This window comes from Pseudomonas antarctica, from assembly GCF_900624995.1.
GTDB lineage: Bacteria > Pseudomonadota > Gammaproteobacteria > Pseudomonadales > Pseudomonadaceae > Aquipseudomonas > Aquipseudomonas antarctica.
Window position 1 is genome coordinate 1 of sequence record NZ_UYXQ01000022.1, and the last position, 57671, is coordinate 57671.

The 57671-nt window shown below is 59.8% G+C and carries 47 protein-coding genes, 1 pseudogene and 1 riboswitch; of the genes and pseudogenes, 32 read left to right on the top strand and 16 right to left on the bottom strand.

The features are described from left to right. Nucleotides 1–446: 446 nt before the first annotated feature. From E0F99_RS14365 to E0F99_RS14375, 3 genes are all read left to right on the top strand, one after another. The gene (locus E0F99_RS14365; RefSeq protein WP_083357418.1) at nt 447–1283 is read left to right on the top strand and encodes a CvfB family protein; all 837 of its coding nucleotides are present in this window, start codon (nt 447–449) and stop codon (nt 1281–1283) included. A 52-nt stretch (nt 1284–1335) separates the two neighbouring features. Next, nucleotides 1336–1734, top strand: a complete 399-nt coding sequence (locus E0F99_RS14370) for a DUF2177 family protein (RefSeq protein ID WP_083357419.1) — start codon at nt 1336–1338, stop codon at nt 1732–1734. 198 nt (nt 1735–1932) lie between these two features. After that, nucleotides 1933–3375 (top strand): NCS1 family nucleobase:cation symporter-1, encoded by a 1443-nt coding sequence (locus E0F99_RS14375; protein WP_083357420.1) that lies wholly within the window; start codon nt 1933–1935, stop codon nt 3373–3375. Here E0F99_RS14375 and E0F99_RS14380 read toward each other — a convergent pair. Then, nucleotides 3287–4503, bottom strand: a pseudogene (locus E0F99_RS14380) (MFS transporter). The gene E0F99_RS14375 and the pseudogene E0F99_RS14380 sit on opposite strands and share 89 nt — an antisense overlap. 103 nt (nt 4504–4606) lie before the next feature. Between E0F99_RS14380 and ptrR the strand changes: the two are divergent. The 3 genes from ptrR (at nt 4607) to E0F99_RS14390 (ending at nt 8277) form a co-directional block, all read left to right on the top strand. Next, the gene (ptrR, locus tag E0F99_RS14385; protein WP_083357421.1) at nt 4607–5500 is read left to right on the top strand and encodes a putrescine utilization regulator PtrR; all 894 of its coding nucleotides are present in this window, start codon (nt 4607–4609) and stop codon (nt 5498–5500) included. A 142-nt stretch (nt 5501–5642) separates the two neighbouring features. Continuing rightward, nucleotides 5643–5765 (top strand): PA1414 family protein, encoded by a 123-nt coding sequence (locus E0F99_RS30870; protein ID WP_269457884.1) that lies wholly within the window; start codon nt 5643–5645, stop codon nt 5763–5765. 409 nt (nt 5766–6174) lie between these two features. Further along, nucleotides 6175–8277, top strand: coding sequence for an FAD-dependent oxidoreductase (locus tag E0F99_RS14390; RefSeq protein WP_083357422.1), 2103 nt, complete (start codon nt 6175–6177; stop codon nt 8275–8277). Between the two features lie 74 nt (nt 8278–8351). Here E0F99_RS14390 and E0F99_RS14395 read toward each other — a convergent pair whose 3' ends face one another. Genes E0F99_RS14395 through speB form a run of 4 tightly spaced genes read right to left on the bottom strand, consistent with a single transcriptional unit; the run spans nt 8352 to nt 12667 of the window. Next, nucleotides 8352–9734, bottom strand: coding sequence for a sodium:solute symporter family protein (locus E0F99_RS14395; protein WP_083357423.1), 1383 nt, complete (start codon nt 9732–9734; stop codon nt 8352–8354). A 24-nt stretch (nt 9735–9758) separates the two neighbouring features. Beyond that, a complete protein-coding gene (locus tag E0F99_RS14400) occupies nt 9759–11273 on the bottom strand; it encodes a purine-cytosine permease family protein (RefSeq protein WP_083357424.1) in 1515 nt (504 codons plus the stop codon). Between the two features lie 21 nt (nt 11274–11294). Next, nucleotides 11295–11717 carry a YybH family protein gene (locus tag E0F99_RS14405; protein WP_083357425.1) on the bottom strand — a complete coding sequence of 141 codons (423 nt, stop codon included), beginning with the start codon at nt 11715–11717 and terminating at the stop codon, nt 11295–11297. Beyond that, a complete protein-coding gene (gene speB / locus E0F99_RS14410; RefSeq protein WP_083357426.1) occupies nt 11717–12667 on the bottom strand; it encodes an agmatinase in 951 nt (316 codons plus the stop codon). The genes E0F99_RS14405 and speB overlap by 1 nt, the downstream gene beginning before the upstream one ends. Before the next feature lie 149 nt (nt 12668–12816). Between speB and E0F99_RS14415 the strand changes: the two genes are divergently transcribed. The 8 genes from E0F99_RS14415 to E0F99_RS14450 all read left to right on the top strand — a co-directional run bounded on the left by E0F99_RS14415 (nt 12817) and on the right by E0F99_RS14450 (nt 26583). Continuing rightward, complete coding sequence (locus tag E0F99_RS14415; protein ID WP_083357427.1) at nt 12817–13710, top strand: LysR family transcriptional regulator; 894 nt, start codon at nt 12817–12819, stop codon at nt 13708–13710. Nucleotides 13711–13716: 6 nt separating this feature from the next. Beyond that, on the top strand, nt 13717–14307 hold the full coding sequence (locus E0F99_RS14420; RefSeq protein WP_083357428.1) for a tRNA-uridine aminocarboxypropyltransferase: 591 nt from the start codon (nt 13717–13719) through the stop codon (nt 14305–14307). Nucleotides 14308–14378: 71 nt separating this feature from the next. Next, nucleotides 14379–20339, top strand: a complete 5961-nt coding sequence (locus E0F99_RS14425; protein ID WP_083357429.1) for a dermonecrotic toxin domain-containing protein — start codon at nt 14379–14381, stop codon at nt 20337–20339. A gap of 105 nt (nt 20340–20444) precedes the next feature. Continuing rightward, nucleotides 20445–21347 carry a cysteine synthase CysM gene (gene cysM / locus E0F99_RS14430; protein WP_083357430.1) on the top strand — a complete coding sequence of 301 codons (903 nt, stop codon included), beginning with the start codon at nt 20445–20447 and terminating at the stop codon, nt 21345–21347. Beyond that, entirely contained in the window at nt 21347–22699 is a 1353-nt protein-coding gene (gene rlmD, locus E0F99_RS14435) for a 23S rRNA (uracil(1939)-C(5))-methyltransferase RlmD (protein ID WP_083357431.1), read from the top strand. Before cysM ends, rlmD begins: the two co-directional genes overlap by 1 nt. A 151-nt stretch (nt 22700–22850) precedes the next feature. Then, nucleotides 22851–25094 carry a GTP diphosphokinase gene (relA, locus tag E0F99_RS14440; RefSeq protein ID WP_083357432.1) on the top strand — a complete coding sequence of 748 codons (2244 nt, stop codon included), beginning with the start codon at nt 22851–22853 and terminating at the stop codon, nt 25092–25094. Between the two features lie 84 nt (nt 25095–25178). After that, entirely contained in the window at nt 25179–26012 is an 834-nt protein-coding gene (gene mazG, locus E0F99_RS14445) for a nucleoside triphosphate pyrophosphohydrolase (RefSeq protein WP_083357433.1), read from the top strand. Nucleotides 26013–26037: 25 nt separating this feature from the next. Continuing rightward, a complete protein-coding gene (locus tag E0F99_RS14450; RefSeq protein WP_083357434.1) occupies nt 26038–26583 on the top strand; it encodes a DUF2058 domain-containing protein in 546 nt (181 codons plus the stop codon). Between the two features lie 101 nt (nt 26584–26684). Here E0F99_RS14450 and E0F99_RS14455 read toward each other — a convergent pair whose 3' ends face one another. The 7 genes from E0F99_RS14455 to purM form a co-directional block, all read right to left on the bottom strand. Continuing rightward, entirely contained in the window at nt 26685–28805 is a 2121-nt protein-coding gene (locus E0F99_RS14455; protein ID WP_083357435.1) for a TonB-dependent receptor, read from the bottom strand. Then, nucleotides 28802–30028 (bottom strand): MFS transporter, encoded by a 1227-nt coding sequence (locus E0F99_RS14460; protein ID WP_083357436.1) that lies wholly within the window; start codon nt 30026–30028, stop codon nt 28802–28804. The genes E0F99_RS14455 and E0F99_RS14460 overlap by 4 nt, the downstream gene beginning before the upstream one ends. Next, nucleotides 30018–31943, bottom strand: a complete 1926-nt coding sequence (locus E0F99_RS14465; RefSeq protein WP_083357437.1) for an IucA/IucC family protein — start codon at nt 31941–31943, stop codon at nt 30018–30020. The genes E0F99_RS14460 and E0F99_RS14465 overlap by 11 nt, the downstream gene beginning before the upstream one ends. 1492 nt (nt 31944–33435) lie before the next feature. After that, nucleotides 33436–33624: a hypothetical protein gene (locus tag E0F99_RS14470; RefSeq protein ID WP_078738442.1), complete on the bottom strand. Its 189-nt coding sequence runs from the start codon at nt 33622–33624 to the stop codon at nt 33436–33438. A 377-nt stretch (nt 33625–34001) separates the two neighbouring features. Further along, nucleotides 34002–34715: a DUF3108 domain-containing protein gene (locus E0F99_RS14475; protein ID WP_083357438.1), complete on the bottom strand. Its 714-nt coding sequence runs from the start codon at nt 34713–34715 to the stop codon at nt 34002–34004. Nucleotides 34716–34723: 8 nt separating this feature from the next. Continuing rightward, nucleotides 34724–35374, bottom strand: coding sequence for a phosphoribosylglycinamide formyltransferase (gene purN / locus E0F99_RS14480; protein ID WP_083357439.1), 651 nt, complete (start codon nt 35372–35374; stop codon nt 34724–34726). Continuing rightward, nucleotides 35374–36432, bottom strand: a complete 1059-nt coding sequence (gene purM, locus E0F99_RS14485; protein ID WP_083357440.1) for a phosphoribosylformylglycinamidine cyclo-ligase — start codon at nt 36430–36432, stop codon at nt 35374–35376. The genes purN and purM overlap by 1 nt, the downstream gene beginning before the upstream one ends. 354 nt (nt 36433–36786) lie before the next feature. Between purM and E0F99_RS14490 the strand changes: the two genes are divergently transcribed. The 5 genes from E0F99_RS14490 (at nt 36787) to E0F99_RS14510 (ending at nt 41380) form a co-directional block, all read left to right on the top strand. Continuing rightward, nucleotides 36787–37827, top strand: a complete 1041-nt coding sequence (locus tag E0F99_RS14490; RefSeq protein WP_083357441.1) for a DUF2066 domain-containing protein — start codon at nt 36787–36789, stop codon at nt 37825–37827. A 42-nt stretch (nt 37828–37869) separates the two neighbouring features. Beyond that, entirely contained in the window at nt 37870–38943 is a 1074-nt protein-coding gene (locus tag E0F99_RS14495) for an AI-2E family transporter (protein ID WP_083357442.1), read from the top strand. Between the two features lie 204 nt (nt 38944–39147). Then, on the top strand, nt 39148–39852 hold the full coding sequence (gene hda / locus E0F99_RS14500; RefSeq protein ID WP_017134884.1) for a DnaA regulatory inactivator Hda: 705 nt from the start codon (nt 39148–39150) through the stop codon (nt 39850–39852). Between the two features lie 213 nt (nt 39853–40065). Continuing rightward, the gene (locus E0F99_RS14505; protein ID WP_083357443.1) at nt 40066–40695 is read left to right on the top strand and encodes a C40 family peptidase; all 630 of its coding nucleotides are present in this window, start codon (nt 40066–40068) and stop codon (nt 40693–40695) included. Nucleotides 40696–40840: 145 nt separating this feature from the next. Further along, nucleotides 40841–41380 (top strand): C40 family peptidase, encoded by a 540-nt coding sequence (locus tag E0F99_RS14510; RefSeq protein WP_083357444.1) that lies wholly within the window; start codon nt 40841–40843, stop codon nt 41378–41380. A gap of 125 nt (nt 41381–41505) precedes the next feature. Here the strand turns inward: E0F99_RS14510 and E0F99_RS14515 are convergent, their stop codons facing one another. Continuing rightward, entirely contained in the window at nt 41506–42819 is a 1314-nt protein-coding gene (locus E0F99_RS14515) for a PQQ-dependent sugar dehydrogenase (protein WP_083357445.1), read from the bottom strand. A 99-nt stretch (nt 42820–42918) separates the two neighbouring features. Further along, a riboswitch (cobalamin riboswitch) is annotated at nt 42919–43167 on the top strand. Nucleotides 43168–43247: 80 nt separating this feature from the next. Here E0F99_RS14515 and cobO point away from each other — a divergent pair. The 13 genes from cobO to E0F99_RS14585 all read left to right on the top strand — a co-directional run bounded on the left by cobO (nt 43248) and on the right by E0F99_RS14585 (nt 55109). Then, nucleotides 43248–43859: a cob(I)yrinic acid a,c-diamide adenosyltransferase gene (gene cobO / locus E0F99_RS14520; RefSeq protein WP_083357446.1), complete on the top strand. Its 612-nt coding sequence runs from the start codon at nt 43248–43250 to the stop codon at nt 43857–43859. After that, a complete protein-coding gene (locus tag E0F99_RS14525) occupies nt 43856–45262 on the top strand; it encodes a cobyrinic acid a,c-diamide synthase CobB (RefSeq protein ID WP_083357447.1) in 1407 nt (468 codons plus the stop codon). Before cobO ends, E0F99_RS14525 begins: the two co-directional genes overlap by 4 nt. Further along, a complete protein-coding gene (gene bluB, locus E0F99_RS14530) occupies nt 45259–45909 on the top strand; it encodes a 5,6-dimethylbenzimidazole synthase (RefSeq protein WP_083357448.1) in 651 nt (216 codons plus the stop codon). Before E0F99_RS14525 ends, bluB begins: the two co-directional genes overlap by 4 nt. Continuing rightward, nucleotides 45906–46814: an adenosylcobinamide-phosphate synthase CbiB gene (gene cbiB, locus E0F99_RS14535; protein WP_083357449.1), complete on the top strand. Its 909-nt coding sequence runs from the start codon at nt 45906–45908 to the stop codon at nt 46812–46814. Before bluB ends, cbiB begins: the two co-directional genes overlap by 4 nt. Then, nucleotides 46807–47796, top strand: a complete 990-nt coding sequence (gene cobD / locus E0F99_RS14540) for a threonine-phosphate decarboxylase CobD (protein ID WP_083357450.1) — start codon at nt 46807–46809, stop codon at nt 47794–47796. Before cbiB ends, cobD begins: the two co-directional genes overlap by 8 nt. Continuing rightward, complete coding sequence (locus E0F99_RS14545; protein ID WP_083357451.1) at nt 47793–49244, top strand: cobyric acid synthase; 1452 nt, start codon at nt 47793–47795, stop codon at nt 49242–49244. The genes cobD and E0F99_RS14545 overlap by 4 nt, the downstream gene beginning before the upstream one ends. A 580-nt stretch (nt 49245–49824) precedes the next feature. Then, a complete protein-coding gene (gene cobU / locus E0F99_RS14555) occupies nt 49825–50346 on the top strand; it encodes a bifunctional adenosylcobinamide kinase/adenosylcobinamide-phosphate guanylyltransferase (protein ID WP_083357452.1) in 522 nt (173 codons plus the stop codon). After that, nucleotides 50343–51398: a nicotinate-nucleotide--dimethylbenzimidazole phosphoribosyltransferase gene (cobT, locus tag E0F99_RS14560; protein WP_083357453.1), complete on the top strand. Its 1056-nt coding sequence runs from the start codon at nt 50343–50345 to the stop codon at nt 51396–51398. Before cobU ends, cobT begins: the two co-directional genes overlap by 4 nt. Next, a complete protein-coding gene (gene cobC, locus E0F99_RS14565; protein WP_083357454.1) occupies nt 51395–51970 on the top strand; it encodes an alpha-ribazole phosphatase family protein in 576 nt (191 codons plus the stop codon). The genes cobT and cobC overlap by 4 nt, the downstream gene beginning before the upstream one ends. A 2-nt stretch (nt 51971–51972) precedes the next feature. Continuing rightward, on the top strand, nt 51973–52701 hold the full coding sequence (locus E0F99_RS14570; protein ID WP_083357455.1) for an adenosylcobinamide-GDP ribazoletransferase: 729 nt from the start codon (nt 51973–51975) through the stop codon (nt 52699–52701). A 42-nt stretch (nt 52702–52743) separates the two neighbouring features. Then, entirely contained in the window at nt 52744–53148 is a 405-nt protein-coding gene (locus E0F99_RS14575; protein WP_083357456.1) for a MarR family winged helix-turn-helix transcriptional regulator, read from the top strand. A 52-nt stretch (nt 53149–53200) separates the two neighbouring features. Further along, nucleotides 53201–54409, top strand: coding sequence for an MFS transporter (locus E0F99_RS14580; RefSeq protein WP_083357457.1), 1209 nt, complete (start codon nt 53201–53203; stop codon nt 54407–54409). Nucleotides 54410–54560: 151 nt separating this feature from the next. After that, nucleotides 54561–55109 carry a glutathione peroxidase gene (locus E0F99_RS14585; RefSeq protein WP_083357458.1) on the top strand — a complete coding sequence of 183 codons (549 nt, stop codon included), beginning with the start codon at nt 54561–54563 and terminating at the stop codon, nt 55107–55109. 64 nt (nt 55110–55173) lie between these two features. Here the strand turns inward: E0F99_RS14585 and E0F99_RS14590 are convergent, their stop codons facing one another. The 3 genes from E0F99_RS14590 to E0F99_RS14600 all read right to left on the bottom strand — a co-directional run bounded on the left by E0F99_RS14590 (nt 55174) and on the right by E0F99_RS14600 (nt 57611). Further along, the gene (locus E0F99_RS14590) at nt 55174–56478 is read right to left on the bottom strand and encodes an OmpP1/FadL family transporter (protein ID WP_083357459.1); all 1305 of its coding nucleotides are present in this window, start codon (nt 56476–56478) and stop codon (nt 55174–55176) included. A 146-nt stretch (nt 56479–56624) separates the two neighbouring features. Further along, on the bottom strand, nt 56625–57107 hold the full coding sequence (locus E0F99_RS14595; protein WP_083357460.1) for a hypothetical protein: 483 nt from the start codon (nt 57105–57107) through the stop codon (nt 56625–56627). 279 nt (nt 57108–57386) lie between these two features. Further along, entirely contained in the window at nt 57387–57611 is a 225-nt protein-coding gene (locus E0F99_RS14600) for a hypothetical protein (protein WP_083357461.1), read from the bottom strand. Nucleotides 57612–57671 lie beyond the last annotated feature (60 nt).

Consider the following 57671-nt stretch of genomic DNA (forward strand, 5'->3'; position numbering starts at 1 on the left):
CCTTGGTGATTTGCTGGCTTTCGCCGGCGGACTTGTGGACCGCTGTAAGCTGGCTGTTGATCGTTTGGCTGGTTTCAACGGCTGGAGCTGGCTTTGCTTTGCTGTTGGATGCTTTTACGCGCATGGCGGCCACTAACCTGTAGAAAATTAACTTGGCCAGGCATCGTACAGGAAATACTTGACAATTGCTTGGCAAATATCCTTTAGGAATAATGGGCGCTGCCAGAATTAGCCAAAGTTTGCTGTTGAAATAACCGTCTAACTTACTGTTTTACCTCGAAACCACTGGCGTAAACGGTCACAGGCCTTTGGCAAAATGGGGTGCGCTGATCAGACGAGCGGATCGGTTCTATCGCAACGCCACTCCAGCCCGCGATTTTTCAGGCGCGCGCGCGTGCTGGGCGCAACTCGGGTAGAATGCCGCCCACGTAACGAGGGTATTGGAAATGGCTTTAGTCGGGCGCTACAACAGCTTGCAAGTGGTTAAACACACTAACTTTGGTTTGTACCTGGACGGTGCGCAAGATGGCGAAATCCTCTTGCCTAATCGGTATATCCCCAAAGATATTCCCAGTGAAGATGAAGACTGGCTTAACGTTTTCATTTACCTGGACAGCGATGACAAACTTATCGCGACGACTGAAAAGCCGAAAGTTCAAGTCGGCGAATTCGCCAGTTTGAAAGTCGTCGAGGTCAACAGCATTGGCGTATTCCTCGACTGGGGTTTGCCAAAAGATCTGTTGCTGCCGTATTCGGAAGAAAAACGTCAGATGACTGCGGGTGAGTACTGTGTCGTGCACGTCTATCTGGACAAGCACACCAAGCGCATCACCGCCACCGCGCGCCTGGATCGCTACCTGGACAAGACGCCTGCCAACTACCAGGTTGGCCAGGAAGTCGACCTGCTGGTGGCCGAAGCCACGGACATGGGCTTCAAGGCGATCATCAACAACAAGCATTGGGGCCTGATCCACAAGAACGAAGTGTTCAAGTTCCTGCGCCCGGGCAAGGAAGAGAAAGGCTTTATCAAGGAGATTCGCGCCGATGGCAACATCAGCCTGAGCCTGCAGCCGGTCGGTCAGGAAGCGGCTTCCAGCCTGAACGCGAAGATCCTCGCCAAGTTGCGTGAAAACAACGGCACCCTGCCCGTCAGCGACAAAAGCGACCCGACGGTGATCAGCAACTTGTTCGGCGTGAGCAAAGGCAACTTCAAAAAGGCCATTGGCGCGCTCTACAAGCAAGGTCAGATTGTGATTCACGCGGATCGTATTGAACTAAGCTGAGTGCGGCTTGCTCTTCTGTAGGAGCAATTGGGCTCCTACAGAGGTTGCGTAAATGACCCAGAAAACACTGTTCGCTTACCTCGCCACCTTGCTTGCCTTCCTGGTGCTCGATGGCCTTTGGCTCGGCGTTCTTATGGGCCCGACCTACAAGTCACTGCTGGGCCCATTGATGCTTGACCAACCCCGCCTGTTGCCCGCCGTGTTGTTCTATCTTCTGTATGTGATCGGTTGTGTGGTGTTCGTGGTCCTGCCAAGCGCCACTTGGCAACGCGCCGCGCGCCTGGGTGCCTTGCTCGGGCTGGTGGCCTACGGCACGTATGACCTGAGCAACTGGGCCACGCTGCAAGGCTGGTCCGCTGGGTTGGCCATGATGGACATGGCGTGGGGCACCTTCCTGACAGCGGCGTGCTGCACGGTTGGCTACCTGTGTGCACATCGGGTGCGCCACTGATTGTGTACAGGATTTGTGTGCACCGTTGCTGAGCGCAGTTCCCACTTATAGGTCTTCATTAAACCCTTTGGAACGCCGTTCCAGAGGGATTGTGTTCTATTGGCACGCAATCTGCTGAAAGCCTCGTATACAAACCAGGCCGCCTCCCGTATGCATCCCGTTGCGCAAGCGCAGGCCGGTATTTCGAGGAACCAAGCGATGACCGAACAGTTGCCCAAAGGCTACAGCCCGCGCCTGTACAATCAGGACCTGGGCCCACTGCCGCAACAGTGGACCTGGTACAACATCTTCGCCTTCTGGATGAGTGACGTGCACAGCGTCGGCGGTTACGTCTTCGCCGCCAGCCTGTTCGCGCTCGGGTTGGCCAGTTGGCAGGTGTTGATCGCCTTGCTTGCGGGTATTTGCATCGTGCAATTGATCGCTAATCTGGTTGCCAAACCGAGTCAGCAAGCGGCGGCGCCTTACCCGGTAATCTGCCGGCTGGCGTTCGGCGTGTTCGGGGCGAATATTCCGGCGGTGATTCGCGGCCTGATCGCGGTTGCGTGGTACGGGATTCAGACGTACCTGGCTTCGAGTGCCTTGATCATCGTGGTGCTGCGTTTTTTCCCGCAGATGGCGGTGTATGCAGAGCCGCATTTTGCCGGCCTATCCTACTTGGGCTGGTTTGGTTTCCTCAGCTTATGGCTATTGCAGGCTGCGGTGTTCTGGGCCGGTATGGAATCCATCCGCCGCTTTATCGACTGGGCGGGGCCAGTGGTTTATGCGGTGATGTTCGCCTTGGCTGGCTGGATTGTGTGGAAGGCCGGCTGGGCGAATATCAGCTTTACCCTGGCGGAAAAATCTTTGTCGGGATGGCAGGCTTTTGGCCAGGTGATTGTGGCAACGGCGTTGGTGGTGTCGTACTTCTCCGGCCCCACGCTGAATTTTGGCGATTTCAGCCGCTATTGCCGCAGCATGCGCGACGTGCGCCGTGGCAATTTCTGGGGGTTGCCAGTGAATTTCCTGGCGTTCTCGCTGGTGACCGTCGTTATCGTCTCGGGCACCTTGCCTGTGTTTGGCGAAATGCTGCATGACCCGATCGCCACCGTTTCGCGAATCGACAACAGCATGGCGGTACTGCTTGGCGCCTTTGCGTTTGTTACAGCGACTATCGGCATCAATATCGTCGCCAACTTCGTGTCTCCTGCGTTTGACTTCGCCAACGTTGCGCCGAGCAAAATCAGCTGGCGTGCCGGTGGAATGATCGCGGCAGTCGCGTCGATCTTCATTACCCCGTGGAACCTGTTCAACAACCCGCTGATGATCCACTACACCTTGGATATCCTCGCGGCGTTTATCGGGCCGCTGTTCGGGATTCTATTGGTGGACTTCTACGTGATCAAAAAACAGCAGATCGATGTGGACGCGCTGTTCGATGACAGCCCCAGCGGGCGCTATTACTTCGACGGCGGCGTGAACTGGACGGCCGTCAAAGCCTTGGTGCCCGCGATGCTGGTGGGCGTCGCGATCACCTTCACCCCGGCTTTGCAGGGCATGGCCAACTTCGCCTGGTTTACCGGCTGCTTGCTGGGTGGGCTGTTTTTCCTGGTCCTTGCGCGGCGAGAACAGGTTCGCGTGCCGGCGCCGATGGTTGCTGGCTGACCGCCGCGACCGGGCGCAGCAATACCGCGCCAGCTAATGCCAGGCCTGCACCTGCGATCACCAATGCCGGTTGCAGGCCGCCACTCAGATGACTGCTTACCGACGCCAGCAAGGGGCCGCTCAATTGACCGATGGCAAAACTGGCCGTCAGTAGGCCGGTGCTGCGCTGATAGCCGTGGGGCGCGATTTCTCGTAAACGTTGCATCACCAGCATCATGCACGCCAGGAATGGCGTACCGCACAGCAACACCCCCAGCGCCAAGCCCAGCCACTGCCCAGCAAGCAGGCGAACACACCGGCCGCTTGCAGCCACAAGGTTGCCATCAGCCAGCGACGGGTGGTGTGCGGACTGTGGCGGCGCATGCTCACCACCACGACCCCGACGGCGGCCGTCAGACCAAAACAGGGCCAGAACAGATCGGCCTGCCACGCGCCTTTGAATTGCGCGCTGGCCATCTGCGAGAGGAAGGTCGCCGGGATGATGTAGCCCAGGCCGTAGAGAAAATAAATCCAGCACAAGTGCATGATGCTCTGGTTGCTGCCGGCACTGATGGCAGGTGCAACCGTGGTATTCGGTTGAGGCAGGAACGGCAGAATCGCCAGCAACATCAGCAGTGCCACCACGCCATACACCAACCACAGCGTGGCTGAACTTTGCCCCAGCAGGTTTGAGCCCAGCGCCAGCAAACCGGTCAGCAAAATCCCCAGCCCTGGCCCGGCGAACACCATGGCACCCAAGCGCGGGCGCCCGGCGGCGATCGCCAGTGGCTGGCTCAGACTGGTGATCATCACTAAGGCCCAGGCGCTCGCAACGCCGGTGCCGAAACGCAGCAGTAGATGCGGCCAAAACCCTTGCGCCCAATACGATGCCAGCGTCAGCAGCACACACAGCCACAGCCCACCGTACATACGCCCGCGCACATGGTGGTGGCTGCGGGCGAAGACTGAATCCACCGCGCCGACGAAGTAGCCCAGGTAATTGGCAGCGGCGATCAGGCCCGCGCCCGTCAGGTCGATTTGCCCCTCGCTGAGCAAATGCGGCATCTGCGGGGTAAGGGCGAAGCGGCCAATGCCCATGGCCATCATCAGGGCGATAAAGCTGGTGAGTAAGCGGGTCAGCGCTGACATGCTCTGGTTTCCTGCAAGGAGGCGACGACCTTCAGGCTAAAGCGAATTGACTTTCTGTAAAAATGAATAATAGTGACTAACTTGTTCAGTTTTGGAGAAAGGTATGGAGTTCAGTCAATTGCGGATTTTCCAGGCCGTGGCAGAAGAGGGCTCCATCACCCGTGCTGCCGAGCGCCTGCATCGCGTGCCGTCGAACCTGTCGACCCGGCTTAAGCAGATGGAGGCGCAGCTCGGTGTTGAGTTGTTCGTTCGTGAGCGTCAGCGTTTGCAGCTTTCTCCTGCGGGCAAAGTCTTGTTGGACTACAGCACCCGTCTGATCGCATTGCACGATGAAGCCCACGGCGCCGTTCAGGGCGGGCAACCGGCTGGCGACTTTGTGCTGGGCAGCATGTACAGCACCGCCGCAATTCATTTGCCCCAGTTATTGGCGCTCTACCACAAGGCGTATCCGATGGTGAACCTGCAGGTGCAGTCGGCGCCCAGCGGTGAATTGCTCGAAGGCTTGATCACTGGGCGGTTGGACGCGGCGTTGGTGGATGGCCCGCTGACCATTGCCACGCTGGACGGTGTGCCGCTTTGCGAAGAACGCCTGGTGCTGATTTGTGAGGCTGATCACCCACCCGTGCGCGGGCCGCAGGATGTTGCCGGCCGCTCGGTATTCACTTTCCGCCGCAGTTGCGCCTACCGCGCACGTCTGGAAACCTGGTTTTCTCACGAGCGGGTGGCCATGGGCCGGGCGATTGAGATTGAGTCCTATCAGGGCATGCTCGCCTGCGTCATCGCCGGTTCCGGTGTGGCATTGATGTCCGAATCCATGCTCGATAGCTTGCCGGGCAAGGGCAGCGTGTCCGTTCATCCCCTAACAGGGCCTTTTGCTACCGCAACGACCTGGCTGATGTGGCGAAAGGGTATGCTCGGCGCTAACCTCAATGCATGGATCGACCTGCAGCAGGAAGGCAAAGCCGAGTCCTTGCAGGACGCACGCGCGATTGCTTGAACGATCCGTCAGGATTTGGATCAATTCAGTAATAGTTCGTTGTGGTTTCGTTCAAGCATTACTTAGGACTTAGGGCTACTATCACTGTAGGAAAAGGCGACAAAACTCTCGCCGACCCGCATTACCCGCAAAGGGGGCAACCATGAAAGAGAAAATTCAAAACTGGCTCCATGACGTTGGAGTCGCGCTTGGCTTGATCGAGCCTCCGCTGCAACCGATCCCGATTCGCACGGATGACGAGCAGCGTCGGCCGCGTCGCCGCTAAAGCCGGTATCGCCGCAACAATAACTGTGGGAGCGAGCAAGTCCGCTCCCACAGTTGTTGTTGCGCAAGACCAAAAAAACGGGCGCGACATCCGACGTCGCACTCGCTGAAAAAAACGCCTCTGAATCCCGCCATGCCTAACCGACCGTCCGGATGATGACGTCTGGTTCCAGCAGAAACTTATCGAGCCTATCCTTTATTGCTTTCTCTGTAATGCAGGCAAGTAGTCCAAACTTGCGCGCGTCAGAAAGGTTCAGTAAATGTCGGAATTGGACTACCTGTTTATCAGACCTGATTGGCTGATCTAATTAAAAAGAAAGGCGTAATTTTAAATTCGTCAGCCTTTTTAAGGCTTACACGCGAAGATCTAGATGTTCGAGGCGCTAATTAAAAGTTGCTGGAGACACATTATGAGGCTCTCTTCCATTCCGTCAGTCGCCGTGTCACTCATCGCCACTACCGAAAATATTTTACATATTGCACCCGCGTCGAGGGGCTGGAGAGCCGACGCGCCCAGCAACGTAGTATTCTTTCCCCCGACATTAGCCAAGCAAGCGCTGCTCATGCAGATTGGGCTCCTGCGCCCATCAACGATTGTTGTCGGCGACCAACTGATCGATGCGGATGTCATTGACCAATGGCGTATCTCTCACCCCTTTGGAGCGCTCCATTTGGTTCGCAGAGGTACAAGTCTGGATAAGGTACGACTGGACCTGTGCGAAACCAACGATATTCGCGTCGTTAACACTCCCGGGGTCAACGCACCGCATGTTGCTGACTATCTCGCGCACTGGCTGACGCTGGCCGATGGCTCAATACCCCAGGATGTTTGTGTGCTGGGCTACGGCAATGTAGGACAAGAGCTTGTTAAGTTGTTGCTTGATCGAGATCCGGAGGTTCGGATCAAAGTGTTAGTTCGACACGACCGGGCGCCGGACACTATCGGAGACGCATTTTTCGACTTCAGAGTGTCATTTTTCGCCGACTGGCGCGAGGCATTGGAGGGGACCTCTGCTGTCGCCCTATGCTTATCCCTGAATGCTGAAACCGCTCACCGCATTGATCGTGCTCTCATTCAATGCCTGAACAGGCAAGCTCGCCTGGTCTGTATCGCCAAGCCCGACGTGTTCAGCGATGATGCTTTGCAAACGTTGGCAACGGCTGAAGGCATCCAGCTTGTACTGGATTACGGGCCCGGAACATTGAATGCCTTTCGGGTTCGCACCGAAGCGCTCGGCTGTAGTGTTTCCACATGGTGCAATCCGGCAATGCTGACCACGCAGGCGGCAACCACCGAAGCCTGCCATTGCGACCTCGACTATGCGGTCTCGATTCAGTTGGGCTTGATGGCCCTGCACGGCATTGTGAGCCGCAAAATAACCCAAATAATGACGATCCCCTCCGAACAGGCCGATACGCGTGCGCCACGCGTGTCGATCATCGGCAGAGGTATTAACGGTTTGCTTCAAGCCGTGATGTTCCGACTGGCGAATTATCAGGTCACGGTATACGGAGGAAATCAGCAGAGCGATGGCGCGAGCCATAAGCCTGTGAACATGCGCCATCTGTCAGCCACGGAGACGACTGCCAAGCCACTGCATAACGATTTCCTGACTCCCGGAAATCAGTATTTGGCCGTCGAGTGCAACCGTGCAGGCATCGAATTGTTTGAAAAACTCCTGGCCGACAACCCATCGCTGGCACGATTCGCGCGCTCACGGATTGTACGAGCCTACCGGGACGACGCCAGCGGTGTAGAGGCGGCGATCTGTGAGCAACGCGCTATCGAAAACAGGCCGTGGCCGAGTGGCAAGCCTGGACGTGAATGTGTAGAGATCAGTCAACTGCAATTCCAGGCAAGTTATGCGATCCCGGGGATCGGTCGGGCTATTGAGGTATCGGGCTACGATCTGGAATTTACTCACCTGATGGCTGAGACAGTGAGGCTTTTGCAGCGCTCTGGGGTTCAGTTCCTGACTCAGTATCTCAATCCAGTCCAAATTGCTGATCTGAGCAGAGAACATTTTGTTGTCACCGCCATGGGAGTGGAGGAGCCGGAGGCGATCGCGATCACGGGCTGGTTTTTCAAGTTGCGCGCTGTTGGGAATGAGGGGAAGGAACTGCGCGGACTCAAGCTGCAGTACGATCTGCCAATCGGCGTTATGAATTGCCGCTTGGACGGCGAATGTATTCTTGTCTCGGGCGGGCAGGTTCCGCCGGATGCGGCGCCGGCGTACAAGGAACAGATACTGACGGCTTGTCTGGCCGCTGTTTCTCGGCACTTTCCAACGTCTTACCGCAAAGCGATCGAACGTGGCGACTTACAAGTTATCGAATGTGTCCGACCCGGCTCTTCAGATGGACTATCAATAGTTTATTGGGCCGCCTACAACCGAATTGTGGCCGGGGCAACCTATGCCGCAGGCACAACACAGGGCTTGTTGTGGGCTTCTTTAGTCCAGGAAATAATTCAGGCAAGAGCGCCTGGCGTTTCGGCAACCTGGGCTGATTGAGAGTGTGCGGAAAAAAACGGGCGCGACATCCGACGTCGCACCCGCTGAAGAAACTGCTCTGAATTCTTTATAGCTCAAATCGCCCGAGCCGCGATCTTCTCCGGTCGTGGCGACAACAAACTCACCACGACAAAGCTCACCAGCCCAATCGCCAGGCTGTAGTAGATCGGCGTGTTCGCATCCAAGCCGTCCTTGAACATAAACGCCAGTGCGGTCACGAAGCCCAGGGTCATCGATGCAATGGCCCCGGACGTGGTCGCCCGTTTCCAGAAAATCGCCCCCATCAGCGGGATCAGCATGCCGCCCACCAACAGGTTGTAAGCCAGGGTCAGGGCGCTGATCACATCGTTGACGACCAATGCGATACCCAGCACGGCAATGCCCGTGAGCATCGTGAACAGACGGTTGACGTTCAGGCTCGACTGCTTGCCCCCGCGCAACCGCGGCAGCAGGTCTTCGGTCAAGACGGTGGAAGCGGCGAGCAAACCGGCGCTGGCGGTGGACATCATCGCGGCCAGTGCGGCGGCGATCACCAGGCCGCGAATGCCGTCCGGCAACGAGGCTTTGACGATAGCGGCGAAGGCATTGTTGACGTTGTCCAGGTTCGGCAGCAGCACGTGCGCCGCCATGCCGATCAAGGCGCACGCCAGGCCGTAAAGGATGCAGTAGAAACCGGCGAAGGTGCCCGCGTACTGGGCGACTTTTTCGTCACGGGCGGTGAATACCCGTTGCCAGATATCCTGGCCGATCAGGATGCCGAAAAAGTAGATCATGAAGTAGGTGATGATCGTGTCCCAGCCGATTTCGGTGAAGCTAAAGTTCGACGCTGGCAGCTTGGCCACCAGTTGGTCCCAACCGCCGACACGGTACAGGCAGATTGGCAGCAGGATAAACATCAGGCCGACGGTCTTGATCACGAACTGCACGATGTCGGTCAGGGTCAGCGACCACATGCCGCCGATGGTCGAATACACCACCACCACGCCACCGCCCAACAGCACTGAGACCCAGAACGGCAGGCCGAACAGTACTTGGAGCACGGTGCCGATGGCCAGGATCGAGGTCACGCCGATCATCAGTGCGTAGGCCAACATGATCACCGCACTCGCTTGACGCGCCATCGGGTTGTAGCGTTTTTCCAAGACTTGGGTGACGGTGAAGATCTTAAGCTTGAGCAGCGGTTTGGCCAGAAACAGGTTCAGCGCAATGATGCCCGCGCCCAGTGCGGCGCAGAGCCAGAAGCCGGAAATGCCATGCACGTAACCCAGGCGCACGGTGCCGACGGTGGATGCGCCGCCAAGAACGGTAGCGGCCATGGTGCCCATGTACAGCGACGGGCCCAGGTTGCGACCGGCTACCAGGTAGTCTTCGTGGGTCTTGGCGCGGCGCATGCCGTAATAGCCGAGCACGAGCATGCCGGCGGCGTAGATGAGTACGACGAATAAATCCAAAGCCATGACGGCGGGTCTCCGATTATTTTTTTAGGCTATTGAGGTGCTTTCTGTGGCGAGGGAGCTTGCTCGCGCTGAGCTGCGAAGCGGCCCCCTGGGGCCATAAACAGCCGCCGGTTCGGGGAACACACGAAGCAAGGTGAGGTACACCACCGAGGCCAACCCCAGCGTCACCGGCAGGCTGATATCGATGCCATCGGCGAGGTTGCCCAGTGGCCCGACAAACTGCCCCGGCACGTTGACGAAGCACAGGCCCACCAGTGCACTCGGGATCCAGGCCCCCAGGCCACGCCAGTTCCAGCCATGGCTAAACCAGTAGCGCCCGCCGGTTTCACCGCGGGTGAACACCTGCAGATCATCCGGGCAGTAGAAACCGCGACGTACGATCAGGCCGATGATCATCATCACCATCCACGGCGTGGTGCAGGTGATGATCAGCACGGCGAAGGTCGACACGCTTTGCACCAGGTTGGCGGCGAAACGTCCGATAAAGATGAAGGCAATCGACATCACCCCTATCAGCAGCGTGGCCTTGACCCGTGACAGCAGGCGCGGGAACACGCTGGACATGTCCAATCCGGTGCCATACAGCGACGTGGTGCCCGTGGACATGCCGCCGATCACCGCGATCAGGCACACCGGCAGGAAAAACCAGCTCGGCGCGACCGCCAGCAAACCGCCGACGTAGTTGTTGGCTGCGATGTAGTCCGGGGCCTTGACCGCCACGATGGTCGCGGTGGCCAGGCCGAACAGGAACGGAATCAAGGTAGCGATCTGGGCCAGCACCACCGCCAGCATGATGCGTATTTTCGGCGTCTCACGTGGGATGTAGCGTGACCAATCACCCAGGAACGCGCCGAAGGAAATCGGATTGCTCATGGCCACCAACGCTGCACCGATAAACGCTGCCCAGAAGCCAGTCTGGCCGATGGCGACGGTGCCGGCGAAGTGGCTGTCGAAGGCCGGCGCAAACGCGAAGATCCCCAGCAGGAACAGCAGGCTCGCCGCCCACACGGCAATGCGGTTAACCCACAGCATGAAGCGAAAGCCATAGATGCACACGGTGAGCACCAGCAGGGCGAACAGGCCGTAGGCCAGGCCCAACGTCAGGTCGGTTTCTGGCAAACCAATCAGGCGTTTCGCACCACCGACCAACGCATCGCCTGAACTCCACACCGACAGTGAGAAGAAAGCAATCGCCGTCAGCAGCGATAGAAACGAGCCCACAATCCGCCCGTGCACACCAAAGTGCGCACCGGAAGACACGGCGTTGTTGGTGCCGTTGATCGGTCCGAACAGGCCCATCGGCGCCAGGATCAGCGCGCCCACCAGCACGCCCAACACAATCGCCCAGACACCGGCCTGGAACGACAAGCCGAACAGCACCGGAAACGCACCCAGTACGGCGGTGGCAAAAGTATTGGCACCGCCGAAGATCAGTCGAAACAGATCCTTGGGGCTGGCGGTGCGTTCGTGGTCGGGGATCTGTTCGACCCCGTTGGTTTCTATCTTTCGAATACTTTTATCGTTGTTTTTATTATTCATGATCAGCTCCGATCACAGTGGCTAAGGGGGCGGCAGCCCTTCCGGCATAGCGGACAAATGTTCGTGACAGGCCAGCCACAGGCCTTGTTTTTGTTGTGCGTCCGACCCTTGTCGGGTGAAGACAATGGTCTCGCGCTCCTGGCTAAAAACGTGCTCCCCGTTCATGCGCAGCTCGGTGGCCACGTCATGCATAAAAATCGCCACGTCACCCTGCAAGCTGACAATGGCGTTGCTTGACGTGCAGGACAGCACCTCAAACCCCTCGCCCCGGCGCCAGCTGTCCCACAACGCCTGGTAGGCGTCGCGGCTGAGCAGCGGCTGGGGGAGGGTGTAGAACACAAAGCTGGCATCTTCCGTGAACGCGCCGAAGTAAGCGGCGCGGTCATTGCGGGCAAAGGCCGACACCAGGTCGGCAGCGGCTTGCAGCACAGCAAGCGTGCTCATCAGCGATGCGCCACGCCGGGCAGTACGCAGAGCATCTCGTACAGCAGGTTGGCGCCGAGCAGCGAGGTGTTGCCGGTGGTGTCGTAAGGCGGCGAAACTTCGACCAGATCGCAACCAATCAGGTCGAGACCTTGGCAGCCACGGATGATCTCGATCGCCTGGATGGTGGTCAGGCCGCCGATTTCCGGCGTGCCGGTGCCCGGTGCCCAGGCCGGGTCGATACCGTCGATGTCGAAGCTCAGGTACACCGGGCCGCCGCCGACTTTTTCACGTACTTCGGCCATCAATGGCGCAAGGGAGTGGTGCCAGCATTCTTCAGCCTGGACCACACGAAAGCCCTGCTTGCGGCTCCAGTTGAAGTCTTCGGCGGTGTAGCCCTGGGCGCGCAGGCCGATCTGTACCACGCGGTCGCAATCGAGCAAACCTTCTTCCACCGCGCGGCGGAAGGTGGTGCCGTGGGCGATTTTCTCGCCGAACATATGGTCGTTGACGTCGGCGTGGGCATCAATGTGCACCAGCCCGACCTTGCCGTGTTTCTTGTGAATCGCCCGCAGGATCGGCAGGGTGATGGTGTGGTCGCCACCCAGGGTCATCGGGACGACGTTGTGCTCCAGGATCTCATCGTAGGCTTCTTCGATGATGCGTACGGCGTCGAGCAGGTTAAATGTGTTGATTGCTACGTCGCCGATGTCGGCAACTGACAGCGAGTCAAACGGCGCTGCGCCGGTGGCCATGTTGTAGGGACGGATCATCACCGATTCGGCGCGGATTTCCCGCGGCCCGAAGCGGGTGCCGGCGCGCAGCGAGGTGCCGATGTCCAGGGGCACGCCGACAAAGGCGGCGTCCAGGCCTTTGGCCGACTGCAGGTGGGGGAGTCGCATCATGGTGGCGATGCCGGCGAAGCGCGGCATTTCGTTGCCGCCCAGTGGTTGGTGGAAAATCTTGTCCACGGGATTGCCTCATCGTTGTTTTGTTTATTAGAGGCCGATTCTGCGAAAAGCCCGGGACGGGAAGAATCGGCAGGGGCAAATACTTAGTTCAGATTTTTCTAAACTAAGGCGCGCAGGTAGACTGCCGCCATCCACACCCGGAGACGACCATGGCCAACGCCTTGCCCGACCTGAAACTCCTGCGCATTTTCGTCAGCGTCGTGCGGCATCAAGGGTTCGCCAACGCCCAGCACGAACTCAACCTCTCGACCTCGGCCATCAGCACCTACATGAGCCAGTTGGAGGCGGCCTTGGGCCTGGTGCTTTGCCATCGCGGGCGCGGCGGGTTCAGCCTGACCAGCAAGGGCGAGCTGTTCCATCAGGAAACCCTGCGTTTGTTGGCCGAACTCGAAGGCTTCGAGCAATATGCTGCAGCGCTCAAGGGCGAGCTGCGCGGTACCCTCAAGCTCGGCGTCCTGGACTCCACCGTCAGCGACAAGGCGCTGCCATTTGCTGAGGTGATCGGCGCCTACAGCCTGGAACACCCAGCGGTGCATTTGAATTTGTCGGTGATGAGCCCTTACGAGCTGCAATTGGGTGTGCAGGATAACCGCTTGGATTTGGCCATTGGCGCCTTTTCCAACCGCATGAGTGGGCTGATCTACATGCCGCTGTACCGCGAGCAGCACTGGTTGTATTGCAGCACCCGGCACCCGTTGTTCAGCGAACGGCGTATCCCCGAACAGGTGATCACCCAACAGCGCATGGTCGGGCGCGGCTACTGGAGCCAGGCCGAGCTGGCACGCCATGGCTTCAAGCACAGTGCGGCCACCGTGGAAAGTATGGAGGCGCAACTGATCCTGGTGCTGTCCGGTGCCTACATCGGCTACCTGCCCGAGCACTACGCCCAGGCCTGGGCCGACAAGGGCGACCTGCGCGTATTACTGCCGGCAACCTTCGGCTACCAGGCGCCGTTCTCGATGATCATGCGCCGGGGACGCAGCCGCGAACCGCTGATCCAGACCTTCCGCGATTTACTCAAAGCTCAGCTCAATCAGGCCTGAAAAACCATGTCCAGACCCCAATGCTCCCGCTGCCTCAGGCCCGTCGCCCACTGCCTGTGCCCGCTGATCCCCAGTCTCGACAGCCGCACTCGCGTGTTGCTGTTACAGCATCCCAGCGAGGTCAACCACGCACTCAACACCGCACGGTTGGCAGCGTTGGGCTTGAATAATGTGCAGTGGGTAGTGGGTGAGGTGTTCGAAGACCTGGCGACATTGTTGAATCAGCCGGGTTATCAAGCGCGGCTGCTGTTTCCGGCGGACGATGCGCAGCCTTTGCAACCCTACAAGCCCGACGATCAACTGCTGTTGCTGGTAGTGCCCGACGGTACCTGGCGCAAGGCGCGCAAGCTGTTGCACCTCAACCCGTTATTGGCCGCGTTGCCACGGGTCACGCTGGCCGGCGACAGCGTGTCGCGCTATCGCCTGCGCAAGGCGCCTGGGCCCGGCGCCTTGTCCACGGTGGAGGCCATTGCGCAGGCGCTGCAGGTGCTGGAAGCGCCTACCTCATTCGAGTTGTTGCTCAAGCCTTTCGACGCCTTGATCGAGGGCCAGATTGCGGCGATGGGGCCGGCGGTTTTCGAGAAAAATCACGGTTGATGCAGGACGCTATATAACTACCCGAATGCCTGCTTGCGACGCGATAGGCTGACCTTTTCAGGAATAGAGAAATGGTCGAGCCGATTACCAACAGGGCGCCGCAGGACTCGTTGTCCGAATTTATCGCGGCGCGACAGGGCGCATTGATGGCAGGCCCTGAGTGGTCAACCTTGCAATTCTTGGACGCTATGCGGGGCACGCTCCATGGTTTTCTCGGCGCGCTCAATGCAGCACAAAAGCTTGAGTACGTGCGTCTACAGCGAGCGTGGATTGATGCCCAGAACACCGCGGAGAAGGCGACTTATGCACTAACCGAATCATTCCAGCAACAGGCGCTGGCGTCACTGCGCACCGAGTTGAAAACCCTGACTGGGCAGGACATCGACCCCACTGTTGCACGCATCCATATCCGCTATAAGTCCTTGGACCGTGAACGCCGCGCCGCCGATGGCGGGCAGGACGGGACGATGAAGGTTGCCAGTATGACCTTGTGGAACGCTGCCTGCATGAACTACAACGGTTTGACCGGCTGGAGTTATCCCGGCCGCACGGGCCTGGCCGATGCCAGTTATCTGGACGAAGACATCAAGGCTACTGCCGACGATTTCATTAAATTGGTACGCGAGCTCAATCTTGGCGGCCAGCTGCAAGCCCGCCTTGATCAGGCATTGCTCCCCACCGGCTTGCTGGGGAACAGCATCATGGGGTTAGCGAAGGCCGAGTTTGAATTCGCGTTGATTGAGGCCCTGAAAAATACCACCGACAGCCGAGTCGACCGAGACAAATATCAGCAGGTCAAGCGCGCGCTGGTGGGGCAGACGCCGTGGGGGCGGGTGGAGGAGATGCTGCTGTTTGTCCCCCATGGCGTGGATAACACCCGTTGGGTGCCTCAACACGTCGGGTTGACGGGTCAATACGTGGGCCAGCCTCCGGGTGACAAACTGAGCATCGCGCATATCGTTTTTGCCGTCAGCGGTAGCCCGGGTGCCTTCAGCTTTTTCCCGAATCGCCCTGGCGGCTCTCTGCGTCACCACGACAGTCACCGGGAAGCCTGCGAAGAGTTTCATGTCGCCTTCGATGGCTTGTACCGCAGGGGGAAAGTCGATTGGCTGTACCAGATCATGTCTCTTCGAGACAGCGCCCGGCTGATAAAGATTGCCCAAGGTGCGCCGCCGCCTGATCTCGAAGGGTTCGCCAAACTGCTCTATCGTTTGGCTCAATCCATTCCCACAATGAATAAGATGGAGCAGATCGGCTACGCGCGAAATGCGGTGCAAAAAACGCCCGTGGTCAGTCTGAACGACTTCTATATCGAGCGTTGCCGAGCCAACCTGCAGGCATTGGCCAATCCCACCCCAGGTTTCATGTCGAACATGCTCGAGCTGTTCGGAACGTTGATCAGCGAGATCCTCAATGTGCTGTTGATCCCGGTACCGGGTGCATTGAAAGGATTGGGGCGGGTACGTGCTTTCGCGATGTTTGTTGCGATGGAGCAAGCCTTGATCGAAGGTGCCCACCACGCCCTTCAAGGTCAGCCTGGAGAGTTGCTCCAGGGCTTTGCCGATCTGGCCGATCTACTGATCAGTGGTCGCCTGCATACACGCCTGGCCAAGAGCGTGCAGCGCCGTCATCAGGCGCTGTACCGCCAGCTGTCTGAACCCCATGGCGGCGCGCCTGATGTGCAGGGCCTGACGAACCCTGAGTTGCTCGAAAGGATGCTCGGCAGGCAAGGCACTCCGGCGCGGGATATGCAGGCTCTACTCGACTTAAGCGGCACTTCGCGCAAGGTGTTGAATCAGCTCTGGGCCGTCGAACGTCCGACGGCCTCCCTAGTCGATGCCGTGCAGCGATTTCAGGCCGACAGGTTGATCGACTGGGTGGTGGAGGGCGCCGACCCCAGCCGTCCCGCCCCTCTCGAGGCTGTTCACGTCATGGCGCCTTTGCTGACCCAATTGGACGCTTGGCCCACGGGCACTGCCTTGAGCATTGAAAATCATCAAGGCCAGGAGATTCGCCGCTACAGCAAGGGTTCAACGCTCCCCACGACTGAGGTGGTGACGGTGACTGCATTGGAAAACTACCAATTCGCTTATGCCACGCCACGCCAGCTCACGGCCCATTTGCCCCAGGCCATTGTGGGAGTGTTGCCGACGATTTTTTCTGCTGGCGAACAGCGGGTTCGCCAGCAACTGGCCTCCCTGGCCACGGCCTTGAGAATCGATCTGTTCGACGCGCTCACTCGCTTCGCCGAGGTCAGCCGCACGCTGGCCAGTGGTGCCAGCGCAACCGTACGCACGTTGTTGCCTGAGAGCATCGGGCATGAGCCTCCCGTCCCCGCTGTGATCACACAGTTGCAGGCTTTGCACCCGCAATTAAGCCTGGCGCGGATCCTGGAGGTGCTGCGCGATCACCCGTTGTCACCCCATCAGCAGGAGCAGCTATTGCGCTCGCAACTTGAACCCCAAGCGCTTTACAACGCGCTGCGTGCCGCGCGTCAGGTGGCCCGCCAAGAGGTCATTGTCGACGGGCTCTTTTACCCACGCAGGTTTGACCAGCAAACCCAGAACTGGGCCTGCGAGTTTGCCACCGGCGTATTGCGTGACCTGAGCGGCCAGGCATTGATCGTCAGCCCTGCGAAACAAGCAGTGCCCTACGTTTCCAACGGTAAAAGGGATCGGAGCATCGTTGTTATCGATGAGCTGCGAGGGCGCTTCTGCGCGTACGACTACCGGGAGTCTCGCAGGGGTGTAACGCTGACCGGTGCCGACAGTTTCTATGAGGCGATCATCAACCAGCTCGCCACGTCGGATCTGCATCGCCTCGGCTTGAATGCACAACAGGCGGTTACCGAGTTTCGTTATCGGGTTGCTCAGGCCATGTTGAGCAATCGAGCGCTCGATGGCTCGTTTTATCCTTACCAGCGCAGGATCGAGCGCTATGTCCACGCCGCCGACACTTCGAAAATCGCACGCCAACCCGATGCCCTGGGCCTTTACCGCCTTGGGACGGATCGCTACGTGTTTATCGACGGGGAATATTTCAAGGTCGCCGAGGCTGGGGAACCTAGTGCATGGCGCATTCAACACCCGTCCCTGGACGACGCCTATGCACCGGTACTGACCCACAACGGCGCTGGCGCCTGGCGTCACGAGTGGGAAAAACCCTTGACCTGGGACGGGCAGAAGCCGTTCCAGCGTCTGGGGCCATTGGCGCGTGCATTGTCGCCGGATGCCATCGATCAGATTCAGCAGATCAGCGGGGTGACGCCGGACATCCTGCGTCGGGTACATGTGCGTAACGAGCGGCCCCCCGCGATCCTGAGGGAGACCGTCGAGCGCTTCACCCTTCATCAGCGGCTTAAGACGCACATGCAGGGGATGGACGCGTTTGAGGGCACCGCAGCGGGGCGCGACTTCTTTGATCAACTGTTGGGAGAGATCGGCCCGGACAGCGCCGATGCACTGGTCGGGCGCGCTGGGGTCAGCAGGGCAGACCAAGTAACCGTGCTGGAAGCCAAAGTCATGACCAACAAACCCTTGATGGAGCGGTTAATGTTCAGGGCGATGTGCCACAAGGCCGCGCAGTCATCCGACCCCCTGGCGCAAGTGGTGCAGCGCGTCTTTCCCAGTCTCACCGCAGTCATTGCCGAGGAGTTGGTGAGCCAGGCCAAGCCTGTTGAGCGGACAGAGCTGGAGGCTGGCCGCGTGCCTTTTACGTTTGCACCGTCGGTGCGTTGGTGGCTGCATTATTTACGCAAGGCGCGCGCTTTGGAGGGGGTGCATTTGCCCGCAGCCGCAAATGCAGACAGCGCGAAACTGATTCTGCATACCTTGCCAGCCATCGACGGATGGCCAAAAAACCTAAGGGTCGAGGTCTGGGAAAGAGGGCGTCTGGTCGACAGCATCGGCCCTGCCGGCACGCCACTAAAGCGTGTATTGGAGGTAATGGACGGTCACTATCAGGCCTATAAGCCGAGGGGCGACGGTGAGCGCCACCCAATCGGCGGCTTCGGTGAGTTTCTGGTGGTTTTGTTAGGCGCACTGCCGGCCCGTGAGCGCCTGGCGTTGGGCTATACCCATAGGGCGGGTATTGAAGAGCTGACACAGGAAATTGCGCGACGCCTGGAATCCCGGCAGGTATTCGGGGAGCCGTTCGGCATTGAAAAGCTCCTCGGCATGGTGCCGCGCCCCTGGTTCAACCCGCCGCGACGATTGAGTGACGGGCGCATAGGTTATCCGCTGAGCGGCGAGGCGGGCGCAGGCGGTGTAAACCCAGGGCAGGTAGCGCGGTTACGAATGTTGTATCCGACCAAATCTGATGCAGAAGCCATTGAGATCCTGCGAAACGTAGCTGACACCTTCGAGGACCGGCAGGACTTTATCAGCGGCCTTTTCAGCGAGCGAGATGGCTTGAATGCCGGCCTTGAACGATGGTGCTTGCTGTGCAAACCGGTGAGTTTGAAAAACCACCTTGAAGCCTCCGAACGGATTCGACGTTGCTGGAGTAAGCAGGCCTCTCCTCATGGTGTGCCGCATGAGCTGTACCTCGACGACTTGGCTCTGGATAGCCTGCCGCAGATGGACGCAAACTTTTTTCATGTCACGCTGCTGAGCTTGAGGGACAACCAGTTGCACGCGCTACCGGCAGGCTTCCTCAAGCGCTTCGGGAACCTGTGCAGCCTTTCTCTCGATGGCAACCTTTTGGACCATTTGCCTGAAGGGCTTTCGGAGGTGCAAGACGTGAGGCGGCTGAACCTATCGAACAATCGCATTCGGCCTAATTTGCAGGATGTGCGGTATCTGACAACGTTGACACGCCTGACCCATCTGGACCTGTCCTATAACCCTCTTGGCCAGGGTCAACAGTTGAACCTCCATCGTTTGAAAGCACTGACGGTCCTCAAGCTGAGAAATACCTATATCAATCGATTGCCCCGGGGGGCGGTGACCCTGCGAAAACTTCGTACGTTCGATTTGCGCGATAACCGTATCAACGGGCTGACCGAAACAGATCTGGGCTTCAACCTCAATGTCCATATCGCTATGGATTTGCAGGGCAATGAGCTTTCTGACAGTACGATGGCGGTATTCAATCAATACCGACAAAGGCCGGGTTACCAGAACGTCTATTTTGGTATGAGGGAGGAGCAAATCTCGGTTTCTTCTTCTGTCGAGCCTTGGTTGGCTTCAACCCCTCCAGACCTGTCGGGGCTGCGTCGGGCTCTTTGGTCTCAGGTATCCTCACAGCAAACCGCGCAGAACTTTCTCGTGCTGTTGGGGGCTTTTGCTTCCTACCAGCCGTTTATCGCTGCGAAGAATCGGCTATTACGCGAAGACATTACCCGCAGAGTCTGGCAATTGATTGACAGCGCAACCCATGACGAGCAGGTCGCGCGGGTTTTGTTTGAGGAGAGTTTGAAGTACATCCGCGGCCACGCGGATGGCTGGCTGCTGTGCCTTAATGACCTGGAACTTGCGGTGTTGCCGTTGCAGATGCTGGCACCCGGCAGTCAAGCCACGGCTGCGGACTTTTTGAACTACTACCGGGCACGTCGCCGCATCGCGTCTCTGGAGTACCGGGTCCGGTTTGACTACCCCTTTCATTCAAACGTCGAACACAGTATGTACCTGCTGGGGTGTCGGCTCGCTCTGGTGCAGGCGTTGGATTTGCCGGTGCCGCTCACGGCGCGCTTTTCTACACTAACCGTGCAGATTGACGCGCTTGCGTTGAATGAATATCGCAGGGGCATTATCAATGAGGAGGCTCAAATCGACTGGCCTGATCTGCTTAAGGATGAAGAGTATTGGGTGGGGTTTCTGGAGCGAAAGTACCGTTCAGCGTTTGAATCGGCGCGAAGCCCCTACGATGATCAGTTCGAACAGGCGGTGGATCAAAGCGAACGTGGCGAATTGGGTGATAACGCGTACAGGCTTAAGGTTGACGAGATTGGCGTGGCCATGCGCTCGTCCAAGATGAACCTCGTCTTGCGGTTCACCACCCTGGAATGGAGGGCTTTTGTCAGCAGCGACTGATCTTGCTTATACCTCAGTGGAATAAACACCGCACTTTGCGTGATATGGCCCGCCAGCCTTTCCCGGTATGATGTTCGCCCCCGCAGTCTGGATTGCGAATACGCCATGACCTTGCAGTACCCTACAATCGCCGATTGCGTCGGCAACACGCCCCTGGTCCGCTTGCAACGCATGGCGGGTGAAACCAGCAACACCCTGTTGCTCAAGCTCGAAGGGAACAACCCGGCCGGCTCTGTCAAAGACCGCCCGGCGCTGTCGATGATCACCCGCGCCGAGTTGCGCGGGCAGATCACGCCCGGCGACACCCTGATCGAAGCCACCTCGGGTAACACCGGCATCGCCCTGGCCATGGCTGCAGCGATCAAAGGTTACAAGATGGTGCTGATCATGCCCGACAACGGCAGTGCCGAACGCAAGGCGGCGATGACAGCCTATGGCGCCCAACTCATTCTGGTCACCCAGGACGAAGGCATGGAAGGCGCTCGCGACCTCGCCGAACGTATGGCCGCCGAAGGCCGTGGTGTGGTGCTTGACCAGTTTGCCAACGGCGATAACCCCGAGGCTCACTACACCAGCACCGGCCCGGAAATCTGGCGTCAGACCCAGGGCACCATCACCCATTTCGTCAGTTCCATGGGCACCACCGGCACCATCATGGGCAACTCGCGTTACCTCAAGGAGCAGAACCCGGCGATCCAGATCGTCGGCCTGCAACCGATGGAAGGCGCGGCCATCCCCGGCATTCGCCGTTGGCCCGAAGAGTACTTGCCCAAGATCTACAACGCGACGCGCGTGGACCGCATCATCGACATGGCCCAGCGTGAAGCCGAAGACACCACCCGTCGCCTGGCGCGTGAAGAAGGCATCTTCTGCGGCGTGTCCTCCGGAGGCGCCGTGGCCGGTATGTTGCGGTTGTCCAACGAAGTGGAAAACGCGGTGATCGTCGCGATCATCTGTGACCGGGGCGACCGTTACCTGTCGACCGGCATCTTCGACGAACCCAACTGATGGCCAAGCACGAGAGAGGCCTGCGCTTCCAACCGACGGGCGGCAGCCGCGCCGCGCAAATTCCTGTAGGCAAGAAACAACGCCTGACCATCGAGCGCCTGGCCAATGACGGCCGCGGCATTGTGTTCTTTGAAGGCCGCACCTGGTTTGTAAATGGCGCGCTAGCTGGCGAAGAAGTCGAAGCGCGGGTGTTGGGCGCCCACGGCAAAGTGGTCGAAGCGCGTACCGAGCGTGTGTTCAAGGCCAGCGAGCTGCGCCGCCCGGCGCCTTGCGCGCATTTTGGCCGCTGCGGCGGTTGCAGCGTGCAGCACTTGCCCCATGACGAACAACTTGCCCTTAAACAGCGCATGCTTGCCGAACAACTGTCGCGTGTGGCCGGCGTCGAACCGCAAGCGTGGGCCGCACCGTTGAGTGGGCCGGAATTCGGCTACCGTCGTCGCGCCCGCGTGGCCGTGCGCTGGGATGCTAAGGCGAAAAATCTCGAGGTGGGTTTTCGCGCCGTGGCCAGCCAGGACATCATCGCGATCGATGATTGCCCGGTGCTGGTACAGGCCTTGCAACCGATCATGCAGCGTCTGCCGAACCTGTTGCGCCGCCTGAGCAAACCGCAGGCGCTGGGGCATGTGGAGTTGTTCAGCGGCTCGTCCATCGCCGTGTTGCTGCGGCATATGGCGCCGCTGTCCGAGGCGGACCTGTTGGTTCTGAAAGAATTTTGCACCTTCCATGAGGCGCAGTTGTGGCTGCATGGCGAGGGTCAGCCGGAGCCAGTCGAGGCGAACTCGGCGCTGGGTTATCGGTTGGCGCAGTGGGATCTGGAACTGGCTTATCGGCCAGGGGATTTTGTGCAGGTCAACGCCGACGTTAACGCCGCGATGGTTGCCCAGGCCCTGGAATGGCTGGCGCCACAGCCCGAGGAGCGGGTGCTGGATTTGTTCTGCGGGCTGGGTAACTTTGCTTTGCCGCTGGCCAAACACGTGCGCGAAGTGGTTGCGGTAGAAGGTGTGCAGGCGATGGTGGACCGGGCGGCGCAGAACGCCGTCAGCAACAATTTGCATAATGTGCAGTTTTTTCAGGCCGATCTGTCCCAGCCTTTGACTGACGCGAAATGGGCCAAACAGGGCTTTTCTGCGGTACTCTTGGACCCACCCCGTGATGGTGCCCTGGAGGTTGTGCGCAAGCTCGCCACCCTTAAGGCCAAGCGCTTGGTGTATGTGTCCTGCAACCCAGCCACGCTGGCGCGCGACACGGTTGAGTTGGTCAAGCAAGGCTACCGGCTAAAACGTGCCGGGATCCTCGACATGTTTCCACAGACAGCTCATGTCGAGGCCATGGCGTTATTTGAAGCGGGCTAGGATGCCCGTTTAATCCGACTGGCCTATAGTCTCCTGGGCCGTGACCTGTCAGGGAGTTGTACGTAGCCTAGGGTTGCAACGCCAGGGTTACGCAGCAGGTCAGCGATGATTTTTGGCGCATCAAAGGTGCGTCGTAGGGAAGGTAAGCAAGATGGTACAGGTGAGAGCACACCAGCCGATCAACACCGACGGCAGTATCAATCTCGAGGCATGGCTGGATCATGCCGTCAGTGTCGACCCGGCACTGGACCGTGAAGCCTTGAAAGCAGCCTGCGAGTTCGCTCGTGAGTCTGAACAGCAAGACAATGCGGCCAAAAACCTGTGGGCGGAAGGCACGTCAAGCTTTCGCACCGGGTTGGAAATCGCCGAGATCCTCGCCGATCTCAAGCTGGACCAGGATTCGCTGATCGCCGCCGTGCTCTATCGCGGCGTGCGCGAAGGGCATATTCCGTTGCCGACGGTCAGTCAGCGATTCGGCACGGTGGTGGCCAAATTGATCGACGGCGTGCTGCGCATGGCGGCCATCAGCGCCAGCCTCAGCCCGCGTCAATCCATGGTGCTGGGCACCCAGGGGCAGGTCGAGAATCTGCGCAAAATGCTGGTAGCGATGGTCGATGACGTGCGCGTCGCGCTGATCAAGCTGGCTGAGCGCACCTGTGCGATCCGAGCGGTGAAGACCGCCGACGACGAAAAGCGCAACCGTGTTGCCCGCGAAGTGTTCGACATCTATGCGCCGCTGGCGCACCGCTTGGGTATCGGCCACATCAAGTGGGAGCTGGAGGACCTGTCCTTCCGCTATCTCGAACCCGATCAATACAAACAGATTGCCACGCTGCTGCACGAGCGGCGGCTCGACCGTGAGCGCTTTATCACCGATGTGATGGGCCAGCTGCGTTCGGAGTTGCAGGCCACCGGCGTGGATGCCGACATCAGCGGCCGTGCCAAACACATCTATTCGATCTGGCGCAAAATGCAGCGCAAGGGCCTGGCCTTCAGCCAGATCTACGACGTGCGAGCCGTGCGCGTGCTGGTGCCGGAAATGCGCGACTGCTACACCGCGTTGGGTATCGTGCACACCTTGTGGCGGCATATTCCCAAGGAATTCGACGACTATATCGCCAACCCCAAGGAAAACGGCTATCGCTCGCTGCACACCGCAGTGATCGGCCCCGAGGGTAAGGTGCTGGAAGTGCAGATTCGCACCCACGCCATGCACGAAGAGGCTGAGCTGGGGGTTTGCGCGCATTGGCGCTACAAGGGCACCGACGTCAAGGCGGGTTCCAACCAGTACGAAGAGAAAATCTCCTGGCTACGCCAAGTGCTGGAATGGCACGAAGAACTCGGCGACATCGGCGGCCTCGCCGAGCAATTGCGTGTGGATATTGAGCCGGACCGGGTCTACATCTTTACCCCGGATGGTCACGCCATCGACTTGCCCAAAGGTGCCACGCCGCTGGACTTTGCCTACCGCGTGCACACCGAAATCGGCCACAACTGCCGGGGCGCCAAGATCAACGGGCGCATCGTGCCGCTCAACTACAGCCTGCAGACCGGTGAACAGGTCGAGATCATCACCAGCAAGCACGGCACGCCGAGCCGCGACTGGCTGAACCCGAACCTGGGCTACATCACCACGTCGCGGGCACGGGCGAAGATCGTCCACTGGTTCAAGTTGCAGGCACGTGACCAGAACGTCGCCGCCGGTAAAACCTTGCTCGAGCGCGAACTGGCGCGCCTGGGCCTGCCGCAGGTGGACTTCGACAAGCTGGCCGAAAAGGCCAACATGAAGATCGCCGAGGACATGTACGCCGCCCTGGGGGCCGGCGACCTGCGCCTGGCGCAACTGGTCAACTTGGCGCAGCAGTTGGTCGAGCCGGAGCGCGGCAGCGAACAGCTGGAACTGATCCCGCGCAAAGCCACCGGCTATAAGCCGGGCAAGCGCGGCGACATTCAGATCCAGGGCGTGGGCAACCTGATGACGCAAATGGCCGGCTGCTGCCAGCCGTTGCCGGGCGACGCCATCGTCGGTTACATCACCCAGGGCCGTGGCGTGAGCATTCACCGCCAGGATTGCGCCTCGGTGCTGCAACTGGGTGGGCGCGAGCCGGAGCGCATCATCCAGGTCAGCTGGGGCCCTGTGCCGGTGCGCACTTACCCGGTGGACATCATCATTCGTGCCTACGACCGTTCCGGCTTGCTGCGTGACGTGTCGCAAGTGCTGCTCAATGAGCGGATCAACGTGCTGGCGGTCAACACCCGCTCGAATAAAGAGGACAACACTGCGTTGATGTCCCTGACCATCGAGATTCCGGGGCTGGACGCGTTGGGGCGGTTGCTGGGGCGGATTTCCCAGTTGCCGAACATCATCGAGACCCGGCGTAATCGCACGCCATGAGTGGCTGGATGAGCGCGGACTGAGAATGTGGGAGCCCGCTCCCACATTTGATCCTCAGTGTTCCCACTTCAGCGGAAGAGACTGATGTATTCACTTGAAGACCTGCTGCACCTGATGAATCGCCTGCGCGACCCCAAATATGGGTGCCCGTGGGACATCAAGCAAACCTACGCGACCATTGTCCCGCACACCCTCGAAGAGGCCTATGAAGTTGCCGACGCCATCGAACGCGGGGATTTTGATCACCTGCAAGGTGAGCTGGGCGACCTGTTGTTCCAAGTGGTGTATTACAGCCAGTTGGCGAAGGAAGAAGGGCGCTTCGAATTTGCCGGGGTGATCGATAGCATCACCCGCAAGTTGATTCGCCGTCATCCTCACGTGTTCCCCACGGGCGATGTCTATGCGCCGGTGGATATTCCTCAGTTGAGCGAAGAGCAGGTCAAGGCGCGTTGGGAGCAGATCAAGGCTGAGGAGCGCGCGGAAAAATCCGACGCACCGCAGCAATTGTCCCTGCTGGATGACGTGCCCACGGCTTTACCGTCGCTGTCCCGCGCGGCCAAATTACAAACGCGCGCCAGTCAGGTCGGTTTTGACTGGCCATCAGCCTTGCCGGTGGTGGATAACGTGCGCGAAGAACTCGATGAAGTACTCGAAGCCATGGCCGATAACGACTCGGTGGCGATCGCCGATGAAGTCGGTGACCTGTTGTTTGCAGCGGTCAACTTGGCGCGTCACCTCAAGGTTGACCCGGAAACTGCGCTACGTGGCGCCAATGCCAAGTTCGAACGACGTTTCCGATTTATCGAACAGGCATTGCGCGAGACCCATCGTCCCATAGAAGATTGCACCCTCGAAGTGTTGGACGCCCTGTGGGGCGAAGCCAAACGTCAGGAAAAGAATGTGTCCAGCTGCGGTTAAGCAGTTGCCTAAGTGAGTAAGCACCATGAGCCTTTCCCTTCGCGACCAGTTGCTTAAAGCAGGTCTGGTCAACCAAAAGCAGGCCAAGCAGGTCGGCAAAGAGAAGCAGAAGCAGCAGCGCCTGGTCCATAAAGGCCAGGCCGAAGTTGATGACACCCAGGCACGTTTGGCTGCCGAGGCGCACGCCGAGAAGGTCAAGCGCGACCAGGAGCTGAACCGCCAGCAGCAGGAAAAAGCCGAGGCCAAGGCCCGCACGGCGCAGGTCAAGCAACTGATCGAGACCTCGCGCCTGCCCAAGCTGACCACCGAGGACTACTACAACTTCGTGGACGACAAGAAGGTCAAGCGCCTGTCGGTCAACACGTTGATGCGTAACAAGCTGAGCAACGGCTCCCTGGCGATCGTGCACCACGGTGGCAGCTACGAGGTGATCCCGCGTGAAGCGGCGCTGAAGATCCAGGAGCGTGCGCCGGAGCGTATCGTGCAGCTCAATCTCCTCACCGAAAGCCAAGTGCCGGATGAGGATGATCCTTACGCCGCCTACCAGATCCCGGATGACCTGATGTGGTAAGGCGGTAAAAACAGCCATGTGGTGAAGGGCTTGCCCCTGCCAAAACACACAAACCCCGCTCAAAAGGCGGGGTTTGTGTTTTAACCAGTAGCGTCAGCCGATCACCAATCCACTGCGTAACTCAGGCTGAAGGTACGACCTTGGGCATTCGGGTACGGTGCACGCGCGTTGGCCTGGGCGAACATGTTTTGGTAGTTGCGGTTAGTGAGGTTGTACACCGCACCTTCGAGGCGACCTACCGGCAACCTCACCGAACCCAATAGGTCGGCCAGCGTATAGCCTTTGATGTCGCGGCCGTTGTTGTCTTTGAACGCGGCGTCATAGTCGGCCAGGCGCATACCTTGCAGGCGCAGGCTGTAGTCGCCACGGTCGTAGCCGACAAAGGCGGTGGTCTTGGCGGGAGAGATACGTGTGGCAGGCAGGTCGATCCATTTACCGTTCTGCTGGGTCTCGCCTTTGGCGTAAGCGTAAGTACCGCCTACTGACCATTGATCGGTGAAGTTGTACGTCAGGCTGGTTTCAATACCGCGCACACGCTCTTTCTGATTGATCAGGCGCAGTACACGGTCATTGGCGTCATAGAACTGGGTGACATCCGAGGTGTTTTCATACGCTGTGACGTTGGCCAGCCACTTGTCCCAATTGCCACGCCAGCCCAGCTCGTAGCTGTCGACCTTCAGCGCTTGGGCATTCAGGTTTTGAATGTCGTACTTGCTGTTCACGTCACGCAGGAAACGCTGGATATCGGGCAGGGAAAAGCCCTGGCTGAAGTTGACGAACACATCCTGGTTTTCGCTCAGGTGATACACCGCGCCGAGGTTATAGAGGGTGTCATCGTATTTGAGCGTGCCACCGGGCAGTATCGCGCGATTGCCGGTCTGGACGATTTCGCCATAAGCGATGCTGTCGGAAACCTCGCTTTCGATCCACTCGCGGCGTACGCCACCACGCAAGGTCCAGTCATCGATGTCATAGGACAGCTGCCCAAAGATGGCTTTGGTGCTGGTCGCGATGTCGGGGCCGAGTTCGAACGTGGTGCCGGTCTTGGTGTAGGTCAGGCCGTTGACGCGGTATTGGTCGCCGCGCTGGCGTGAGGTTTCATGGTCATAATCAGCGCCCCAGACGAGGTTGCCGGTGGCCGGGCCGATGTCCGGCATTTGCGTATCGATCGCCGCGCGCAGGCCGTAGACATCCTGCACGCTGTTGTTGTCGGAGACCCCGGCGCGGCCACGCGACAGGTCCGGGAAGAACAACGCGTCGGCACGCCGCCAGTAACTTTCGAGCTGCAAGCCCTGGCCGTAGAAATCGTTGTCGGCGTAGTTAAGGTTGACCGCCTGGTTGTGGGTGAAGGGTTGGTCATCCAGGTCCAGGCCTTTGACCGCGACGGCAGTGTCGCTGATGCGTGGGTTCTTGGTGTAACGGGTGTCTTGCTCGTCCTTGTAGTCTTGCAACGACAGGCTGATCTTCTTGTCGTCATCCAGCTCGTAGCCGAAGCGACCTTGCAGGTCATAGGTGTCGGTGTCCATGTTGCTGCCCTGGGACGTGTCCTGGGGAATGCGCTTTGCGTTGCCGTCGAACTGATCGTTGCGTTGTACGTAGTTACCCGAAAGATACCAGTCCACCGGGCCCTGACGGCCCGTTGCGCTCTGGAATGTTTCGTAGGAGAAACCTTTGTGACTGAGGTTGTTGCCGGCGGTCATGCCGATTTTGCTGCTGAAGGCCAGGTCTTCACCTTTGTTGCGCTTGGTGATGATGTTGATGATGCCGCCTGACGCACCTGCACCGTAGACACTGCTGGCGCCGGATATCACTTCAATGCGCTCGATACTTTCCGGTGCCACGCTGTTGAGCTGGCGGAAGTTGTCGCGCGTGGCGTTCTGGGACACACCATCGATCAGGATCAGCGTATTACGCCCGCGAAGCGTCTGGCCGAAGTTGCTCATGCCACCGCTGGAGGGAGCAATGCCCGGCACCAATTGCCCGAGCATATCCGCAACCCGGCGTCCCGCACCCGTTTGCTGGCGGATCTGGTCTTCGCTGATGACCTGCACAGAGCCAGGGATCGCCGCAATACTGGTTTCATTGCGTGTGGCCGAAACCACCGTTGCCTGTAATTGCAGGTTGGTGGGCGCTGCTTGGGTGTCTTCAGCTTGATCGGCCCAGGCTGGGCCGCTCATAGATCCGAGCAGGGGCAGCAGGGCTGCCAGTTGCAATTTGTTCATGACCTTGCCTTTGAGTTATTAGAAGTATTGACAGAAAAACCGGATGAATCGGGTGTTCGGGTGAGCGAACGGATGGCGCGAATACCCAGGGCGGCCAAGGCATACGTGAGCGCGACCAGCCAAAAGCTGTGCGCCAAGCCCACCATCGCCATGCCGATGCCGCCCATCAAGGCGCCGCACAGCGCGCCGGCTTTGGCGGCGCTATTGCCCATGCCCAGAGCAAAACCCTGCTGGTTGGGCGCAACGGTATTGGCGATCAACGTGTAGGCGACGGGCAGCAACGCGCCTTGCCATACGCCCCACAGCAGCCGGCTGGCGAGGAAGCCCAGCCATTCGTTGGCCATCGCCGTGAAGGCAAGCGTCAAGGCGCAGGACCACGTGATCCATTCGATAATGCGCAGCGTGTGTGCGGGTTGATGTCGGTCAAACAGCCGCCCCCAAAGCGGGGCGGACAGTGCCAGCGTGAGGGCGCTGGCGGCATAGCTGGCGCCGATCAACCATGCCGGTGCGTGTAAAACGTCGGCGACGTAGAGGGCGTAAAACGGCTGAGGCATCATCTTGGCAGCCTGAATCAATACGATGATCCCCAGCATTGCGCCGAGCCAGCCTTTGGGCAGTGCGGCGGGTGCGCACGTGCGCGTTGGCCGCGAGCGCGGCGCATCGCTGGGCAGGAACACGCTAATCACTGCACAGACCAGGCAGACGGCGGTGGCGCTGTAGCACAGCAGTGCAAAGCCCGAGATATCCATCAGCCAGCCGCCCAGCACCGGCCCAGCCAGTGACCCCACTGCGGTTGCCGATTGCAGTCGCGCCAGAATGTGCCCGCGCCCGCCATCACCACAGTAGGCCAGTGCGTAGGCTTGGGCCGCTGCAATAAAGCCGGCCAGCGCGCCTTGCGCCACCCTGATCGCCACCAGCAGCCACGGATCGAAGGTGATAGCGGCCAACGCCTGGCACACCGCCAACGCCAGCAGCGCCCGAATGATCATCGGCTTGTGGCCGGTACGGTCACCCAGGCGCCCCCACATTGGCGTCAGGATCATCGCCGCCATCATCGGCCCGGCATACACCAGCGAAGACAGCAGGCCGGTGTACTGGGCATTGGCCACGCCGAGCAGCTTCTGGATCTGCAAGGGCCAGAAGGGGCCGCTCATTTCCATGGCCCCCATCGACACCAGTTGAATCACCACCAGCAGCCGCAGCGCGGTGTGGTTAGCTGCCATTGGCGGCTGCACTCAGCGGGTTGGGCAGCCGCCCGACGATGTCGGCATGGCTTTCCAGCAGGCGCATGCGCATGAACGACTTGGCCGGCCAGTCCTGTTCCATCAGGGCTTTGCGCTCGGTTGCCCAGCGCTGTGGTTCGACCTGGCTGCGCACGTCGTCGAAACACTGGCTGACGTGGGCCGACAGTTCATTCCAAAGTAACGCCTGGGGGATATCGAAGTGGCGGGCACTGAGCAATACCAGTTCGCCCAGGTGGCACATGAATACCGTGTGCAGCAGCTTGTCACGTACAAAGCCCGCGTCGTCATACAGCGTCATCTTGGGGTCGTGCAGTTCGATATCCAAACCGTGGGCGTGCAAGGTCTTGCGGTCGATTCGAATATCACCGAAGTCACGCAACAGTAGGCGGTTCAATTGGCCGTCGGCGGCCATGACCATGAAGGCGTTCTGCTGGTGGGCCTCGAAGGCAACGCCATAGCGCAGGTACATGCCCAACAGTGCCGGTACGGCGATCGCGGCATAGTCGCGAAAGAACGCAAGCATGGCATCGGCGTCGTCCAGGCCTTTGCTCAGGCGTACCCACTGCCTCAGCAGCGGCTGGCCGTGCTGGTCGATGGCAAACAGGCTGCCCACCGGCACGGCCATTTCGCCCGGTTGGAGCAGGCTCTGCGGGTTGTCGCGGTAGAGAACGGCGAGGTGACGGGAGTGCTCATCATTGGCCGGTTGGGGTTTGAAATGCACGCCGATCCGCTCCGGGACGATGCTCAGGATTCGCTGAATTGCGGGCTCGCGCTCAAGGATCGTCAGCAGCAAATGGCTGATTCGTGGGCCCATGCGCGCCGAGCGTGGTGAAACAGTTCGTTGCACACTGGTCAGCCGTAGTGAGACCGGGAGTTTGACCATCGGCGCGTCGCGGCTGCCTTCAGGCAGCACGGTCCTGAACGACATGGTCGGGTGGGCGGTAAACGCGACGATATCGGTCAGCACCAGCAGCTTGTCACCGATTTCGTTGGCGAACAGTTGCGGTAGCTCCTGGCGTGCTTGCCAAGGGTGAGCAGGCAGCGGCAGGTAGTCAGCTGCCTCAAGCCCCTGCGCTGCAAGCGCTGCGGTCAACTGCCGGGCTGCCTGTGGAAAGTGCTGTTGCCACCACTGCCAGTAATCTGCGGTATCGGCCAATACTTCGACATGCGCATATTGGCGGTGGAGCGCGCAAAGGAATACCGGGAAGCGCGCTTCGAACTCCGGTGAGAAATCGATCACCTGGTCGGTAACCAAGCCCAACTTGGTCTTGTAGTTGGGGTGCCATGGGTGGCCCAGCGTGCCCCATTGTTCAAGCACGGACGTAGCGTTGGTCACGCTCGCATCGTGCTTGAGGTGGCTGAGCAGATTGTGCTGATGGGCTGGGTCCATTGCTGCGTGCAGCTTGAGTGTCCACTGCGCGTGAAAGGCAAGGCATAGCGTGTCGTTGACAAAGCTGTCATCGATTTCGGTGTTAAGACGGCTCAAGACGTTCAGGTCGGCCGATGATTCGAGGCTGTTGTTAAGCAGCGTCAGTAAGTGCGACGGGAATTGAATGTTTTGCTCGGTCTGGTCATTACGAAGCAGTGTGACCTGGCCACGCAGGTCCCAGCTGCCCATGCGGCCGGGGCGCAGGTGATCGAAGCGCAGGCGGGTTTGGTCAGGCAGTGCCAGCCAGCAGTGGCCGCGTTCGTCATAGGTGCGCGTGTTGGGGTCCAGCAGGCCTTCACGAAACAGTGCCTGGATCAGACGTTGGAAACTGCGTTCGGCGGCGGGCGCCAGCGTGTTGATCAGTGCATCAAGGCTGATGTGATTGGCGAGGAATTGCGGCGTGACAAGTGCTTCACCCCAGCGCTCAAGCAGTAATTTTTCCGGCGTGCTGTTGTGGCCATGCATCAAGTCGAATTCCTTATCCGTGGTCCTGGGTGACAGGCGTGCGAATGGTATCGAGAATTATTACCAGATGTCTATTTTTTGTTACGCTTTTTGCGCACCCGTTTATTCAAGCGGGCGGAGGGCGTGACTTGCCGGCAAATACTGAGTTCAGGGATAGGCATGTGACATGCCCTGGAGGCGTCTGGAGCAGGCTAGTTCGGGGGACATAGCGGCCTCTAAGACGCAAAAAACCCGCGCATTGGGCGTAATGCCGTTCAGTTAAGCGAACGCAATGCCCAAAGCAGCGAAGATTAAATGTGGGAGCGAGCTTGCCCGCGATGACCATGGGTATCTACGCAACTTTTTGTGTTGCGCTAAGTTTTTGACCGGGTTTTTAGGTAGATATGAGTACATATCTGTTGCTGCGGTAACGGCTTCGTAGGGGTCCGCTCTTACAGCGGCTCACTTTTGGAAAGACCCAAAAGTAAGCAAAAGGTCTTTGCCCCACCACTCGGTGCCTCGCCTAGGCTCGGCATGCCCGCACGCAGGCTTGAATCCGTGGGCCGCCGCCATGGGCCATCCTTGGCCCATCGCGGCTAACCCGGCTTCCTGCCGGGTTACCCACGGATTCAAGCCTGCGTTCGGCCATCGTGGTTAACGGGGCGCCTCAGATCAAGATCAAAAGCAAGAGCACGGCGGCCTAGTAGCCGACCTGAGTGGTAGAAGCAAAAGCACAGCAGAAGCACAGCAGAAGCAGATCTGCTTTTCTGTGGGAGCTGGCTTGTCGGATCGCCGCACCGCTGCGATGCAGACACCTCGGTGGATCAGGCATAACCAGTTGATGCCATCGCAGGCAAGCCAGCTCCCATATTAGATTGAGTTCAGTTTCAAATATCAGGTCGGCTGTCAGGCCGCCTCGGCCGTGCTTTTGATCTAACCACTCAGGTCGGCTACTAGGCCGCCGTGCTCTTGCTTTTGATCTGCTTGATCTTGATCTTGATCTGAGGCGCCCCGTTAAACCACGCTGGCCGAACGCAGGCTTTGGAGCGTGGGTAAACCGGCAGGACGCCGGTTTAGCCGCGATGGGCCAAGGATGGCCCATGGCGGCGGCCCACGGTCCAAAGCCTGCGTGAGGGCACACCGAGCCTAAGCGAGGTGCCGAGTGGTGGGGCAAGAGCCTTTTGGTTACTTTTGGGCTCTTTCAAAAGTGACCCGCCGTAAGGGCGGAACCAATATCAGCCGTTACCGCAGCAACGGATATGTACCCCGCGCCCCCGCGACAACCAAAGAATTCAACCCATAAAAAGATGTGTAGATACCTATGCCGCGATGACGTCGGCCCAGCAAACATTGATGTTGACTGACCCACCGCTTTCGCGGGCAAGTCGAATCGTCGCACCGCCGCTCCCACAGGGGATCTGCGCTTAACTGAACGGCATTACGCGCATTGGGCGGGTTTTTTGTGGAGGCGGCCCGGCTGCGTGGGGCCGGGCGTCTACGTGATATCAGCGTTTCAGGAGCTTTGTGCCTGGCGTTTCATCTCAAGAGTTTCGAGCTCGTTTTTATAATTGTGGGCTTCGTTCTCGTTGTGGAACATGCCGACCAGTTGGTCTTGTTGATGGACATCCCAGATGTGAATCCCATGGCCCAGTGCTTCATGAGACATGTGTGCATCGTCGCGTTCAGTTACTTTTACAGTCATCTGCTTGCTCCAATCTCTGGTTGATCTGCGGCAAGTCGTCGCAGGCCTCTTTTATATGTTTTGTTAGCTTGCTAAGTAAACTGGTTTTGCGCGCAACAATTCATTGCAGGAAACGCAATATTCCCGCAGGCCACGTAAACCGCGGCATTGCGTCGCAGGGTGCTGAGTTTTATGACAAAAGTTTCATGTTTCAGATGGCTTTCAAGCTTAGGTCAGCCGTGCTGACGTCATCGCAGGCAAGCCAGCTCCCACCGTTGAAACTCATTCCAATGTGGGAGCTGGCTTGCCTGCGATAGCGGTAGAGCGTCCAGCACAAAACCTGCAGGCGAAAAAAAGCCCCGCATTCAGCGAGGCTACTTTTTCAGCTCATCAGCCTATCAGCTACCTTTGACAGCCTTGCCGTCAACGGTGCCGTCCAGCAGCATGATGTTGTATTCCTTACCGTCGGTTTCCACCTGACGCAGGGCAACCAGGATGCCGCCCCAGTCCTTGGCAAACCACATCTGGGTGATGCGCTTGCTCTGCGACGGGTCGCGCACGCGCTCGACCTTGATCGCGTCAATGGTGCCGGCTTTGGTCTGAACCTTTTCCGGGCCGATGACACGGAAGTCGTAGGTGTCGACGTCGGTGCCTTCAACCACGCGGTAGCTCATGCTTTTCTTGCCGGCGGCGACGTCACGCTGCAGGGCAAGCTGGTAGGTCGACTTGTCGAGCATGCCGCTTTCAAGGGTAACGTTGACCGGGTCCTTGTTTTCGAAGCCGGTGACCTTGTTGGCTGCGGGGTCGAAATCCAGGTTGATTTTCTTCGCCTTGCCCAGGCCGCCGCGTTCGAAGGTGTAGCTCTTGGGTTGCAGGGCGTCCTTGTCGAAACGGATCACGCTGGTTTCGGTGAGGCTGGCGATCAGCATGGAGGCCTTGAAATTCAAGGTCCATGTGCCGTCGCCATTCTTGGCCAGGCTGCGTTCAGCCGAGCCACTCATTGGTAGCTGTTTCCAGTCGGCGGTGTAGCTGGCGGAGAACGGGTGAAGGTCTGCTGCTTGCACGGCAGGCAAGGCGAACAGCGCAAAAGCGAAGAGCAAGGCGCGACGCATAAAATCTCCTAGGTTCGAATCAAGTGGCCGCTGGCCGCAAGTAACTGACCGTCCAATAATGCACCGTGTTCACCAAGAATCAATCGCCCCTCGGCAAACCAGCGAACAGCCAGCGGGTAAATCCTGTGTTCCTGGGTGTGAACCCGTTGCGCAAGCGTCTGCGCCGAGTCTGCAGACTCTACCGGAACCACTGCCTGTACGACCAGAGGCCCGCCATCGAGTTCCTCGGTCACAAAGTGCACACTGCAGCCATGCTCGCTGTCACCAGCGTCCAGGGCGCGCTGATGTGTATGCATGCCTTTGTACTTGGGCAGTAGGGAAGGGTGGATATTGAGCAGACGCCCTTCGTAGTGCCGCACGAAGCCTGCGCTGAGGATGCGCATGAAGCCGGCAAGGACCACCAGTTTGGGATTGAAGGCGTCGATCAGTTCGATCAAGGCGCTGTCGAAGGCCTCGCGGCCTTCGAAAGCCTTGTGATCCAGCGAGCGGGTTTGGATGCCCGCGTCCCTGGCGCGTTGCAGGCCGTAGGCGTCGCTGCGGTTGGAGATCACCGCAGCGATGCGCACCGGGCTGTCGCCGATGCGCGTGCTGTCGATCAAGGCCTGCAAGTTACTGCCGGTGCCGGAGAGCAGCACCACGACATCACAGGTCTGAGACATCAATGAGCCTTGAGGTTCTTCAGTTCAACCTGAGCCGCGCCTTCGGCAGCGGTGGCGATCTGGCCGATGACCCAAGGCTGCTCGCCTGCTTCGCGCAGGACGTTCAGCGCGCTTTCAACGTGCTCTTGCGCCACGCAGATCACCATGCCCACGCCGCAGTTCAGCACGCGGTGCATTTCGGTTTCGTTGACGTTGCCTTTCTCTTGCAGCCAGTCGAAGACTGCCGGGCGCTGCCAGCTGGCCACGTCGACAATTGCCTGGGCACCTTTTGGCAGAACGCGCGGGATGTTGTCCAGCAGGCCGCCGCCCGTGATGTGGGCCATGGCTTTGACGGCGCCAGTGTCCTTGATCAGTTTGAGCAGCGGTTTGACGTAGATGCGGGTCGGGGCCATCAGCAGGTCGGTCAGTGGCTTGCCATCGAGCTGGGTGTTCTCGATGTCGGCACCGGACACTTCGATGATCTTGCGGATCAGCGAGTAGCCGTTGGAGTGCGGGCCGGAGGATGGCAGGGCGAGCAGGGCGTCACCGGCAGCCACTTTGGAACCGTCGATGATTTCGGATTTCTCTACAACACCCACGCAAAAGCCGGCCAGGTCGTAGTCTTCGCCTTCGTACATGCCTGGCATTTCAGCGGTTTCGCCGCCGACCAGGGAGCAACCCGACAGTTCGCAGCCCGCGCCGATACCGGTCACAACTTGGGTTGCGGTCTCGACGTTGAGCTTGCCGGTGGCGTAGTAGTCAAGGAAGAACAGCGGCTCGGCACCGCAGACCACCAGGTCGTTCACGCACATGGCAACCAGGTCGATGCCGATGCTGTCGTGCTTGTTCAGGTTCAAGGCCAGGCGCAGCTTGGTGCCCACGCCGTCGGTGCCGGAAACCAGCACAGGCTGTTTGTAGCCGGCCGGGATTTCGCAGAGGGCGCCAAAACCGCCCAGGCCGCCCATGACTTCGGGGCGCGCAGTGCGCTTGGCGACGCTCTTGATGCGTTCGACCAATGCTTCACCGGCGTCGATGTCTACACCGGCGTCCTTGTAGCTCAGGGAGGGTTGCTTGCTCATGATCCAGGCCTTTAGGGGGGATTTCTGGGTAACGACCGAGTTGGCGAAGGCTTTCGTGAAGAGGCCCAGCCGTTGACGGTCTGCGAAGGCGCGCGATTTTATCAGGCTTGAGGGGCAGCGGCCATCCTCGGGCCGACGGGCAGGGCCATATCGGTTAAAAAAGCCGGTTAAAAAAATGCTAATCGGGTCTGCCTTGGTGCGTATTAAGGTATAGCCTTTAACCCGCTATCGTTATGACAGTACAAAAACTTACCGAGACCCGTGAATGTTTTACTGGCTGCTGTGGTCACAGCCATGCCATGCGAGTTCACGCGGTCTGTTCCAGCCGCTAAATTTGTCGTTCGGGAATCTTCCATGCGTCTGTGTAAATTCTTCTTTGTAGGCTGCTTGTCGTTGGTCAGCCTGGCAAGTCATGCCGAAACCCTCAATGGCCTTTATCAAGTACTCGAACCGGTCAGCAGCCAATCGCCCCAAGAGCGCGACCAAGCCACCCAGCGCGCCGTGCAAACCTTGGTGATTCGCCTGACTGGCGACGCCAAGGCTGCCGATGGCCCGGGCCTGGCGGCGATTCGCAAAGACCCGCGACAAATCATCAGCCAGTACGGCTATGACGCCGGCCCGCCGGAAAGCCTGCAAGTTGATTTCGACCCGGTGAGCACTGATCGCGCCTTGCGTGAGGCGGGTCTGTCGATCTGGGGCAGCAATCGGCCGTCGATTCTCGGTTGGTGGCTGAACGACTCCACCGAAGGCAGCAGCCTGGTCGGCGATGGCCAGGCGATTGCCGGCACCTTGCGTCGTGCCGCGCAACACCGTGGTTTGCCGCTGCGCCTGCCGCTGGGAGACTTGGATGAGCAAGTCGTCGCCACTGCGCCTAATCTTGAAAGCGCCGACGCCACGCCGCTGCGCGCCGCCTCCGAGCGCTATGGCGCCGATGCACTGCTCACCGTGCACGCCCGCCAGCAAGGTAATCAATGGCAGGCCAAATGGCGCCTGTGGTTGGGCGACAAAAGTGAGCAGGGCAGCGCCCAGGGTGCGGATACCGCTGCGGTAGCGGATGCCGTGTTGCTTGCGGTCAGCCAAAAACTGGCGCCACGTTTTGCCGTTAAACCGGGTGTGAGCAGCGAGCAGTTGCTTGAAGTGCAGGGCATGAACCTGGAGCGCTACGCTGCCTTGGGCCATCTGCTCGAACCTTTTGGTGGTCAGCCGCAGCTCGTGGATGGCAATCGCATCGTGTACCGCGTCAATGGCAGTGCTGATCAGTTGCGTACCCAGTTGAGCCTGGCCAAGTTGCAGGAAGTGCCGGCGGGTGAGGCCCCCGTCCAGCAGCCCGTGGTTGACGGAACACCGCCGGCCGCCGCACCCGAGCCCCAGGCGCAGTTGCGTTTTCGTTGGTAGATATTCTTCCTATATAGATAGAAGCAAATAATGGAGTGGTTTATGGCGGATACGCGTCGTTGGGTGTGGCTTGGCGGGATTGTCCTGCTGTGCGTCTTTGTGTTCTTGCTGCATTCGATCCTGACGCCGTTCCTGGTTGCGTTGCTGTTGGCCTATCTGTTCGATCCAGTGGTCGATCGCCTGGAGAAAGCTGGCCTGTCGCGAACCTTGGGTGTGGTGGCGGTGTTCGCCCTGTTCACGTTGATCATCACAGCACTGGTATTGGTGTTGGTGCCGATGCTGGTCAAGCAGCTGTTCCGTTTATATGAACTGGCGCCGCAGATGCTCGACTGGCTGCAGCACACGGCAATGCCGTGGGCCCAGGCCAAGCTGGGGCTGGCGGACGGTTTCTGGAAGTTCGACAAGGTCAAGGCAGCGATCAGCGAGCACATGGGCCAGACCTCCGATATCGTCGGTGCCGTGCTGAGCCGGGCCACGGCCTCCAGTTTGGCGTTGATCGGTTGGTTGACCAACTTGGTGCTGATCCCGGTGGTGGGGTTCTACCTGCTGCGTGACTGGGACGTCATGATGGCCAAGATTCGTAGCCTGCTGCCGCGCAACAGCGAAGAGCGCATCGTCTCTCTGGCGGGAGAGTGCCATGAGGTGCTCGGTGCATTCGTTCGCGGTCAGTTGCTGGTAATGCTGGCCTTGGGGGTTATCTATGCCGCCGGGTTGATGGCTATTGGCCTGGAATTGGGCCTGCTGATCGGCTTGATCGCCGGTTTGGCCGCAATCGTTCCGTACATGGGCTTTGTGATTGGTATTGGCGCAGCGCTGGTGGCCGGGCTGTTCCAGTTTGGCGGCGACCTATACCCAATGCTGGGTATTGTTGCGGTATTTATGGTCGGCCAGGCCCTTGAGGGTATGGTGCTGACGCCGTTGCTGGTAGGGGACCGGATCGGCCTGCACCCGGTAGCAGTGATCTTTGCGATCCTGGCGGGCGGTGAGCTGTTTGGCTTTACGGGCATTCTGCTGGCGCTGCCGGTGGCGGCAGTGATCATGGTGTTGGTGCGCCATGTGCATGATCTGTACAAGGATTCGGATGTGTATACCGGGGCTGAAGACCCCGACCTGTAACCGCTTCTTCACAAACCCGGCCCAGGCCGGGTTTGTTGTTTCTGCAGGCGGGGCGTCAAACAATTTGCGCAAATCGACCCAGGTTAACGCAAACCTTTGATTTTGCTTGTGGTCTGCTGCATTGTGCGCCCGGCGTCACGGGTATAAACTTTGCAAACTTTACACAGAGGCCACTAACGGTTCGTTTGGAGCCGTTCAGTCAGCATGAAACCGATTCAGCTGCCCTTGGGTGTGCGTCTGCGTGACGACGCCACCTTCATCAATTACTACCCAGGCGCCAATGCCGCTGCACTCGGCTATGTCGAGCGGCTCTGCGAAGCCGACGCCGGGTGGACTGAAAGCCTGATCTATCTGTGGGGCAAGCACGGCGTGGGGCGTACTCACCTCTTGCAGGCGGCGTGCCTGCGCTTTGAGCAGATGGGTGAGCCGGCGGTTTACCTGCCGCTGGCCGAATTGATGGACCGTGGCATCGGCATCTTCGACCATCTTGAGCAATACGAGCTGGTATGCCTGGATGACCTGCAGGCGATTGCCGGCAAGGCGGATTGGGAAGAGGCGCTGTTTCACCTGTTCAACCGCTTGCGCGACAGCGGCCGGCGCCTGTTGATCGCCGCGTCTACCTCGCCGCGTGAACTGCCCGTGAAGCTGGCAGATCTCAAGTCGCGCCTGACCCTGGCGCTGATCTTCCAGATGCGGCCATTGTCCGACGAGGACAAATTGCGCGCGCTGCAATTGCGTGCATCCCGTCGCGGCCTGCACCTCACCGATGAAGTCGGGCACTTTATTCTCACCCGTGGCACCCGGAGCATGAGCGCGTTGTTCGATTTGCTTGAACAGCTCGATCAGGCCTCTTTGCAGGCCCAGCGTAAGCTGACCATCCCTTTCCTCAAGGAAACCCTCGGCTGGTAGCCAAGCCTTGTATTTCGCGGCTTTCGGCAGATTTCAGGCGCCAGAAAACCTGCATTTGGGCCGCTTTGGCCACGCATCAGGCGTGAATTGGGTGTTAAGGGCTTAGATGTCAGCGTTCAAGCAAGAAGTCACATAGGTCACGATTGAATTTGCAAATCGATGTGATAGTGGGCATAGTCTCGACTTCTTTACATATCAGCCACGGTCGTGCCCATGCTAAATCGCTTCGCACCCCTCGTGCCTCTCGCACTCGTTACCCTGTTGTTTGGTTGCGCCACCCACACTCAAAACGTGGCTGAGCAGCAAAAACCAGCACAACAGTCCCAGGCAAAGTTCGTTGCAGCGCAGTCTTCCACTGTTTATGAGGAAGAAGTTGCAACTGAGAAAGAACTGGCCGATTTCTCCGGCAGCAAGCCGTACCAGCTTCCAGTTCTGGCCGACAGCATTCTCGAACGCGGCATGTCCCTGATCGGTACCCGTTACCGTTTCGGCGGTACCTCCGAAGCCGGTTTCGATTGCAGCGGTTTCATCGGCTACCTGTTTCGCGAAGAGGCCGGCATGAATTTGCCTCGTTCGACTCGCGAAATGATCAAGGTTGATGCACCGTTGGTCGCACGTAACAACCTCAAGCCCGGTGATCTGCTTTTCTTTAGTACTGCTGGCCGTGGTCGTGTGAGCCACGCCGGTATCTACTTGGGCGATAACCAGTTTATCCACTCCAGCAGCCGTCGCAGTGGCGGTGTTCGAGTCGACAACCTGGGTGACAGCTACTGGAGCAAAACCTTCATCGAAGCCAAGCGCGCACTTGCCATGGCCCCGACTACGGTTACCGCTAGCAAGTAAACTTAAAGTGATACTTGAAGTTTGACGTGTAAGCGCTAGAATCCCTGGATATTGTTGTAATCCGTTCGCGCGAGCTTTGCTTGCGCGTTCTGGTTTTCAGCCTTCGGCAGCGAAAAGCCGCATCCAGACCAGGATTGTTCTGCCCATGTCGACCTCAGCCCGCCTCATTCTGCTTGTTTGCGCCGCGCTCCTCAGCGCCTGCGCAAGCCGCCCACCGCCACCGGCTCCTGTAGCTGTCAAGCCTAAGCCGGTGTTCAATTACGCCAGCCAAAGTTTCTCGCCTGCGGCCGAAGACGTGCTCTTTCGTGCGCTGGGTCTGGTCGGTACGCCTTATCGTTGGGGCGGTAATACACCGGCCTCCGGGTTTGATTGCAGTGGCTTGATAGGTTTTGTGTACCGTGACGCCGCCGGCATCAGCCTGCCGCGCACCACTCGCGAGCTGATCGTGATGCGTGCCCAGGACGTCAGTGAAAACAACCTTCAGACCGGTGATCTGATCTTCTTCGCCACCGGTGGCGGTTCGCAGGTGAGCCACGCCGGCATCTACGTGGGCGAAGGGCGCTTCGTGCATGCGCCGCAGACCGGAGGCACGGTGAAGCTCGATACACTGTCCAAAGCGTATTGGCAGAATGCCTATTTGAGCGCCAAACGTGTATTGCCGGGGAACCTGGCGCGTAATCCCTGAGTCGCACAACGATCAAAATGTGGGAGGGGGCTTGCTCCCGATGGCAGAGTGTCAGTCGCCAGCTCGGTTGACTGATACACCGCTATCGGAAGCAAGCCCCCTCCCACATTGAGTTATGCGCTGGGTTACTTAGCCGCTGAAACCCGCCACACCTTATTCCCCACATCATCCGCCACCAGCAAATCTCCCTGCTGATCAATCACCACGCCCACCGGCCGGCCCATGGCTTTCTCATCTTTATCGAGGAACCCGGTCAGTACATCCACCGGCTGCCCTTTGGGTTGGCCACCCTCGAACGGCACGAAGATCACCTTGTAGCCACTGTGCGGTTTGCGATTCCACGAACCATGCTGACCAATAAACGCGCCGTTGCTGAACGGCGCCGGGAGCTTGCTGCCTTCGGCGAAGGTCAGGCCCAGAGAGGCAGTGTGCGGGCCTACGGCATAGTCCGGGGCGATGGCCTTGGCGACTAGGTCCAGATTTTGCGGCGTGACGCGCACATCCACATGCTGGCCGTAGTAACTGAACGGCCAGCCATAAAACGCGCCATCCTTGACCGACGTGATGTAATCCGGCACCAGGTCGCTGCCGATCTCGTCGCGCTCGTTAACCGCCGTCCACAGCTTGCCGCTCTGCGGCTCCCACGCCATGCCGTTCGGGTTGCGCAGGCCTGAGGCGAAGATGCGATGCTGGCCGGTGGTGCGGTCGACTTCCCATATTGCCGCGCGTCCTTCTTCCGCTGCCAGGCCGTTTTCGCCGACGTTGCTGTTGGAGCCGACACTCACATACAACTTGCTGCCGTCTTTGCTGGCCACCACGTTTTTCGTCCAGTGGTGGTTAATGCTGCCGCCGGGCAAGTCGACCACTTTGGTGCCGGCGGCCTTGATTGCGGTTTCGCCCGGCTGATAAGGAAAGCGCAACAGCTTGTCGGAGTCGGCGACATACAAGTCGTTGCCGACCAGGGTCATGCCGAACGGCGAGTTAAGGTTCTCCAGGAACACCGTGCGCGTTTCAGCGACGCCGTCGTGGTTGGCATCGCGCAGCAGGGTGATGCGGTTCGGGCTGGGCACACCAGCACCGGCGCGGCCCATGACTTTCTCCATGACCCAACCGCGAATGCCTTTGGAGTCATCCGGCTTGGGTGGCGCGTTGGTTTCCGCCACCAGCACATCACCGTTAGGCAACACATACAGCCAGCGCGGGTGGTCCAGGCCTTCGGCAAACGCCGTGACTTGGGTGCCGACGGCGGCTGTGGGTGTCGCGCCCTCTGGCCAGCCAATCGCCGGGGCGATGTTCACGGTGGGTATCAGGGTTTTATTCGGTTCCGGCAGCTTGGGCGAGGGCCCGGTGCCGTCGGAGACCTTCAGGGTAGAGCTTTCACCGCAGGCGGCGAGGGTGCCTGCCAGCATGATGAGTAGGGCGAGTCTGGTTTTGTGCATGGTTTTCTCCTTAATACCTGTAAGGGTAGAGGTGTTTGTCGGTCCGATCGTTCCAGTACAAGGCCAGCTTTAATTGACGCTCCACCCCCAACCCACTAACCTTCGCGGCTTGTTCCAGGTGCTCTGTGACCTGTGGGTCGACAGAGTGAAACAGGGAAGCCGGTGAGTGAGCGCACTTGTACACAGTGCTGCCGCGATTCCGGCGCTGCCCCCGCAACGGTAAATGAGTCAAGACGGTGCCTTTTGCCACTGTATCGCTGGCGATATGGGAAGGCGCGCCGTTGGCCTGCTTCTATAACGAATGCGCCACTCATGAGTCCGGAGACCGGCCTGGATCATCCAACAGCATCACGGTGGGCGATGCTTGGCTGTCTGTTTGTCTATTTTCCTGCCCGCCGTTTTTTGTCCAGCCCCAACGGAGAGCTGTCATGACCGATTCCCCCGACCGCGACGAACGCCACCTGGCGCGCATGCTGCGCAAAAAAGCCGTGATCGATGAACGCATCGCCAATTCCCCGAACGAATGCGGCTTGCTGCTGGTATTGACCGGCAACGGCAAAGGCAAGAGCAGCTCGGCGTTTGGCATGCTCGCCCGCGCCATGGGCCACGGCATGCAGTGCGGCGTGGTGCAGTTCATCAAGGGGCGCCACAGCACCGGTGAGGAACTGTTCTTCCGCCGCTTCCCCGAGCAAGTGCGCTTTCACGTGATGGGCGAAGGCTTCACCTGGGAAACCCAGGACCGCCAGCGCGACATCGCCGCCGCCGAAGCCGCGTGGGCGGTGTCCCGCGAACTGTTGCAAGACCCGTCCATCGGCCTTGTGGTGCTGGATGAACTGAACATCGCCCTCAAGCACGGCTACCTTGATCTGGACCAAGTGCTCAGCGACCTGCAAGCCCGCCCGCCGATGCAGCACGTGTTGGTCACCGGCCGTGGCGCCAAGCCTGAGCTGATCGAAATGGGCGACACCGTCACCGAAATGGGCATGCTCAAGCACGCGTTCCAGGCCGGTATCAAGGCACAGAAGGGCGTCGAACTTTGAATCAGCCCCGTCATTGCCCGGCCGTCCTGATCGCCGCACCGGCGTCTGGCCAGGGCAAAACCACCGTCACCGCTGCGCTTGCCCGTTTGCACCGTAACTTGGGGCGCAAGGTGCGTGTGTTCAAATGCGGGCCGGACTTTCTCGACCCGATGATTCACGAGCGCGCCAGCGGTGCGCCGGTGTATCAGTTGGACATGTGGATGGTCGGCGAGCAGGAAAGTCGCCGTTTGCTGTGGGAAGCGGCGGGCGAGGCTGACCTGATCCTGATTGAAGGCGTGATGGGCCTGTTCGATGGCACGCCCTCCAGCGCCGACCTGGCGCGGCACTTTGGCGTGCCGGTGCTCGGCGTGATCGACGGCACCGCCATGGCCCAGACCTTCGGTGCGCTGGCCTTGGGCCTGGCGCGTTATCAGCCGGACCTGCCCTTCGCCGGCGTGCTGGCCAACCGTGTCGGCACCCTGCGCCATGCGCAATTGCTCGAAGGCAGCCTCACCGAAGGCCTGCGTTGGTATGGTGCGTTGTCGCGTGAAACCGGGATCGAATTGCCCAGCCGTCACTTGGGCCTGGTGCAAGCCAGCGAATTGAATGACCTCGACGTGCGCCTGGACGCCGCTGCCCAAGCCTTGGGCAGCAGTTGCGAAGTCGCCTTGCCGCCGCCGGTGACCTTCGCCGCGCCCGAAGTGGTCGAGGCTGAACCGTTGCTGGCCGGTGTGCGCATCGCCGTGGCCCGTGACGAAGCCTTTGCCTTCACCTATGGCGCCAGCCTCGACCTGCTGCGGGCGATGGGCGCCGAGTTGTGCTTCTTCTCGCCGATTCACGATAGCGAATTACCTGACGCCGACAGCCTGTATTTGCCCGGTGGTTACCCGGAACTGCACCACCAGGCGCTGTCGGAAAACACCCCGATGCTCGACGCGATCCGCGCCCATCACGCCGCCGGTAAACCCATGCTCGCCGAATGTGGCGGCATGCTCTACCTGCTGGACTCGCTGACCGATGTCGACGGCACCCGTGCCGAACTGGTCGGCCTGCTGCAAGGGGATGCGGTGATGCAAAAGAAGCTCGCAGCCCTGGCCCTGCAAAGCGTCGAGTTGCCCGAAGGTGAGCTGCGCGGTCACACCTATCACCATTCCCTGACCAGTACCGAGTGGCAACCAATTGCCCGTGGCCTGAGCCCGAACGGCGGGCGCGGTGCTGAGGCGGTTTACCGACAGGGGCGGATGACGGCTTCCTACGTGCACTTTTACTTTCCCTCCAATCCGGCTGCGGTGGCTGCACTGTTTGCGCCAGACCTGAAGATCGCTATCGCAGCGATGGAGCGACCCGACAAGCCAGCTCCCACGATTGACCGAGTTGACACGCAATCTAATGTGGGAGCGGGCTTGCCCGCGATAGGGTCATGACTGACAACGCCTTCCCCCAAGCCGACCGCGACGCCGTCTACCGCGCCATCGCCGAACGCCGCGACATGCGCCACTTCACAGGTGGCAGCGTGGCCCCCGACTTACTGCACCGCCTGCTCCAGGCCGCGCACCAGGCGCCCAGCGTCGGCTTGATGCAGCCTTGGCGGTTTATCCGCATCAGCGAACGCCCATTGCGCGGGCAGATTCAGCAACTGGTGGAAGAAGAGCGCGTGCGCACCGCCGAGGCGCTGGGCGAGCGCTCCGATGAGTTCATGAAGCTCAAGGTTGAAGGCATCCACGACTGCGCCGAGGTACTGGTGGCAGCACTCATGGATGATCGCGAACGCCATATCTTTGGCCGCCGCACCTTGCCGGAAATGGACATGGCGTCGTTGTCTTGTGCGATCCAGAATCTGTGGCTGGCGGCTCGCGTCGAAGGCCTGGGGATGGGGTGGGTCTCGTTGTTCGAACCGCAAGCATTGGCCGATCTGCTCGGCTTGCCGCCTGGCGCCAAACCCCTTGCGGTGTTGTGCCTGGGCCCGGTCGCCGAGTTCTACCCGGCACCGATGTTGCAGCTCGAAGGCTGGGCCGAGCCGCGGCCGCTGAGTGACATGTTGTATGAGAATGTGTGGGGAGTGAGTCAATGAGTGTGGCCTTGCTGTGTGTCGCTGCCGTGGCGCTGGATGCGCTGCTGGGCGAGCCCAGGCGCTGGCATCCGCTGGTGGCGTTCGGCAACTTCGCCGGACGCATCGAGCAACGTTTCAACAGCGGTGGCCGCGGCTGGCGCAGCCACGGCGTGACCGCGTGGTTTGTCGCGGTGGTGCCGCTGACCTTGCTGGCCACCGCGTTGTCGTGGGCGCCGTATATCGGCTGGGTCCTGGAGATAGTGGCGCTGTACCTGGCGCTGGGCATGCGCAGCCTTGGCGAACACGTCATCCCGGTCGCCCAGGCGTTGCGCAGTGATGACCTGGATGAGGCGCGCAAACGCGTGAGTTACCTGGTCAGCCGCCAGACCAGCGAACTGGACAGCACCGAAGTCGCGCGCGCCGCGACCGAGTCGGTCCTGGAAAACGGCAGTGACGCGGTGTTCGCCGCGCTGTTCTGGTTTGTCGTTGCCGGTGTGCCGGGCGTGGTGCTTTATCGCCTGAGCAACACCCTCGATGCGATGTGGGGCTACCGCAACGAGCGCTTTGAGCGTTTCGGCTGGGCGGCAGCGAAGATCGACGATGTGCTCAACTATATTCCTGCACGCCTGGTGGCGTTGACCTACGCCGTGCTCGGCAAAACCCGCCTGGCGCTCAAATGCTGGCGCAGCCAGGGCCCGACCTGGGACAGCCCCAACGCCGGGCCAGTGATGGCCGCCGGTGCTGGCGCATTGGGGGTGGAACTGGGCGGCGCGGCGGTTTATCACGGTGAGCTGCATCAGCGCCCGCAACTGGGCGAAGGCCCGGCGGCTGACGCCGATTCCATCGACCGCGGCTGGCAACTGGTGCAGCGCGGCGTCTGGTTGTGGTTGTTGATCCTCTGCGCGGGGGCGCAATTCTATGCTTGAGCATGGTGGGCGGCTGCGTAAGGCAGTGATTCAGTACGGGATTGCCGAGGCTGACTGGCTCGACCTGTCCAGCGGCCTGGCGCCCTGGCCGTGGGCAATCCCTGAGATCCCGTTGCGGGCCTGGGCGCGATTGCCGGAAACCGATGACGGCTTGGAAAAGGCCGCCTGCGAGTATTACAGCGCCGCCCATGTGTTGCCGGTGGCGGGTTCGCAGGCGGCGATCCAGCTGCTGCCGCGCCTGCGTCGCTCCGGCAAGGTCGGGGTGCTGTCGCCGTGTTATGCCGAGCATGCCGAAGCCTGGCGCCGCGCCGGTTACGTGGTGCGCGAAGTGCAGGAGCAAGAAGTCGACTTCTTTCTCGACGGCCTCGACGTGCTGGTGGTGGTCAACCCCAATAACCCCACCGGCCTGAGCCTGCCGCCGCAGCGCCTGCTGGAATGGCACTCGCGGCTGGCCCAGCGCGGCGGCTGGCTGGTGGTGGACGAAGCGTTTATGGACGTGACCCCGCAGTTGAGCCTGGCCAGCCAGACCCATCAAGTCGGCCTGATTGTGCTGCGCTCGTTCGGCAAATTCTTCGGCCTGGCCGGTGTGCGCTTGGGTTTTGTGCTGGCCGAACGCAAGCTGCTCAAGTTGCTCGCCGAACAGCTCGGCCCTTGGGCGGTCAGTGGGCCGACGCGGGTGCTTGGCCAAGTGTGCCTGCGTGATACGGCCGGGCATGTCCAGCAGCGCAGGCGCTGCATCGAAGCCGGCCAGCGCTTGTTTGCACTGCTTGAACGCCGCGGGTTCCAACCCCACGGCGGCTGCGCGTTGTTCCAGTGGCTGATCACGCCCCACGCCGAACGCCTACACGAGTTCATGGCTCAGCGCGGCATCTTGTTGCGCCTGTTCGTCCACAACAGCAGCCTGCGTTTCGGTCTGCCTGACACTGAGGCGCATTGGTTGCGACTTGATCAGGCCTTGGCCGCTTACAAGGACGTCGCATGAGTACGTTGATGGTGCAAGGCACCACCTCCGACGCCGGTAAAAGTACCTTGGTGACCGCGCTGTGCCGCTGGCTGGTACGCCAGGGTGTGGCCGTGGCGCCGTTCAAACCCCAGAACATGGCACTCAACAGCGCCGTCACCGCCGAAGGCGGCGAAATCGGCCGCGCCCAGGCAGTGCAGGCCCAGGCCGCCAACCTGGCGCCACACACCGACATGAACCCGGTACTGCTCAAGCCCAACAGTGACACGGGTTCCCAGGTGATCATTCACGGCCGTGCGGTGACCAGCATGAACGCCGTGGCCTATCACGACTACAAAGCGATAGCGATGCAGGCGGTGCTGGCCTCCCACGCGCGGTTACGCGACGCTTACGCGGTGGTGATGGTGGAGGGCGCAGGCTCCCCGGCGGAGATCAACCTGCGTGCCAATGACATCGCCAATATGGGCTTCGCCGAAGCCGTGGATTGTCCGGTACTGTTGATCGCCGATATCAATCGCGGCGGCGTGTTCGCGCACCTGGTCGGCACCCTGGAATTGCTGTCGCCGACCGAGCAGGCACGCGTCAAGGGCTTCATCATCAACCGCTTTCGCGGCGATATTGCGCTGTTGCAGCCAGGGTTGGATTGGCTGGAGGCGCGCACCGGCAAGCCGGTGGTGGGCGTGTTGCCTTACGTCATGGACTTGCATCTGGAAGCCGAAGACGGCATCGACCAGCGCCAGATCGACAAGGCCGCGCAGGTGCTCAAGGTGGTGGTGCCGGTGTTGCCGCGTATCAGCAACCACACGGATTTTGATCCGTTGCGTTTGCATCCACAGGTGGATTTACAGTTTATCGGTCCGGGCCAGCCGATTCCGGCGGCTGACCTGATTATCCTGCCGGGCTCGAAAAGCGTACGCAGCGATTTGGCGTATTTGCGTGCCAGTGGTTGGGACACGGCCGTGGCGCGGCACTTACGTTATGGCGGCAAGGTGCTGGGGATTTGTGGCGGGTTGCAGATGCTCGGTGAGCAGATGCATGACCCGCTCGGCCTGGAAGGTGCGGCCGGGTCGAGTGAAGGCCTGGGCCTGCTGGCGTTCAGTACGACGCTGGAGGAAGAGAAGCAGTTGCGCAATGTGCGTGGGCGGTTGTTGCTGGAGGATGCTCAGGTCAGTGGCTATGAGATCCATGCGGGTGTGACCTCGGGCAGTGGCTTGTCGCGTGCTGCTGTGCTGTTGGATGATGGCCGTAGTGATGGTGCGCAGAGTGAAGACGGGCAGATTCTTGGCACCTATCTGCATGGGGTGTTCGAGACGCCGGCCGCTTGCAGCGCGTTATTGCGCTGGGCTGGTTTGGCGTCTGTGCAGGAAGTGGATTACCACGCTTTGCGCGAGCGTGATATTGAGCGGTTGGCGGACTTGGTGGAGAACCATCTGGATACCGGCTTATTGCGTAAGCTGTGCGGGATTTGACGGTGTACACACGGACTTTAGGTGGGAGCGGGCTTGCCCGCGATGGCGCCCGGCCAGCCAGCCACTATTCAACTGATGCACCGCACCCTAAATGTGGGAGCGGGCTTGCTCGCGAAGGCGGTGGGTCGGTGTACATATCCATTTCTTTGGTAACGGCGACCTATGGTTCCGCTCTTACAGCGGGTCACTTTTGGAAAGACCCAAAAGTAACCAAAAGGTCTTCGCCCCACCACTCGGCACCTCGCCTAGGCTCGGTGTGCCCGAACGCAGGCTTGAATCCGTGGGCCGCCGCGATGGGCCATCCTTGGCCCAGCGCGGCTAACCCGGCGTCCTGCCGGGTTACCCACGGATTCAAGCCTGCGTTCGGCCAGCGTGGTTTAACGGGGCGACTGAGATCAAAGTCAAAAGCCAGATCAACAGCCAGATCAAAGGCCAGATCAAAAGCAGATCTGCTTTTCTGTGGGAGCTGGCTTGCCTGCGATGGCGGCCTGCCAGCCAGCCACTATTCAACTGATGCACCGCTCCCACATTTGACGGTGCCCACTTCAAGCTACCGGCCGGCCAATAAAGGTGCCTTCCCATGTATCAGTTGATCCTCGGCGGTGCCCGTTCCGGTAAGAGCCGTCTCGCCGAAAAGCTCGCCAGTGAGAGCGCTTTGCCCGTTACCTATATCGCCACCAGCCAGCCGCTGGACGGTGAGATGAACGAGCGCGTCGCGTTGCATCGTCAGCGTCGCCCTGATCACTGGGGCTTGATCGAGGAACCCATCGAATTGGCGCGCGTTCTGCGTGAAAACGCCGCCGCCGAGTGCTGCCTGCTGGTGGATTGCCTGACCATGTGGCTGACCAATCTGCTGATGCTCGAAGACCCGGCGCGCTTGGCGCTCGAGCGTGACCAACTGCTGCAAACCCTGGCTTCATTGCCTGGTGAAATCATTTTTGTCAGCAACGAGACCGGTCTGGGTGTCGTGCCGCTGGGCGAATTGACTCGCCGCTATGTGGATGAAGCCGGTTGGCTACATCAAGCCTTGGCTGAGCGCTGTCAGCGTGTTGTCCTGACCGTCGCCGGCCTGCCCCTGACTTTGAAAGGTACTGCGTTATGACTGACACTTGGTGGCTCAACCCCTGTAAGGCCATTGACGCTTCGGCGCATGACCACGCGCTGGCTCGCCAGCAGCAACTGACCAAGCCGGCCGGTTCTCTCGGCCAGCTGGAGGCCGTGGCGGTGCAGTTGGCCGGCTTGCAGGGCCAGGTCAAGCCGTTGGTGGATCATGTGTGGATCGCGATTTTCGCCGGTGATCATGGCGTGGTCGCAGAAGGCGTGTCGGCGTTTCCCCAGGAAGTGACCGGGCAGATGCTGCACAACTTTGTCAGCGGCGGCGCGGCCATCAGCGTATTGGCGCGGCAGTTGGATGCGCAGCTGGAAGTGGTCGATCTCGGGACAGTAACGCCGTCGCTGAACCTGCCGGGTGTGCGTCACCTGAACATCGGCGCGGGCACGGCCAATTTCGTCAACGGCCCGGCGATGACTGAGGCTCAGGGTCGATTGGCCCTGCACGCCGGCCGCGACAGCGCGCGCCGTGCCTTGGCGAGCGGCGCGCAGCTGTATATCGGCGGTGAGATGGGCATCGGCAATACCACCGCCGCCAGCGCCTTGGCCTGCGCGTTGCTCGATTGCCAGGTGAGCGACCTGACGGGTCCGGGCACCGGTTTAAATGCCCAGGGCGTCAGTCACAAGGTGGCCGTTATTGAGCGCGCATTGGCGTTGCATGCCGGGCAGCGTGGCGACGCGGTGCAGACCCTGTTCAACCTCGGCGGGTTTGAAATTGCCGCGCTGGTCGGTGCTTACTTGGCCTGCGCCCAGGAAGGCATTGTAGTGTTGGTGGATGGATTCATCTGCACGGTCGCGGCGTTGGTTGCCGCCCGCCTGAATCCGGCGTGCCGTGAGTGGCTGGTGTTCGGCCATCGCGGTGCTGAGCCAGGTCATCGGCATGTGTTGCAAAGCCTTGAGGCGCAACCGTTGCTGGAATTGGGCCTGCGCCTGGGTGAGGGCAGCGGTGCAGCGCTGGCGGTGCCGTTGTTGCGCCTTGCGTGCGCAGTGCACGGGCAGATGGCGACCTTCGCCGAAGCCGCCGTGGCAGACCGCCCGGCATGACCTTGCACCTGGACCTGTTGCGCCACGGTGAAACCGAGCTGGGCGGTGGCCTGCGCGGCAGCCTGGACGACGCATTGACCGCCAAGGGCTGGGAGCAAATGCGCGCCGCCGTGGCGGAGCAGGGGCCGTGGGATCGGTTGATCAGTTCGCCGCTGCAACGTTGTGCACTGTTCGCTCATGAGTTGGGCGCGCGGCTCAATCTGCCGGTGAGTCTGGAAAAGGATCTGCAGGAGCTGCACTTCGGCGCTTGGGAAGGGCAGAGCGCAGCAGCGCTGATGGAGGCCGACGCCGAAGGCCTGGGCCTGTTCTGGGCTGACCCCTACCGTTTCACACCGCCAGAGGGCGAGCGCGTCAGCGACTTTTCTGATCGTGTTCTCGGCGCCGTCTCACGTTTGTATCGGGCGTACGCCGGTGAGCGTGTGTTGCTGATCAGCCACGGTGGCGTCATGCGCCTGCTGCTGGCGCAGGCGCGTGGCTTGCCGCGCGAGCAGTTGCTGAATGTCGAAGTCGGCCACGGCGGGCTGTTCCGCCTGCAGGTGGTGGCCGATGGTGTGTTGAAGGAAGGAATCTGACGATGCTGGCGTTCTGGATCGCCCTGCAATTTCTCAGCAGCCTGCCCATTCGTTTGCCGGGCATGCCACAGCCCCAGGAGTTGGGGCGTTCGTTGCTGTTTTACCCTGTGGTCGGGTTGTTGTTTGGGGTGCTGTTGTGGGCCCTGAATACGGCGTTGATGGGGGCACCATTATTGCTGCATGCAGCGCTGTTGCTGACGGCCTGGGTGTTACTCAGCGGTGGTCTGCACCTGGACGGCCTGGCGGACAGCGCTGACGCCTGGCTCGGTGGGTTTGGCGACCGCGAACGTACGCTGAGCATCATGAAAGACCCGCGCAGCGGGCCGATTGCCGTGGTCACGCTGGGCTTGGTGTTGCTGCTTAAGTTCACCGCATTGGTGGCCTTGATCGAGCAACACAACAGTACGGCGCTGATCCTGGCGCCGCTGATCGGGCGTGCTGCGATGTTGGCGCTGTTCCTCACGACACGCTATGTGCGTGCAGGCGGATTGGGGCAGGCGTTGTCGGATCATCTGCCGAGGATCGTCGGCCAACAGGTGCTGATCCTCAGTGGCCTGGCCTGCCTGCTGATCGGTGGTTTCAGCGGCGGAATCGCTGTTTTACTCGCTGCGCTGGGCTTTGTCGGCCTGCGCCAGTTGATGATCAACCGCCTTGGCGGCACCACTGGAGACACGGCCGGCGCACTGTTGGAGCTGCTGGAAGTCGCGGTGTTGGTCGGCTTGGCGTTGTAACACTTTCTTGCATTTCCATAATCGCGGGTATATACACCTTCCATGCTTGCCTCCCAATGTTTATGCACCAACCTGCGACGTGCCGCCCGTGGCGTCAGCAGGCACTACGACGGCGCTCTCGACGGCTTCGGGATCAACGTCGCCCAGTATTCTTTGCTGTGTAACTTGCAACGTTTGGATCAACCGAGCATTTCCAGCCTGGCTGAAGCCATGGGCCTGGATCGTAGTACCTTGGGGCGTAACCTGCGGGTATTGGAAGGCGAAGGCCTGGTGCAGTTGGTCGAGGGTGATGACTTGCGCAACCGCCTGGTGGTGTTGACCGTCGCCGGCGAGCAACGTCTGGCCGCCGCATTGCCGGCATGGGAAGCGGCGCAGCAGAAATTGATTGATCAGTTAGGCGCCGAAAAGCGCGAAACCTTGTTGGCCTTGCTGGACGAACTCGCCTGAGCGCGAATTTGCTCGAATACAAGCGGGTATATACCCGCGACGGAGAATAAGAATGACCTCGATGTGGCGCACCAGTGGCTGGGTTCTTGTGGGGAGTGCGCTGATCCTGGCGTTGTCCTTGGGTGTGCGGCATGGCTTTGGCCTGTTCCTGGCGCCGATGAGCACGGAATTCGGCTGGGGCCGTGAGACCTTTGCCTTCGCCATTGCCCTGCAAAACCTGATCTGGGGCCTGGCCCAGCCGTTTACCGGCGCCTTGGCCGACCGTTTTGGCGCCACCAAAGCAGTATTTGTCGGCGGCGTGCTGTACGCCGTGGGCCTGGTGTTGATGGGCATGTCCGATTCGGCGTGGTCACTGTCGCTAAGTGCGGGCTTGCTGATTGGGATCGGGCTGTCGGGCACTTCGTTCTCGGTCATTCTGGGTGTCGTCGGGCGCGCGGTACCGCCGGAAAAACGCAGCATGGCTATGGGCATTGCCAGTGCCGCAGGTTCTTTCGGCCAGTTCGCCATGGTGCCTGGCACCTTGGGCCTGATCGGCTGGCTGGGTTGGTCGACTGCGTTGCTGGCGTTGGGCCTGATGGTGGCGCTGATCCTGCCGTTGGTGGCGATGCTCAAGGACAAGCCGCTGCCGGTCATGGTCGGTCAGCAAACGCTGCGCGATGCGTTGAAGGAGGCCTGCTCCCACTCCGGTTTCTGGCTGCTCGCGTTCGGCTTTTTTGTCTGCGGTTTCCAAGTCGTGTTTATTGGCGTGCATTTGCCTGCGTACTTGGTCGATCAGCACCTACCGGCCACGACGGGTACTACGGTGCTGGCTTTGATCGGCTTGTTTAACGTGTTTGGTACCTACACCGCCGGCTGGCTTGGCGGGCGCATGTCCAAACCGCGTTTGCTCACCGGTCTGTATGTGCTGCGAGCGGTGGTGATCGTGCTGTTCCTGTGGGCACCGGTGACCGAAGTCACGGCCTACCTGTTCGGCATGGCGATGGGCTTTCTGTGGCTGTCCACTGTGCCGCTGACCAACGGCACGGTCGCGACCCTGTTTGGCGTGCGAAACCTGTCAATGCTCGGTGGGATTGTGTTCCTGTTTCATCAGCTTGGCTCGTTCCTTGGGGGCTGGTTGGGCGGGGTGGTCTATGACCGAACCGGCAACTACGATGTGATCTGGCAGGTGGCGATTCTCTTGAGTCTGCTGGCTGCGGCGCTGAACTGGCCGGTGCGCGAGCGGCCAGTGCAGCGCTTGCAAACGCAGCTGGAGGCGGTATGAGTGTAACGGTGCGATGTTTGATGTTTACGGCGTTCGTCGTTCTGTTGCTGCTGGCCTGGTGGGGCTGGCAGCGCGGCGGGCTAGCGTTGATGCAACTGGGTATGTCGATCTGTTAAGTTTGTGGTCTGGAAACGTTTAAGGACTCCGCGACATGCACAAGCGCTGGCTTGCAGTACCCGCCCTGATGGTAATTGGCAGTCTCGCCATGGCCGCCAATTGCCCGCCGTTGCTGGAAGGGCAGTTGCCCAAGTTGCGGGCCAAGGAATCCATCGATCTGTGCCAACGTTTTGCTGGCAAACCTCTGTTGATCGTCAATACCGCCAGCTTCTGTGGTTTCGCGCCGCAGTTCAAAGGCCTCGAAGCGTTGTCTCAGCGCTATAAAGAACAAGGGCTGGAAGTGATCGGCGTGCCGTCTGATGACTTCAAGCAGGAAGCCAAGACCGGCGAAGAGACTGCCAAGGTCTGTTACGTGAATTACGGCGTGACCTTCACCATGACCGAGCCGCAGAAGGTCAAGGGGCCGGATGCGGTGCACTTGTTCAAGGTCCTGGCGCAGGAGACCAGTGCGCCAAAGTGGAATTTCTATAAGTACGTGGTGGACCGCCAGGGTAAGGTGATCGCCAATTTCTCCAGCCTGACCAAGCCGGACAGCCCGGAGCTGATCAAGGCGGTTGAAGAGGCTATTGCGTCTAAACCCTGATCACCGCCGACTAAAAAGCCCCGCCTCCTTTGCAGGAGAGCGGGGCTTTTTTATACGGTTTGAATCAGAACTTGTACGTCATGCCCAGGCCGAAACCGTTGGCGCTGTTTTCGTACTTGGACGCATAGGTCTGACCCAGCGCGTTCTGCTTGTTCACCTTGACCGGCTCTTCCTTGAGGTAGGAGTAAGCCAGGTCGATGGTCATGTTATCCATCACGGCGTAGCCCAGGCCGACACTGAAGATAGTCCGGTCACCGGTAGGAATACGCGGCGAACGGTCAGTGTTGTTGGTCGGTGACTGGTCGAAGGTCAAGCCGGTACGCAGGACCACTTGCTTGGTCACTTGGTACGAGGTACCCAGGGCGTAGGCCCAAGTGTCGTGCCAGTTTTGCGGCTCTTGGATCTGGCTGACGATCCGCGGTGCGAGTGCACCACCGGTCGTTGCCGTCACACCTTCGTTGTTGACGGTAATGTCTTTCAGGCGGCTCCAGCGCGTCCAGGTCGCACCACCGTAAACCTTCCAGGCATCGCTCAGGTCTTGAGTAACCGAAGCGTCCCAGGATTCAGGGGTGTCGACTTTCAGCGAAGCGTCGTAGCGGTTGGCACGCAGGTAACCGCCAGGAACGCCGGCGCCTGGCGTAACGTCGGTGTGGCCTTCGAGCTTGTATTTCACTTTCGAGTGGTAAGTCAGGCCGACACGGGTGGTGTCGGTGGCTTGCACCAGGATACCGGCGTTGAAGCCGAGCGCGGTGTCGTCGCCTTTGACTTTGATTTTGTTGTCGCCGGTGCCTGCCAGACCTGGGAGCGGCAGCCCCGCGAGGCTTGGTTGCGACTCCAGTGTGCCGGAAATGCGGTTAATGGTCGGACCAAAACCGATCGACACCTTGTCGTTGAAGGCGTAGCTCACAGTCGGCTGGAAGGTGATAACAGCCACTTCACTCTTGTTGCCGAATGCGCGGCCTTGGAAGCCACGTTCGTAGTCAGTCTTCAGGCCGAACGGTGCGTAAACACCGAAGCCGACTGCCCACTGGTCGTTAAGTTTGTTGGTGTAGAAACCAAAAGGCACTGCGGTGAACGGCACCATGTCGCCTTTGTTGCTGCCGCGTGAGCGGCCGCTGGCGTCTTTGATGTCGGTCGAAGCATCGATAGCGGCGACGCCACCGGTGATTTGCTGGCCTTCAAGGCGAGCCATACCGGCAGGGTTGCCGTAGACAGTGCTGGCGTTTTCGGCAGAAGAAGAGCGGCCTGCGAAACCCGTACCCATGCCGGCGACATCTTGTTCGTTGAGGGCGAAGCCACTTGCGAACAGTTGGGAGGATGCCATGGCAACGGCGAGGCTAAGTGTGGTCTTGAGCATTACTTTTTTCATTATTAGAACTCCGTGGTGATCACCGCAGCGGAAAGTATCAATAAAATTAACTTAGCGCTATAGGCTGTAATGTAGGAGATAGAGCGGTTTTGTAGGACAATCCGACCAGATTCGATGTTTTTAGCCGAATCTTGCAAAATGCCTGATCAGCAAGTGACCTGATTAATGGGTGAAACACAGGTTTGCCAGGCGTGGGTAAAGTCCCGTAGCCGACCTTGAGGATGAAATATTTCTTTCCAGATACGCGCCATGGCCAGTACGTCACCCGCTGGCGGCAGTGCAGAGCGATGTTGTTCTACCAGCAGCCAGGCAACAGCAGTGGCGTAACGCAGGTTGACCGTCAGCTCCAGCTGGGGCGCGCTGAGGAACGCATGCTGACTGGCCAGGCCGCGTACCAGGCTGGCGCGCTCGGGGTCTTGTGCGAGGTAGTCGTCCCACAGGGCGCGATGACGCGGTTCGGTGATGCTGTACAGGCCGTGGCCGCGCCGGTCATGCAGCGCGGAGCCAAGTTCCGACTGGCTGGCGGCAATGCCCAGCAACAGGGCTTCAGCTGTCGAGTTATGGCGGCCGAGGTAGATCAACGTCGGCCTGATCACATAACGACACAATTCGCTGGCGGCGATACCCATACAGGCCTCAATCCATGAAAGTGGTCGACGATGCCTGAGAAGGGGGGCTTGGCAGCGGTGAATCGGATCTCAGGCTCGTCGCAAGCGGATCAGGCCGCTTGAGTTGAAGTGTAGTGTCATATTTGTGATGTAAAGGGCTGTTTTTAAAACATCTTCTTCGTTTAGTTATAACGTTTATATCTATTCGAACTTAGTGCATGTATTCCAAAACCAAATTTCAGGCAATAAAAAACCCTGCGTTTTAAGCAGGGTTTTTTGTGTTTCAGCGACTCGGGTCGATCAGGCAATCAATGCCTGGCGGGTACGCTCGATCACGGCCTGCAGCGGCTCTGCGCTGGAGTATTGATCGGGGTACAGGCGTTCGCTGTGACGAGCGATGCCGTGTTCGTTGACCAGGGTGAAGCTGAAGCAGCCTTTGCGAGCGGCCATGATCAGGCAGTTCATTGGTGCAAAAGCGTTGGTGAGGGTGCGAATGGCATCCTGAGTGTGGATTTGAGCGTGCATATTATTGGTGTTCCTACAAATGACACGGTTAAGAACCGTGCAACGTTAAAACGTTCCAGT

Coding starts and splice junctions, on each gene's coding strand:
- E0F99_RS14365 (WP_083357418.1), top strand. CDS start 447: ATGGCTTTAGTCGGGCGCTACAACAGCTTGCAAGTGGTTAAACACACT.
- E0F99_RS14370 (WP_083357419.1), top strand. CDS start 1,336: ATGACCCAGAAAACACTGTTCGCTTACCTCGCCACCTTGCTTGCCTTC.
- E0F99_RS14375 (WP_083357420.1), top strand. CDS start 1,933: ATGACCGAACAGTTGCCCAAAGGCTACAGCCCGCGCCTGTACAATCAG.
- ptrR (WP_083357421.1), top strand. CDS start 4,607: ATGGAGTTCAGTCAATTGCGGATTTTCCAGGCCGTGGCAGAAGAGGGC.
- E0F99_RS30870 (WP_269457884.1), top strand. CDS start 5,643: ATGAAAGAGAAAATTCAAAACTGGCTCCATGACGTTGGAGTCGCGCTT.
- E0F99_RS14390 (WP_083357422.1), top strand. CDS start 6,175: ATGAGGCTCTCTTCCATTCCGTCAGTCGCCGTGTCACTCATCGCCACT.
- E0F99_RS14395 (WP_083357423.1), bottom strand. CDS start 9,734: ATGGCTTTGGATTTATTCGTCGTACTCATCTACGCCGCCGGCATGCTC.
- E0F99_RS14400 (WP_083357424.1), bottom strand. CDS start 11,273: ATGAATAATAAAAACAACGATAAAAGTATTCGAAAGATAGAAACCAAC.
- E0F99_RS14405 (WP_083357425.1), bottom strand. CDS start 11,717: ATGAGCACGCTTGCTGTGCTGCAAGCCGCTGCCGACCTGGTGTCGGCC.
- E0F99_RS14415 (WP_083357427.1), top strand. CDS start 12,817: ATGGCCAACGCCTTGCCCGACCTGAAACTCCTGCGCATTTTCGTCAGC.
- E0F99_RS14420 (WP_083357428.1), top strand. CDS start 13,717: ATGTCCAGACCCCAATGCTCCCGCTGCCTCAGGCCCGTCGCCCACTGC.
- E0F99_RS14425 (WP_083357429.1), top strand. CDS start 14,379: ATGGTCGAGCCGATTACCAACAGGGCGCCGCAGGACTCGTTGTCCGAA.
- cysM (WP_083357430.1), top strand. CDS start 20,445: ATGACCTTGCAGTACCCTACAATCGCCGATTGCGTCGGCAACACGCCC.
- rlmD (WP_083357431.1), top strand. CDS start 21,347: ATGGCCAAGCACGAGAGAGGCCTGCGCTTCCAACCGACGGGCGGCAGC.
- relA (WP_083357432.1), top strand. CDS start 22,851: ATGGTACAGGTGAGAGCACACCAGCCGATCAACACCGACGGCAGTATC.
- mazG (WP_083357433.1), top strand. CDS start 25,179: ATGTATTCACTTGAAGACCTGCTGCACCTGATGAATCGCCTGCGCGAC.
- E0F99_RS14450 (WP_083357434.1), top strand. CDS start 26,038: ATGAGCCTTTCCCTTCGCGACCAGTTGCTTAAAGCAGGTCTGGTCAAC.
- E0F99_RS14455 (WP_083357435.1), bottom strand. CDS start 28,805: ATGAACAAATTGCAACTGGCAGCCCTGCTGCCCCTGCTCGGATCTATG.
- E0F99_RS14460 (WP_083357436.1), bottom strand. CDS start 30,028: ATGGCAGCTAACCACACCGCGCTGCGGCTGCTGGTGGTGATTCAACTG.
- E0F99_RS14465 (WP_083357437.1), bottom strand. CDS start 31,943: ATGCATGGCCACAACAGCACGCCGGAAAAATTACTGCTTGAGCGCTGG.
- E0F99_RS14470 (WP_078738442.1), bottom strand. CDS start 33,624: ATGACTGTAAAAGTAACTGAACGCGACGATGCACACATGTCTCATGAA.
- E0F99_RS14475 (WP_083357438.1), bottom strand. CDS start 34,715: ATGCGTCGCGCCTTGCTCTTCGCTTTTGCGCTGTTCGCCTTGCCTGCC.
- purN (WP_083357439.1), bottom strand. CDS start 35,374: ATGTCTCAGACCTGTGATGTCGTGGTGCTGCTCTCCGGCACCGGCAGT.
- purM (WP_083357440.1), bottom strand. CDS start 36,432: ATGAGCAAGCAACCCTCCCTGAGCTACAAGGACGCCGGTGTAGACATC.
- E0F99_RS14490 (WP_083357441.1), top strand. CDS start 36,787: ATGCGTCTGTGTAAATTCTTCTTTGTAGGCTGCTTGTCGTTGGTCAGC.
- E0F99_RS14495 (WP_083357442.1), top strand. CDS start 37,870: ATGGCGGATACGCGTCGTTGGGTGTGGCTTGGCGGGATTGTCCTGCTG.
- hda (WP_017134884.1), top strand. CDS start 39,148: ATGAAACCGATTCAGCTGCCCTTGGGTGTGCGTCTGCGTGACGACGCC.
- E0F99_RS14505 (WP_083357443.1), top strand. CDS start 40,066: ATGCTAAATCGCTTCGCACCCCTCGTGCCTCTCGCACTCGTTACCCTG.
- E0F99_RS14510 (WP_083357444.1), top strand. CDS start 40,841: ATGTCGACCTCAGCCCGCCTCATTCTGCTTGTTTGCGCCGCGCTCCTC.
- E0F99_RS14515 (WP_083357445.1), bottom strand. CDS start 42,819: ATGCACAAAACCAGACTCGCCCTACTCATCATGCTGGCAGGCACCCTC.
- cobO (WP_083357446.1), top strand. CDS start 43,248: ATGACCGATTCCCCCGACCGCGACGAACGCCACCTGGCGCGCATGCTG.
- bluB (WP_083357448.1), top strand. CDS start 45,259: ATGACTGACAACGCCTTCCCCCAAGCCGACCGCGACGCCGTCTACCGC.
- cbiB (WP_083357449.1), top strand. CDS start 45,906: ATGAGTGTGGCCTTGCTGTGTGTCGCTGCCGTGGCGCTGGATGCGCTG.
- cobD (WP_083357450.1), top strand. CDS start 46,807: ATGCTTGAGCATGGTGGGCGGCTGCGTAAGGCAGTGATTCAGTACGGG.
- E0F99_RS14545 (WP_083357451.1), top strand. CDS start 47,793: ATGAGTACGTTGATGGTGCAAGGCACCACCTCCGACGCCGGTAAAAGT.
- cobU (WP_083357452.1), top strand. CDS start 49,825: ATGTATCAGTTGATCCTCGGCGGTGCCCGTTCCGGTAAGAGCCGTCTC.
- cobT (WP_083357453.1), top strand. CDS start 50,343: ATGACTGACACTTGGTGGCTCAACCCCTGTAAGGCCATTGACGCTTCG.
- cobC (WP_083357454.1), top strand. CDS start 51,395: ATGACCTTGCACCTGGACCTGTTGCGCCACGGTGAAACCGAGCTGGGC.
- E0F99_RS14570 (WP_083357455.1), top strand. CDS start 51,973: ATGCTGGCGTTCTGGATCGCCCTGCAATTTCTCAGCAGCCTGCCCATT.
- E0F99_RS14575 (WP_083357456.1), top strand. CDS start 52,744: ATGCTTGCCTCCCAATGTTTATGCACCAACCTGCGACGTGCCGCCCGT.
- E0F99_RS14580 (WP_083357457.1), top strand. CDS start 53,201: ATGACCTCGATGTGGCGCACCAGTGGCTGGGTTCTTGTGGGGAGTGCG.
- E0F99_RS14585 (WP_083357458.1), top strand. CDS start 54,561: ATGCACAAGCGCTGGCTTGCAGTACCCGCCCTGATGGTAATTGGCAGT.
- E0F99_RS14590 (WP_083357459.1), bottom strand. CDS start 56,478: ATGAAAAAAGTAATGCTCAAGACCACACTTAGCCTCGCCGTTGCCATG.
- E0F99_RS14595 (WP_083357460.1), bottom strand. CDS start 57,107: ATGGGTATCGCCGCCAGCGAATTGTGTCGTTATGTGATCAGGCCGACG.
- E0F99_RS14600 (WP_083357461.1), bottom strand. CDS start 57,611: ATGCACGCTCAAATCCACACTCAGGATGCCATTCGCACCCTCACCAAC.